This window comes from Cephaloticoccus primus (assembly GCF_001580015.1).
Classification (GTDB): domain Bacteria; phylum Verrucomicrobiota; class Verrucomicrobiia; order Opitutales; family Opitutaceae; genus Cephaloticoccus; species Cephaloticoccus primus.
Genome location: NZ_LSZQ01000059.1, coordinates 1 through 57,671, shown reverse-complemented (window position 1 = coordinate 57,671; position 57,671 = coordinate 1). Strand labels below are relative to the sequence as shown.

The window sequence follows — 57,671 nt, the reverse complement described above, 5'->3', positions numbered from 1 at the left end:
CAAGAAGCGCACCTGGTAAGCCCGGACCTCCCTCTGCGCGCGGCCAACGAGCCGCGCGCCAAAAAGAAGAGTCGAAGACTCCCCTGCGCGGGGGGCGGCAGGCAGTGCCTGCTCCCATTTACTGTGCGGCTTGCTGTCGGGCGTTCCGCCCGACGAACAAGCCGCACAGTTGAATGAAATCCCTGACCGGAGCTCAGTTGGGAGTTTTACCCGTAAACTTTTTCGCCGCGCCCCAATGGGTTTCCCGCTTGGCCCAATTTTTTACTTCATCGCGCTCCGACGCGGCCCAACGAGGCCGCGCAAATAAAAACAGTCGAAGACTGCCTGTTGCGAAGCAACAGGGGGAGGCTCCTTAAATTTGCGATTTTGTTCGGGCGCAAAGCGCACGGGCAAAATCGCAAATTCAATGGCACGTGGCGCCCCGCCACCGCCGCCCGCGTAGGGGGAGACTGCTTTAGCTTCGGGTGGGTGGGGTTTCGATTTTTTCGGATTTAAAGAGCAGGGCGAAGAGGATCATGACGAGCAGCGAGAAGCCTGCGGGGACGAGCCAGACGCTCTTCCAGAACTCGGCCAGGCTGCTGGCTTTTAGGGGCTCGTAGTGGTCGCTGATCCAGCCGGCGGCCCAGAATCCGATGAGCTGGCCGACCCCGTAAGTCGCAAAGGCGATCAGGCCCTGTGCGGCGCTCTTGTGGGACTCGCCTGCTTTGGCGTCGGTGTAGATCTGGCCGGAGACGAAGAAGAAATCGAAGCAGATCCCATGCAGCGCGATCCCGAGGATGAGCATAAACGTGAGCTCGCCCGCATTTCCGTAGGCGAACAATACATAGCGCAGCGCCCAGGAAAGCATCCCGATGAGGATCGTATTTTTAAACCCGAAGCGCGTGAAAAATACCGGGAGCAGCAAGAGGCAGAGTGCTTCCGACATTTGCCCGAAACTCATTTTGCCGGTCGCATTTTCGAGCCCCGTATCTGTCAAAAATGGGTTCGCGTACTGATAGTAAAAGGCGAGCGGGATGCAGATCAGGATGGAGCAGGTAAAGAACACGAGGAAGTTGCGGTCTCGCAGCAGCCTGACCGCATCGAGCCCAAGGAGTTTGGCGATGGAGACCTCGCCCTTTTCGGCGGTCTTTTGCGGAGGCGTCTTGGGCAGCGTAAAGCTGAACAGGCCGAGGAGCACCGAGCCGCCGCCCGCGAGCAAAAAGGTGTTTCGCAGCAGGCCGTCGCTGATTGCCTGATCGGAGTCCCACTTGAACAGGTAGCTGATCGAGAGCCCCGCGACGATCCACCCGATGGTCCCCCAAAGCCGGATGAGGGAAAACTCCTTTTCGGGATTATTCATTTGGCGAAAGGAGATCGAATTCGCCAAGGCGAGCGTCGGCATAAACAGGATCATGTACGCGAGGACGTAGGGGAAAAACGAGAGGATCGACTCGCTCCGGTACATCTGAAACATCAGGAAGGCGCCGACCAGATGGAGCCCGCCGAATATGCGCTCCGCATTGAAATAGCGGTCGGCGATTATCCCCACAATGAAGGGCGCGATGATGGCCCCCCACGATTGGGTGGAGAATACATTGGCGATATCGAGACCGCCCGCCTTCAGGGTGCGCCCGAGAAAGGTGCCCAGGGTGACAAACCAGCTTCCCCAAATAAAAAATTCGAGGAACATCATGAACGACAGCTTCAGCCGGATAATCAGATTCATTGTTTGAACGGGGTCGGGGTTGGGGGGGGATGGGGTAACCGCGCGCGAGCTCGCAAAAAGTGCCCGCGCGCAGCGTTTCCCGCGATAGCCGCCCGCGCCCGCGAGGCAAGCCCGCGTTGCCCCCGTCAGGCCTGCCGCCCCGCCACCGCCCTGCGCGTAGCGGAGTCTTCGACTCTTCTCTTTGGCGGCTCGTCTTTGACCGGTTTATTTTGTGCTCGGGTTAATCGAGCAGTCGTTGGAATTCGGGGGTGATGATTTCGTGCAGCCCGGTTTGGGGGCCGTTGTCGTTTGGCTGGGGGCGGTGGCAAAGCCAGCGTGCGGCGAGACGCTGGGCTTCGGCGAGTGGGGGGCCGCGCTCGGGGCCGAGTGCGTAAAGGGCGGTGGCCCATGCGTCGGCCTCCATGCAGGTGGCGGCAAAGACGGTCACGCTTTGCAGGGCGTCGTTGGCTGTGCGGCGCGGGGCGTGTGCGGCGTGCGCTGCGCCAAGCTCCCGGGCTGGGGCGGTGCGTGCTTCGGCGTCGGAAGCGGGCGGGGGTTCTCCGAAGTCTTCGGGGCGCAGGATGTGCCCGATGCTCCTGCCGCGCTCGTCGTTGAAGTGGTGGTAGGCGTTGCCCGAAGTGGCGACGGCGAGTTCGCAGAGGCCGGCGACTGTGGTGCCCGGGGGCGCTTCTGCTCCGGCTGGGGCCCGGGGGGCTGGCTGCGCTGCGGCGGCTTTCGAGCTGGGGGGCGTCTCCAGATAACACCACCACGGATGCCCGTTGGGCTTGCAGCCGCGGCCGATGGCCTCGCCGCCGATCTCGATAAAATGGTGGTGCCAGCCTGCGGCGTGGAGCCGCTCGCTGGCCAGGTCGATGGCGTAGCCTTTGGCGATTGAGCAGAGATCGAGGTGCAGGTTGCCGCAGCGGTGGCTGCTCCCGCTGCCGGTGTGCCTTTGGCGGGCGGCGGGGCGGGAGGGGCGGGCGGCATCGAGCTCGATATGGCGAAAATCGGCGCGTGCCCGGGCGGCGCGCACTTCGGGCGAATCGACCGCGCGACGCGCGGCGGGATCGCCCGGGCCGAAGCCGAGGAGCTGCGTGACCTCGCCCAGTGCGGGGCTGTAGGCGCCGCCGGTCAGCGCGGCGATTTCGAGCGCGCGCCCGAGGACGCGGGCGGTCGCGGGCGCGAGCGCGACCCACTCGCCCGCTGCGGCGCGGGCGAAGCGCGCGAGATCGGATGCCGGCTCCCAGGGGCTCATGAGCGCGACGACTTCGGCAAAGGCCGCTGCGAGGATCGCGTTGGCTTGCTCGGCGTCGTCCCCGCGCGCGTCCGGACGCTCGACGAGCCGCGCCCGCCAGTAGGTGCCCATCGTGGCACCGGCGAGCGTGTGAACCGGTCTCGCAGAAAAGCCGCCCCCGAGGTCCAGCTCGGCGGGCAGCTCGGGCGGCAAGAGCACGCGCCGCGTCTCATCGAGGGCTGCGGGGGCGCCGGAGAGGTCGAAGGTCACAGGACTTCGAGGATGGCGATGTAGCTGAAGCTCTTGGTCGAGGGGACGCCGTGGAGGCTGCCTTTCTGGCTGGCGGCGGCTTGCACGAGGTAGCGGCCCGTGCCGGGCCACTCGATCGTGACCCAGCCCTGCGCGTCGGACTGGAGCTCGATGGCGCCCTCTTCGTCGCGGTAGCGGTCGCCCTCGCGCACGACGGTGACCTTTGCCTCGGGCAAGGGCTTGCCATCGAGCAGCACGCGGAAGGTGGCGGGCTCGTCGGCGTAGAGGTCGTTGGGGTGTGTGCGCTCGAATCCGAGCTCCAGCGCGGTGCCCTCGGGCGCGAGGACGGTATCGCTGGGCTGGCCGAGCGTGACAAAGGTCACGAGGCGGCGGCGGCCAAACTCGCGCAGCGTGAGCTCGGGCTTGTCGGCGATGGCCTTGAGCTCCTCGGCGGTGCCGCGCCAGCGGGTCATCTGGCCGTTTTCGCCGCGGTAGCTGCCGAAGAAGGTGGGCTGCGCCGGAGGACGCGGAGCGGCGCTGCCGGTGCCGCCCGCCGTGGCCGCCGCAGGTGCAGGTGCTGCGGGGACTTGCTCGATGCGGTAGGTGCCGTGCTCCTTGAGCTCCAGCTCGAAGCCGCTGCGCAGCCGTCCGTTAAAGGGATTGGCGAGCTCGCGCGGCTGGCCGTCGGGGCCGGTCACGGCGATGTTTTCAACGGGGATCGAGCGGCCGTTGGGGTTGAAGAGGTTGTTCGAGGAGGCGGCCTCAAAGCTGACCCAGGGGCTGGCGGGCCCGAGGACGGTCTGGCTGGGCAAGATCCAGGGGCGGGCGGCTTGGGCGCTCTGCGCGAGCCCGAGGGGCAGGAGCAGCGCGGCGGCGAGTGCGAGGCCGAGCTGGCGGCGGCGGGAGGGGCGCGTGTGGCGGGAGGAGAGGGCGGGGCGGGAGGGGCGATTTTTGCGAAGAGTCATGGCGAGTAAGAGGAAGGAAGAGCAGGAGGGAGGCGGAGTAGTGATGTGGTGAAGTGTGAGCGTGAGTGGGGGGGATGGCGGGGGGGCGCGGGCGCCCCGCCAGTGTGTGTGTGCGTGTGGCGCACCGCGCGCGGCTGGCACTGCGGGCTGGCAGGGCGGCGGTGCAGCGCGTGGGCGCTGCGTCAGTCGGTCTTGCGCAGGGTCACGGCGCCGAGCTCGCGCTCGCCTTTGGCACTGGCGTTGAGCGCTTGCGAGCTCGACCAGGTGAAGGGCACGCGCACGACTTCGCGGCCGCCGACTTCGCGCACCGCCTCGACGACGAGCGCGTACTCCGCGCCCTCGGTCAGGCTGTTGCTGAGGGCGAGCGGTACTTTGACTTCGTGCGTGCCCACGGGGCGCGTGGGGCCGCTGAGCCCGTCAATCGGAAGCTCCAGCGTGCGGCCCGATTTGCGCCACCACTGGCGGATGTCTTTCAGCCAGGTCTCGCCGCGGCCGCGCAGCGCGTACCACACGTTGACGTCGTGGTGCGCCTTGTCGGGGCCTTCGAGCCAGACGGCCACGTAGGGGCGGTGGTATTCGGCGACGTCGAGCCGGGGCAGCTCGATCGTGGCAGTGAGCTCGCTGGCAGAGGCGGCACTGGCGACGGCGAGCCCGGGGGCGAGGCGCAGGAGGCTATGGCGGATTCGGGAGGACATGTTTTTTTAGGCGTTGTGGATTTTTATCGGGAAAGAGGGAGGCAGGAGGGGGGCTGCGGCGGTTGCAGCGGCGGCTGCGGGTGTGTGAGTGTGGCGCAGGGCCGCGCGCGGTCGCGTGGCGTGGGCGGGGCTGGCTAGGAGTGCACGAAGATCAGCAGGATCAGCACAGGCAGGACGATGCCGCCGATAACGATAGGCCAGGTGCTGGGGCGGCGCCTCGCGTGGACGAAGAGCAGCGCCAGTCCGGTCAGCGAAAAGATGACGCAGGCCACCGAGAAGACGTCCATGAACCAGGCCCACTCGGTGCCCGTGTTGCGGCCTTTGTGCAGGTCGTTGAGGTAGGAGATCCAGCCGCGCAGGGTGACTTCGTGGACGATGTCGCCGGACTCGCGGTCGATGGTCATCCAGCCGTCGCCGCCGGGCCGCGGCAGGTCGATGTAGATGTCTTCGGGCGACCACTCAAAGGAGCGCCCGCCGACGTAGACGCCGAGCTCGGTATCGAGCCAGTGGCGCAGCGCGGCGGGGAGCGGTTGCTTGACCGAGTCGGCCTCGTCGTCGCCGGGGGCGATTGTGGCGAGGAGCTCGGCGGGGAGCGTGGCCGTGCGCTCGGTGACTTGCGGCGTGGCGGGGATTTCGTCGGCGTGGTTGAGGGTTATGCCGGTGAAGGCAAACAGGATCATCGCCGCCAGGGAGATCGCCCCGCTGACCCAGTGCCAGAGGTAGAACTGCTTCGACCACCAGGCCTTGGCGGGCTGTTTGCGCGGAGGCAGCGGTTTGCGTGGCGGGGGGGGAGTGCCCGCGAGGCGGGAGGGGCGGGCTGCGGCTGTCGCCGCCACGCTGGCCGGAGCGGATCTCGCTGCCGGAGTCGGCGCTCCCGCAGCGGGTCTTGGCGCCGCGCTGGCGGCGCTCCCCGCTGGCCTTGCGGGCTGCGCAGGCGTTGCTCCTGTGGCGGCGACTCTCGTTGCGGTTGCGCGGGCGTGGCGGGGAGGCGCGGGCGTGGCGGGAGGGGCGTCGGGCTTCAGTATTTCGGAAGGGGTTTTAGCTTCGGCTTGGGGGGCCTCGTCGGGGGACAAGCTTTCAGGCCGGGCGAAGTCGGAAGTGGGCATTTAAAAAGAGTGAGTGAAGGAGGGGAAACTGGCGTAGGCTCCGTGCTCCTCGCTGTGTTGTGCTCATCCGCCGCCAGCCTGGGGCGAAACGTTGATTTTGTTTGAACGGTGGCTTTCGCGAAAGAAAGCGGGGACGCCGCCCCAGGGAACCGATGGCGACGGATGAGAAAGCGAGGAGCGTGCGCTCGATTTGCGGGGCACTGTGCGAAGTGCGCTGCGAGCGGCAGTTTGGGAAAGAGCAGGTCGGGAAAAAGGAGAGCTGCTGCGCCGCGTCAATATGATACTGAGACTTTATCTCATAAAATGGCTTCCCGCAAAAAACACGCTTCCGTCGCGAGGCGGCCCCGCGCACTGTCGCCCATATGGTCGAAACTCTGGAGCTAAGCTTTGATGATCCGTCGCGTAACTACCCGATTTTGCTGGGGGAGGACTTGAGTGCGCCGCTGCGCCAGACGCTGGCCGCGCTGCGCGCCGAGGGCCGCCGCGCCGTCCTGCTGACCGATGCCAATCTCGCCGCGGCACAGCCCGCGTTTCTCAAAAACTTCGGGACAGAAACCGAGACCCCGCGACTGGTTTTCGCCGCCGGGGAGGGCACCAAGTCGGTCGCTGAGCTCGCGCGTGTGTGGGATTTCCTGGCGGCGCAGCGAGTGGATCGCGGCGGCGTGATCTTTGCGGTGGGCGGCGGCGTGGTGGGCGACCTCGCGGGCTTTGCCGCCGCGTCCTGGCAGCGCGGGATTTCGTTTTACCAGGTGCCGACCACCCTGCTGGCGATGGTCGATAGCTCGGTCGGCGGGAAGACCGGCATCAATATCCCTGCGGGCAAAAACCTCGTAGGCGCCTTTCACCAACCGCGCGCGGTGTTCGTCTCGACCGCGCTCCTGCGCACGCTGCCCGCGCGCGAATTTGCCGCAGGCATGGCCGAGGTCATCAAGTACGGCCTCCTCGCCGATGCGCAGCTCTTCGCGCAACTGGAGGCACAGCCGCTGCGCGTGACGAGCCCCGAGCTCGCGCAAGTGATCCGGCGCTGCTGTGAAATCAAAGCGCAGATCGTGCGCGCCGACGAACGCGAGACGGCCCTGGAAGGAGGCCGCGCCCTGCTCAACCTCGGGCACACCTTTGGCCACGCGGTCGAGCAAGTCGCGGGCTACGGCGAGTACCTGCACGGCGAGGCCGTCTCGCTCGGGCTCGTGGCGGCGGCCGAGCTCTCGCGGCGGCTGGGCCACATCGATACGGCGGCCTGCGAGCGGGTCGCCCGCGTGCTGCGCGCGCACGACCTGCCCCTGCGCCTGCGTGCGCCGCTGCCGATTGAGGCGCTCATCAGCGCCATGCAGCGCGATAAAAAAGTGCGCGCCGGCCTGCCTCGCTTCGTCGTGCTGCGCGCCCTCGGCGAAGCGATCACCCAGGACGGCATCGGCGAAACCCTCGCCCGTGACTGCTTCGCCACTATCGCCGCCCCCGCCTGACCGCCGCCGCCCCGCGTTTACCCGCGATTCGCAAGCGTCCAGGCTCTCTGTGAATCTACGAAAGCGAAGAGTGCGAAGAAGCGGAGGAAAGCCCGCTGCGGAAAACGCCCTCAGGCCGCGGCGGGAAGCTCCAGTACCGCGATGGCGGGGCCTCCCCTCAAGCATCGGCCGGTGGGGAGGACCTCATGGCTCCCCATGAAAAACTCCGGCCTTTGTTTTTCGGGTGCTTTGTCCAGTCTACTTTACGCCGATAAACGGGAGTGCCGAGCCCGGTACTTGGGTGGTGGGTAATGCGCCGTTCCATTTTTCTACGGCGATCAGATCGACCAAGTTCGTGTTGGCAGCCAGTGCCTCGGCCCGGGCCTGAATCGCGGCGGCCTCCGCCTCACCACGCAGCCGGATACCATCTGCCTCGGCCTGAAACTGTTCGCGCAGGGCATCTGCCGCCGCCTTCGCTTTTACCACCTGAATCTCCGCGTTGATGCTGGCCGTTTCTTTTTGTTGCCGCGTGGTCTCGATCTGCACCTGCGCCAACATGCGCTGTTCGATCGACTGCTCGTACGCTTGGGAAAAACTGACTTCCTCAATCTGCACACCCACGATCTGAATGGGGGCATCGCGCATCACGGCGTTGACGGCGCGGGTCGTCTCGATGCCCAGATTCTCACGTTCCTGAATTGCCCTGACTGCCGTAAAGCGCCCGAACACATTTTTAACTGCGTCTGGCGTGCGCCGCTCAATCACGCGCGATTGCAGGTTATTCAGCGTGCCATATTCACTATACAGGTTGGCCACGCGATCTACCGGCACGCGGTAGGTCACAGACACAAGCATCTGGGCGGGCTGCTGGTCAAAGGAGTACGCCTCAAGCTTCATGGTTAAGGCCTGATCGCGCACAGAAATACGGCGCACAGACTCAATCGCTGGCACCTTAAAGCCAAGCCCCGGCTCAGCCACGCTGGAGAGCTTGCCATTGCGCAGCACGACACCGCGCTCTCCCTGATCGACTTGATAGAACGATCCAAAGGCGCAGATGATAATCACCAAAAAGATGACGGCGGCCACGGTGATGTAAGCAGGAGAGGGGATGGAGGGCTTCTGGCTCATAAAGGGGGCTTCTTTGGGAATGGCAGTCGGAGAAAAAAGCAGGCGTGGGAAATCGGGAGAGGGAGGCACGCTCCCTGCTGCATTATTCGTCAGTATTTTCGGGAGGCTGTTTTGAGTGGGGCCGCTCCGACATGAAAGCTCGAATCCCCAGCATCAATAACCACGCAAGAACCGCAGCTCCGATGAAAATCAAAATGTATCGCATTATTTATACTCCGTTTTGAAACGATTATTCCTGCTCACTCATGAAGGGTAAAAAAGGCGGGGGTAGGGCTCTGTACCGAGCGGCGCGCGCCAGCACCAGTCAAGCACCAACCCCACATCGCCCCAGCGTCTTGGGCCCGAGTCAGGCCTTATGGATGGCGGCTATTTTTGTTAACCTTGGCAAAATGGCCTGCACCGAGTGCAGGAGGGCACACCGCGGTATGCGCCTGCTACTGGCTTGGGCGCTTGATCAATAAAACCTGCGGCGAGCACCGCCGCACAGTAGGGCGAGTGTGCGGGGAGGGGGCGGCGAATTGCAGCGCGAAAAACTGGGGCATGCGCGGTTTTGCTGGCGGGTGCGGAGCGACGGAGAAATGGTTTTGGGGAAACGGCTTGATGCGGCGGAGTGCACGACTTACTGCTCTTGGCCTCGCGTCGTGCGAGCTACGATTGCCTCTGTAGCACAATGGATAGTGCATCGGTCTCCGAAGCCGGTGATGTGGGTTCGATTCCCGCCGGAGGCACCATTCCCAGAGGGAGGGCGGAAAATAGGCGTGGGGGGGGGCTGGGTCGCGCGTGCGGGCTTCTCGTACAATTTGATTTCGGGGCGGGCGGGTTCGCGGAGGCGGGGTGCGTTGTCCGCTCGACAATGGGTTGGGGAGTCGGAGGCTCGGCGGCCTTGTGATTTTTCGCGTGCTGCCTTGCTCCAATCGTTTCCCGCGCCCCGATCGTTGTTCGGCCCCTAGGCGGGGCCTGCCTTGCTGCCTGTTGCTCGGCCTGGTGCCGCTGCTGGCTCTTGGGCAGCAGGAGCCCGAGCCGCCGCGCACGGAGCCGGCACCTGCACCGAGCGCGGCGCGCGCCGAAGTGCCGCCTGCTGCCGGTGAGGCGAGCTTGAGCGCCGAGCGCACGACGTTTGACCAGGTGGCAGGCGAGGTCGTCTTTAGTGGCGGCGCGCGTTTTTCGGATGGGGCTGCGCTGTTGGAGGCCGACGAGATTCGCTACTCGCACAGCACGGGGCAGGCGCTGGCTTCCGGCCATGTGGCACTCACGCGCGGGAGCGAGCGGCTGCTGGCGGACTCGCTGCGCTACTGGCGTAGCGACAAGAGTTTCGCGGCAGAGAATATCCGCCTCGGGCGTGCGCCCTACTACATCGAGGGAGCGAGCGCGGAGGGCACGCTCGATGAGGTACAGGTAAATGAGGCGCGGCTCAGTGCGCGCGAGCCCGGGCCGTTTCAGCCGAAAATCGAAGCGCGCTCGCTGCACTACTCGCGCGCGAGCGAGATAGTGGCCCGGCGCGCCCGCTTCGGCGTGGGGGAGTTTACGCCGATCGTCCTGCCGAAATTTACCTACAAGCTAAGCCTGCCGCTCGCCTCCAGCCTCTCCTTCGATGCGGGCTACCGCTCCTCGCTGGGCGCGTTTACCGAGCTGGGGCTTTTCCTGCCGCTCGGGCCCGACACGCGGGTCGGCGCTGTGGTCAGCGGCTACACGAAGCGCGGGGTGATGCTCGGGCCCGGGGCGCACTACGAGTCGGAGCGCGAGGGCGGCCTCATCACGGCGGGCGATTTGCAGACGGGCTTCATCCGCGACCACGGGGCGCGACTGACGGACAGGCTTGGCCGCGCCGTGCCGGAGGATCGCGGCTACGTGCAGTGGTGGCATGCGCAGGACTTGAGCGAGCGGCTGCAACTCAGCGCCCAGCTCAACTACTGGGAGGACTCGGAGGTGCTGCGCGACTTTCGCCCGAGCTATTTTTACCGCAACCAGCAGCCCGATAATTACGTGCAACTGGTCTACGCAGCGGACCGGTTTTTCGTGAGTGGACTGGCCCGCGCCCGCCCAAACGATTTTCAGAGCGTGCAGGAGCGGCTGCCCGAGCTGCGCTTCGATTTGCCGGCAACGCCGCTCGGGCTCGGCGGGCTCTATGGGCGCTTCAATGCGAGCGCAGCGGCGCTGCGCGAGCGCCCGCCGGGCACGGGTGGCATCGCCACGCGCAGTGACCGGCTGGATACCTATGTGGCGATCTCGCGACCGTGGGCGCGCGGGGACTGGTTCAGCTTTTCGCCGATAGTGGGCGCCCGCGCGACACACTACGCCAAGGCGACCGGCGGCAAGCGCCGCTATACGCGGCTGCTCGGCGAGTTCGGCTTCGATGCCGCGCTGCGCGCGTCCAGGACCTGGGATTACAAAAACGCCGTTTGGCAGATCGACGGGATCCGCCACTTGCTCAGCCCCACGCTCGGCTACCGCTACGTGCCGCAGGCCCAGAAGGGCCGCGCATGGATCCCGCCGGTCGATACGCTGCCGTTTAGCAGCTACCTGCCCGTCCTCGGCCTCGGCGACGCGCGGAGTGTCGATGTGCTGGAGCCGCACCACCTGCTGCGCCTCGGGCTGAACAACACGTGGCAGACGCGCGCCGCCGACTACGGCTCGCGCGACCTGCTCGTGCTCAACCTCGCCCAAGACCTGCGCTTCGACCGCGCGGCGGGCCAGCGGCGCGGCTCCGACCTGCACGGGCTGCTCGTGTTTACGCCGGCGCCCTGGGTGCAGTTCGACGTGTATCAACGCACGCAGGTCGAGGACCTCTCGCTGCGCGAGCTCAACGTGGGGCTCACCCTGCGCGACGGCGAAGCCTGGGCACTGCGCCTGCAAAGCCACTTCCTGCGCGGCGAGCTCAACGAATACGTGCTCGGCTACGAGCTCGCGCTAAACGAGGCACTGACCGTGCTGACACGGCTCCACTACGACGCGCGGCGCAGCCGCTTTAACGAACAGGCCTACGGCCTGCGCCAAAACCTCGGTAACATCTGGAGCCTGCAATACACGGTCTCGATCTACGACGGCCGCCGCCGCGAAAGCGACTTCGGCTTCAACTTTTCGGTCCAGGCCCTCGGCTTCTGACACACGGCCGGCCAACGAGCCGGTTAACGCCCCCTGCCCCCACGCGCGGTGGTGAAAGGGGGCGTATGCGGGGCGTGGGCAGCGATAAGAAAACTGCTGCGCAGTATTAGCTAGAGCTAATGATTGGGGGGGATTGATATTGGTAACGGAAATTTTGTTTTACTTTGGATTTTGGGCTGGGTTGCTTCCGCAACTCGTTTTGTTTGAACCGCACGAACTGTGAGCCACGACCTATCGCGAAAACACTTTTTGGCCAAGTGCCTGGGGCTTACGGCCCTTGCTGGCCTGATCTCTGACTCACGCGATTCGGCCCCGCGGCAGGCTGCTGCGGCGGGCCGAGGATTGGCGTCGACTGCGCGTGCTGCTGGTGCTCCCCAAGCCCCGATTTCGCTGCGCCCCGAGTCGCGTGCGGTCGCCCGCACGGAGTCTCACGCATCAGCCGTAGCGCCCGCCCACGCGCCTCACGCGCCCCTCCCGCCCCACGCGCAGTCCGGCCGTCAGGCGGCTGCACGCGTTTGAGCGAGGGAAACACGAGTGCCGCGCCCACCACACCGCCATGTCCAAACTGTTTCCTGAATCGGCCAACAAGCTCCCGCTACAGATTATCGTCTATCTGTTCGTCCTCGGCGGGATCGCGACGGCTGGGGTGAGCTATTACATGACGCCGAGCTACACGCGCGTCGGCTACGCGCCCGTGCAGCCCGTGCCGTTTAGCCACGCGATCCACGCCGGCCAGCTCGGCATCGATTGCCGCTACTGCCACGTGGGCGTCGACAAGGGGCCAACCTCGACCGTTCCCACCGCGCAGACCTGCATGAACTGCCACAATCAGGTCAAAATCGACAGCCCGCTGCTCGCCGTCGTGCGCGAGAGCTACGAGACGGGCAAGCCTGTGCCTTGGGTAAAGGTGCATCAGGTGCCCGACTACGTTTACTTTAATCACTCGGCCCACATTAACCGCGGCGTCAGTTGCGTGGAGTGCCACGGCCGCGTGGACGAGATGGACACCGTCACGCATGCGAAGTCGCTGAGCATGAGTTTCTGCCTCGACTGTCACCGCAACCCCGAGGCCGCCGTGCGCCCGCTGGACAAGGTCACCGACCTCGCGTGGCAGCACCCCGAGGGGGCAGCCGGCCAACTGCGCGACGGTGCCAAGTTTGTCCACGACTGGAACATCAAGCCCCCGCAAAGCTGCTCTGGCTGCCATCGATGAAGCGCATATTTCACCATCCCGCCCCCTCCGAGCAGGAGCTCATGAATGGCCCGCGTTACTGGCGGAGCCTCGACGAGCTCACCGCCACACCTGGGTTTAAAGCGCAGCTTGAGCGCGAGTTTCCCGAGGGTGCCTCCAGCATCGAGGGCGTAGACCGGCGCCAGTTCATGAAGATCATGGCGGCCAGCTTTGCGCTCGGTGGCGTGGGGCTCGCTGCCGGTTGTCGGCGCCCCGAGGCGCACATCCTGCCTTTCGGAAAATCGGTCGAGGGCGTGATCCCCGGGCTGCCGCTGTACTTCGCTTCGGCCATGCCGGTGCGCAAGGGCGCTGTGCCGATCCTCGCGGAGACGCACCAGGGCCGCCCGACAAAGATTGAGGGCAACCCGGGCTACGCTGCTTACAAAGGGGGCAATAACGCCTTCGTCCAGGCCTCCGTCCTCGATCTCTACGATCCGGATCGCTCCACGACCTCGACGGTCGACGGGACGGCGGTTTCCCAGGCGGCGATTAACGACCTGCTGGCCGGAATCGGCGTCGATGCGGCGGCAAACGGCGGTGCGGGGCTGGCGATTCTCGCCGGACACTCCAGCTCGCCGACGCGCGCGGCGCTCGTCGAAAAACTCCGCGCGAAATTCCCGAAGGCGATTTGGGCGGAGTACGAGCCCGTGCAGGACGAGGTGCCGGTCAGCGCGGCGCGCGCCGCCTTTGGCCGCGATGTGAAGCCGATTTACCAATTTGGAAAGGCCCGCCGGATCCTCTCGATCGACGCGGATTTCTTTCACGCCGAAGCGCACTCGCTCTACTACATCCGCGAATTCACGAAAGGCCGCAAAGTCGTCAAAAAAGACGACCCGATGAACCGGCTGTACTCGGTGGAGAGCGCCTTCTCGCTCGTCGGCGCGATGGCCGACCACCGGCTGCGGCTCGCGAGCAGCCACATGCTCGCCTTTGCCGCGGCGCTGGCGGGCAAGGTCACGGGCAGGGGCGACTTTGTGCCGCTGGCCCAAGGGCTCGATTTTAAAGACCGCGAAGCGTGGCTTGATGCCTGTGCGGCAGACCTCCTCGCGCACAAGGGCGAGTGCCTCATCGTCGCGGGTGCGCACCTGCCGCCGCCCGTCCACGCAATCGCGTACGCGCTCAACGACGCGCTCGGCAACATCGGCAAGACGGTCGATTTCGTCGAAGTCCCCGAAAAGCCTGCCGCGAGCATCACCGCGCTTTCCAAGGCGATTGACGCGGGCTCGGTCGAGACGCTGCTCGTGCTCGGCGGCAACCCTGCCTACAACGCGCCCGCCGACCTGCGCTTTGCCGAAAAGCTGGGCCGCGTGCCCAATGTCATCCGCTACGGCTACTACGTGGACGAGACCTCACAGCTCGCCCGCACGCACATCCACGCCGCGCACTACCTGGAGAGCTGGGGCGACGCGCGCACGAGCGACGGTACGGTGGTGCCCGTGCAGCCGATGATCCTGCCGCTCTTTAACGGGCTGACCGAGATCGAGCTGCTGGCCCGCGTGCTCGGCGAGCCGGAGAGCGACCCTTATACGCTCGTTTACAAGACGATCACCGCGCTGGCCGGCGCCCAAAACGAGGCCGCTGCGCAGCAGGTTTTCAGGCAATTCCTGCACGACGGGCTCCTGGCGGACTCGGCTTACCGCAAGGCCAAGGTGCGCTTCAATATGGCGGGGCTGGCGCCGTTTTTCGCGCTCGTGCAGCCACCGCCGGAGCTCTCGGTGAACAACCTCGAAGTGCGCTTCACCTTCGACGCGAAAGTCGAGGACGGCCGCTACGCCAACAACGGCTGGCTACAGGAGTGCCCCGACCCGATCACCAAAATCGCCTGGGACAACGCGATCCTTGTCAGCCCGCGACTCGGCAAGCTGCTCGAAATCGATCCGCAGGGCTCGCTCCTGCAAGTCGCGCGCAAAGAGGTCGCCAACTTCAAGCAAGGCAAGGAGCAGGCCTTCATCGGCGAGGTGACGCTCAATGGCGTGACCGTGCGCGGCCCGCTGCACATCCAGCCCGGGCTTTCCAACTACACCATCGTGCTGCCGCTGGGCTATGGCCGCCGCGTTTCGGGGCGGGTGGGGCAGGGCGTCGGGCACGATTTCTACCCGCTGCGCACGACCGACGGGCTCGGCTTTGCGACTGGCGCCAAGCTGCGCCTGACGGGCGAGACCTACGCGCTGGCGAACACCCAGGAGCACTGGTCGATGGAGGGCCGCGAGATCGTCCGCGAAGAGAATTTCAAGGAAGACGGCACGACCGATCTGGGTTTTGTTAACAAGTTTGGCATTGAGTCGCACGCGCCCGCCAACCTCGGCGAGGGCAACTCGGTGGCCGACCTGGCGGCACTGCCCGCCGAGGAGCGCGCCGCCCGCCAGGCGCTTTTTGCGGCTACGACTCCGCGCGGCCAGTCGCTCTACGAGCACCCCGACTTCACCGGCACGCACCAGTGGGGCATGTCGATTGACCTGAACACCTGCATCGGCTGCAACGCCTGCATCATCGCCTGTCAGGCGGAGAACAACATCCCGATCGTCGGCAAGGACCAGGTCCTGCGCGGGCGCGAGATGCATTGGGTGCGACTCGACCGCTATTACTCCGACGGCAACATCGAGGCGGCGGCCTTTGGCGGGCCGGGGAACAAGGAGATCCCCGAAGACCCGCAGGTCTCGCTCCAGCCGATCTCCTGCATGCAGTGCGAGACGGCTCCCTGCGAAATCGTTTGTCCGGTAAACGCCACGGTGCACGACGACGAGGGCCTCAACACGATGGCCTACAACCGCTGCATCGGCACGCGCTACTGCGCGAACAACTGCCCGTACAAGGTGCGCCGCTTCAATTTCTTCGACTGGAATGACCGCGCGACTGACGAAGTCTACCTCGGGCCGCTCGGCAAAGCCGGCATGCCCGAGCTCGTCAAGATGGTGAAGAACCCGGACGTCAGCGTGCGCATGCGCGGTGTGATGGAGAAGTGCACGTACTGCGTGCAGCGCATCCAGCAGGCCAAGATCCGCCAGAAGGTGAAGGCGGGCGGCTCGGGCGCGGTCGAGATCCCCGATGGGGAAATCAAGGTCGCCTGTCAGGAGGTTTGCCCGGTCGATGGCGTCACCTTTGGCAACATCAAGGACCCGAACAGCGAGGTCTCTAAGGCCAAGGCGCGCGAGCAAGACTACGCGCTGCTGGGCTACCTCAACATCCGCCCCCGCACCACTTACCTGGGCAAACTGCGCAACCCGAATCCCGCGATGCCCGACTACGCCGCGATGCCCTTTAGCCGCACCGAATACGAAAAGAAGAACCACCCGCCGCATCCCGAGGGCGCCCACGGTCATGGGCACGGTAGTGACTCGCACGCAGCCCACGCTGCTGCGCAGCATGCCGCGCACGGCACGCACGCGACACTCGGCACGGTGATGGCGGACGCCGCACTCAAGACGGGAGGAGCCGCCTGATGAGCAGCGCCGCCTCACACGCTCACGCAGCCACTGCTGCCGCGCCGCGCGCGCCGATCCTCGACGAGGTCGCGCCCGCGCACTTGCCGCGTGCCACGCTCGTCGAGAGCGACCGCAGCATGGGCTGGGTGACCGACAAGATTTGCGGGATCATTGAGGGCAAGACGCCGCGCTGGTGGTGGCTGCTCTTCGCGATTTCCTGCTGCGTGGCCTCGTTTACGGTCGCGGGCATCACCTATCTGGTCGCGACCGGCGTCGGCGTCTGGGGCCATGCGAATCCGGTCAACTGGGCCTGGGACATCGTCAACTTCGTGTTCTGGATCGGCATCGGCCACGCGGGCACGCTGATCTCGGCGATCCTGTGCCTGCTGCGGCAGAAGTGGCGCACATCGATCAATCGCGCAGCGGAGGCCATGACGATTTTCGCGGTCGTGTGCGCGGCGATCTTTCCGGTGTTTCACATCGGCCGCGTGTGGTTCGCGTGGTTCCTGTTCCCGCTGCCCAACTACAACGACATCTGGCAAAACTACCGCTCGCCTCTGGAGTGGGACGTATTCGCCGTCTCGACCTACGGCACGGTGTCGGTGCTGTTCTGGTATGTCGGCCTGATCCCCGATCTCGCGATTTTGCGCGACCGCTTCCTCGCGGCGGGTAACAAGCTGCGCGCCTGGCTCTACGGGTTTTTCGCGATGGGCTGGCGCGGGTCGAACCGCCACTGGAGCAACTACGAGATGGCCTACCTGATCCTGGCCGGTATCTCCACGCCGCTGGTTCTCTCGGTGCACACCATCGTGTCCTTCGACTTTGCGGTGTCGCTGCTGCCGGGCTGGCACACGACGATCTTCCCGCCGTACTTCGTGGCGGGCGCGATCTTCTCGGGCTTCGGCATGGTGCTCACGCTGATGCTGCCGCTGCGCGCCATTTACGGGATGCAGGACCTGATCACGCAGTACCACATCGACTGCATGTGTAAGATCGTTTTGGCGACGGGGACGATCGTCGGCTACGCCTACGGGATGGAGTTCTTCATCGCGTGGTACGGGGCGAACCCGAACGAAGGCTTCGCCTTCATCAACCGCGCCTTCGGCCACTACGCATGGGCCTACTGGTGGATGATCGGCTGCAACGTGATCACGCCGCAGTTCTTCTGGTTCAAGGCCGTGCGCAACAACACGACGATGGTCTGGGTGCTCTCGCTGTTCGTAAACGTGGGCATGTGGTTCGAGCGTTTCGTGATCATCGTGACTTCGCTGGCGCGCGACTTCCTGCCGTCCTCGTGGGGCTACTACAGCCCGTCGATTGTCGAGATCTTCACCTTCTTCGGTACCTTCGGCGTGTTCGGCGTGCTGTTCCTGCTCTTCATCCGCTTCCTGCCGGTGATGCCGATGGCGGAGATCAAGTCCGTCATGCCGCAGTCCGACCCGCACGCGGGCCACGATGGCGACCACGGGCATGCGCTCGCCGCCCACGCCAGGCACTAACTCCTTTTCCCGACACTCCAACAACCGTCCATGTCTGAACAACCTTACGGCTTGATAGCGACCTTTGACACCGCAGCGGGGCTCTACCACGCGGCGGAGCAGGTGCGCGATGCCGGTTACAAAAACTGGGACTGCATCACCCCCTGTCCGGTGCACGGGCTAGATGGGGCGATGGGGCTGGGGCGCTCGCGCGTGCCGCGCATCTCGCTGTGCGGTGGCCTCATCGGCTTCACGACCGGCATGTCACTCATCTACTGGAGTGGCGCGGTGAACTATCCACTGATCGTCGGCGGCAAGCCACTTTTCAGCCCGATGTTCGCGTTTCCGGTCAGCTACGAGCTCACGATTCTGTTCACCGCCTTTGCGACGATCATCGGCATGTTCGTCCTCAATCGCCTGCCGCGCCACTACCACCCCGTCCTCAAGGACGACGTGATCCTGCGCGGGCTGGATGATAAATTCCTCATCGTCATCGAAACGCGCGACCCGAGTTTCGATGCGATCCACACCCGCGCGCTGCTCGAAAACATCGGCGGCACCGACATCAAGGAGCTGGAGGCCTAACCCCTATGCGCAACGTCTACCTGGTCACTGCGCTCGCCGTCGTCCTCGTCGTCTCGATCCTCGGGCTGCGCGGCACGGTCTTTACGGCTCCGCCGATGGATGTATTCCCCGAGTGGGCCTTCCCCGGGATGAAGCGCCAGTCGAAGTACAAGCCGCAGGCGCAGAGCAAGTTCTTCGCCGATGGGCGGGCCGACCGCCCGCTGCCCGCTGGTGTCGTGGCGGCCAACTACGGCCCGCTCGGCCGCCCGCTCCAGAGCGACTCGCACTTGCTGACGGGCAAGCTGGCCGACGGCTCGTTTGCGCGCGGCTTTCCTGAGTCGATCGAGGTGAACCACCAGTTCCTCGCGCACGGTCGCGAGCGTTACTCGATCTACTGCGCGCCTTGCCACGGCGCCCTCGGTGATGGCAACGGCATCACCAAATCCTACGGCATGGGCGCGACGCCGACTTATCACGACGAGCGACTGCGCGAGATCGCCGAAGGCGAGATCCTCAACACCATCCTCCACGGCAAGGGCAACATGCTCTCCTACGCCGATAAGCTCACGATTGAAGAGAGCTGGGCGGTCATCGCCTACGTGCGCGCCTTGCAGCTCGCCCACAACGGAAGTCCGGCTGACGTGCCCGCCGCCCACAAACCTGCCCTTGGTCTCAAATGAGTAGCCACACCGCCACCACTGCTTCCTCTGCGAGCTGGCCCGCGAGCGCCAGCGAGGCTGCCGCACCTGCGACTGCGGCTTCCGCTGCCGCCGTGGCGACTCCCGCGACTTCCTCGACTCAGGCGGGCGCGTCAAAAGCACTCGTAATCGGGCTCGCCGGCATCGCGGCGACGGCGCTTGGGCTCCTCATTTCGCCGCCCAAAACGGTCGCGCTCGCTTGGCTGATCGGCGTCTCGTTCTGGACGGCGATTGCCATCGGGATGCTGCTGCTCGTCCTCATCCACCACATTTTTGACGCATCGTGGTCGGTCGTGCTGCGCCGCCAGTTTGAGCACGGGCTCGCGAGCTTCAAGTGGCTGGCACTGCTCTTTGTGCCGCTGCTCGTCGTGACCTGGCTGAAGCCCGGGTTTATCTGGGACTGGACGAACCTCGCCTCACCGCTGCATGGCGGACACGGCACCGTGGGCGAGGACGTGCTCTACATCAAGAAAGCGGGCTTCCTCAACACGACGATGCTCACGGCGATGTCGGCCGGCTTTTTCCTCATCTGGATGTGGCTCTCGGCCCGCCTGCGCAAAGCGTCCTTTTCCCAGGACGGCGATGGCGATGTGGCGTGGACGACGATGAACCGCACGACCGCCGCCTTTGGCATTCCGCTGGTGGCCCTCTCGCTCACGGGCGCAGCCATCTACTGGATGAAGAGTCTGGAGTACCACTGGTTTTCGACGATGTACGGCGTGTGGTTTTTCGCCAACTGCGCGCGCGGGGCGCTCTCGATTGGCATCCTCCTCACGCTCTGGCTGTCTGCGCGCGGCGATTACCGGGGTATTTTAAACAAGAACCACCTGCACAGCATCGGGCAGCTCATGCTGGCCTTCACGGTGTTCTGGGCCTACGTGACTTTCTCGCAGTACTTCCTGATCTGGAATGCGAACGTGCCGGAGGAGACCTTCTGGTACAACTTGCGCGAGATCAACAACAGCGACGGCCAGCCCAACCAGTGGAAGTGGGTCGGCATGCTGTTGCTCTTCGGCCACTTCCTCGCGCCTTTCCTCGCGCTGCTTTCCTATCGCTTCAAGGTCACGCCGCACATCATCAAGCGGATCGCCTGCTGGATCCTCGCGATCATCCTCGTTGACCTGTGCTACAACGTCTTGCCCGCGCTCAAAGACGCGCACGGCGACCCCGAGCCCTTCCTCTCGCTCACGCTGCTGTGGGTGCTGACGGCGGTCGTCGGCGTCGGCGGCGTTTGCGCCTGGGCTTACCTCAAGAGCTTTCCCACTGCCAAACTCATCCCGATCCGCGATCCGCGCATCGGCGAGTGCCTGACACACCATGAGTAACGCTTCTTCTGCTAACGTGATTTCTAGCGCATCGGCTGCTGCCGCGAACGCAGGTTCTGCTGTGGCTACCGAGCATGCGGATGTCGCTACTGCTCGGCACGGGCCAACGAGCCCGTGCCCAATAAAAGGGTCTGCGACCCTCCTCGCGGTGGTCGGCTGCTTCGCGCTGTTCCTGCTCCTCGTCTCGCTCGCGTACTTGCCCAAGAAGCCGGGCAAAGAGCGCGGCCCTTACGATGAAGACGGCATCCGCACGCCCGCCGAGCGGCTCGAAAAACTCGCCGAGCTGCGCGCCAACGAGGCCGCCGCCGCGCATTCCTACGCCTGGCTCGACCAGTCGGCGGGCCAGGTCCAGCTCCCTATCGAGCGCGCGATGGAGCTCATCGTCCAACGCCACTCTGCCAGGCAGCAGCCGCGCGCGAGCGACGCGCAGAACTGACCGGCTGCTTCCCGCGCGTCCTTCCGCCTCTCGGTTTTCCCGCTGCCTCCCGGCTGTCCCTCTTTTTCCCCCACGCACACTTAAATGACCACCTTTTCCAGTCCGGCATCCGCTGAAGTGAGCGAGATCGATCGCTCCGCCCGCTGGCCGCTCGCCTTCCTGATTTTCGCGAGTCTCGGCTGGCTCGTGGCGAGTGGTGTCCTCGCGCTGCTCAATACCCTGCAAATCCTCAACCCCGCCTTTCTCGCCGATTGCGAGTGGCTGACCTTTGGCCGCCTGCAGGCGATTCAGGAGAGCGCCTTTCTCTACGGCTGGGCGGTTAATGCCGCGCTCGCGGTCGGGCTCTGGATTCTCGTGCGCCTGAGCGCCGCCCCTTTGCGCGGGGGGAACTTTGTGGCGGTCGGCGCGGTATTCTGGAGCCTCGGTCTCCTGCTCGGGCTGGTCGGCATTGCGACTGGCCACATGAGCTCCTTTGCGCTGTTCCAGCTGCCCGCCTACATTCAGCCGCTGATGCTCGCCGCCTTTGCCGCGATGGCTGCGCCGGGTGTGCTCGCTTGGACGGGCCGCCGCGAGCGGGCGACCTTCGCCAGCCAGTGGTACATCGTCGCCGCGCTGTTCCTGTTTCCGTGGGCCTTTTCCGTGGCGCAAGTGATGCTGCTTTTCGCTCCCGTGCGCGGCGTCCTTCAGCCGATTATCGCGACTTGGTATGGGCAGAATTTCCTCAGCCTTTTCCTCGGGCCAGTCGCGGTCGCCGCGCTCTACTACCTGTTGCCGAAAATCAAAGGCCAGGTGCTCCCCGCCTACGACTTTGCACCTTACGGATTTTGGGCGCTGCTGATCTTCTCCAGTTGGATGGGCGGGCGCCACTTGATCGGCGGGCCGGTGCCGGTGTGGCTGCCGACTGTCGCGATTGCCGCGGCTTCGATGGCGCTGATTCACCACATCGTCATCGGGCTGAATCTCCGCAGCCTCTTCGCGCCCGGGGCGAGCCTCGTACTCAAGTTTGCTGCGGCAGGCTTCGCGGCCTACCTGCTCGCCGGCCTCGTCGATGCGGTGTTCTCGATGCGCGGGGTAGCCCTCATCACGCACTTCACCTATTTCGAGCAGGCGCAGCTCCAGCTCTTCCTCGCGGCGTTTTCGCTGATCATTTTTGCGGCGATTTACTACCTCGGCCCGCGGCTTTTGGGCGTGGCCTGGCCTTCGACGACGCTGATCCGCGCGCACTTCCTCGCCTCGCTGATCGGCTTTCCCGTGCTCGTGCTCGTCCTCGCGCTGGCGGGCTGGCGGCAGGGCCTTGAGCTTCTGGATGCCGAGATCAGCCTGCGCGCGATTGCCGCGCACACGCGGCCCTGGCTGCAAGTCGCTGCTGCCGCGCAGGCCTTGCTCCTCTTTGGAAACCTCACGCTCTTCGCCCACTTCGCGCGGCTGCTCTGCGCCCAGCGCAGCGGTGAGTCGCTCGCACAATTTCGCCAGCCTCAGGCACTGGAGGCCACTGCGTCATGAAAAATAGTGCTGTATTTTTTCTGGGACTTTTTGCGGTCTTCGCCCTGTCGTGGGCGGGCGTCGTTCTCGGCACGCATGGGCAGCTCGGTGAGCTCGCTCCGCACTTCGACGAGATGGAGGAGAAGGCCTTTCCGCTGCGCCAAAGCGGCCTCGCTGCGCGCGGCCAGCAAGTCTTTCAGGACCTCGGCTGCATCGCCTGCCACACGCAACAAGTGCGCCGCCCCGACTACGGCAGCGACAAGGCGCGCGGCTGGGGCGAGCGCCAGAGCGTCGCCCGCGATTACATTTACCAGGCACGCCCGCTCCTCGGGAGCAACCGCGCCGGGCCCGACCTCGCCAACTACGGTGCGCGCGCCGCGGAGAAGGAGATGACCGAGGCCGACATGCTGGTAGAGCTCTACAACGGCGGCGACGAACGCCCGCCACACCGCTTTCTCTTTGAGTTGCGCAAGATCGTCGGCGAGCCCTCGCCCAAGGCCCTGCACGGCGTCGCGCCTGAAGGCTACGAGCTCGTCCCCACCGAGCGCGCCGAAAACTTGATCGCTTACCTCTTGAGCCTGAAGCAGACCTACCAATTTGCCGAAGCCCGCCCCTACGAAGGCGACGGCGAGACCGAGGGAGGAGCCGAGTAATGAGTGACCAGAACCCCCTCCACAACGACGACCCGCGACTGGAGCAGGCCGCCGCGACTGACGAGAGCCTGATCCGCGCGCACGACAAGGCCAGCGCGGGCGCGCCCGACCTGCACGCCGCCTACCGGCTGCTGCCGCTTGCGCTGCTCTTCATCTTTAGCGGGCTGATTTTTTATGGCGGCACTTACCTGAACCGCTATTCCGCCCATTTCAGCGGCGAAGTGTTTGACGAGCGCCAGCTCCCCGGCGGCGAAGTGCAAGTTGCGCAAGTTGACCCCATCGCCTTGGGGAAACGCCAATACACGCTCGCCTGCGTGACTTGCCACATGCCCAACGGTCAGGGGCTGCCCACGGTTTATCCCTCGCTCGTGGACTCGGAGTGGGTCAACGGCTCCGAAGAACGCCTCATCCGCATCGTCCTCCACGGCCTCAAAGGCCCGGTGACGGTGAAGGGCGAAACCTTTAACGCCGCCGCCATGCCCGCCTTTGGGCAAGTGCCGACCAGCGGCTACAACTGGAGTGATGAACGCATCGCCGCTGTCCTGACTTACATCCGCCAGGAGTGGGGCAACGAAGCCGCACCAATCGAGACGGCAACCGTCGCCGCCATCCGCTCCCAGATCCCCGCCCGCACCGAGTGGAGCGAAGCCGAACTGCTCGCAATTCCGTAAGGTTGCGGCTCCCCTGCGCGCAGCGGCCCGATAAACGGATCAAGGACGAGCCGCCAGCGAGCGGCTCGCAAGATGAGAGGGTCGAAGACCCCTGCGCGGGGGGCGGTGGCGGGGCGCCACGTGCCATTGAATTTGCGATTTTGTCTGGGCGCTTCGCGCCCAGACAAAATCGCAAATTTAACGGGCCATCTCCCTGTTGCTTCGCAACAGGTGAGGAATCCCAAAGCGCGAATGAAGCGGGAAACCCATTTGGGCGCGGCGAAACGATTTGCCGGTGAATTGTTTCACCCACAGCCCCCGGGAGCACTCATAGCTTCTTAAGTTGAAAAATACTCCGTAAAAGGGAGCATTTTTTTAGTACGAAGGTAGAAGAGTAGCTCCCTATTTCTTCTACGCAGTTTACGAAGCTTGGTTTTATTTCTGATAGAAGATAAGAGGAGGGGGCTTTGGGGGTGTATCTAGGAAAGATAAATGAGTGGAATCTTTTTTCGATAAAGTAGAAAGGAAAGATTATGGAGTTGATATGATACATTTTCGCCTTATCTTTCTTGTAGCCCTTTTATTCGGTTTTCTATTTCCTTTTGAAGGAAATAGTTCATCGGTAAGCGGTAGTGTAAGTAGCTATAATATAAATAGTTATGATGGGGTGGATGCGGATTTTTCTCATCTACAAGAACAGGGTATTATTGTTACAGGTCGGAGAGATGTCAGCGGCAGCTTTGATCAAGTAACTCTTTTACCTGGCTCTGTTGCAAATATAAAAGGCAGTCTGGTTGTTGGAAAGGGTGGGATTCACTCCCCCTCGAGTGATGGTGTGTTCATTAATGGAGGTGTGTTGACCTCTAGTGTGGGGATGATAGATATTCACTTGACGGGCTCTCACCCCAGCGCGACGACTTACGTGACTGCTGCAATTACTGACTATCAGGGGAGGAAAGTAGGATTTCGTGTAGGTGGTAAGGTGTCAGGTACTTCTCCCGTGGGGCCTTATGGCTGTGTATATATCCAGGGAGGTGGGCATTCGTTTACAGGAGATGTGATAATCAAGGGGAGGAATGAAATAGCTTTTGATGCCATTGGTGTAGTGGCTAGGGGGAATATTTATATAAATGATGGTGGGTGGCTTTATATCCGTAATAGTGGCCAGATATCAAGTAGCTCCATGGTTACATTAAATAATGGGGCCTTTGCCTTTCATCCTAATGTACGTCTGGCGCTGGTGGAGAAATTTCACCGTTTGGTTGTTAATGAACGAGGCTATATTAATTTTCATTATAAGCCGAACCTGCACAAGGGTAGAAGTCTATATCTAGACGACTTGATGATTTCTAATAGGAGTGAGCTGGTTATAGGAGATTGGGTAAGTGGAGCGACAAAGCTTCTTGTACGTAAGGATAGTGAGCACCTCGCCGATGCCTTGGGTAAGATAAAGTTTGGTCATATCAAAGGCGGTGGAGTCGCAAAAGTCAGAGAATACAATAACGAGTACTGGGAAATCTTTGCGATGGTGCCCGAGCCAGCGACTTATGGGGCGATTTTGGCGACGGTTGGGCTTGGACTCGTGTTTTGGAAAAAATGCAGGAGTGGAAAGCCGAATCCAAGGGAGGATATAAATTGATTGAGACAGAGGTGACAACAAGGAGACCACGCTTAAAAGTTACGTGCCATTCGCGTTTACTGTCTCACCTCCTGTCGCAATGCGACAGGGGGATGATCTTTTAGTTTGCGATTTTGTTTGGGCGCGAAGCGCGCGGACAAGATCGCAAATTCAATGGCACGTGGCGCCCCGCCACCGCCCCGCGCGGGGTTAAAGACCCTTTCATTTTGCGGCGCACTCGTTGGTGCGCCGTCGGCTTCGACTGCGCGGCTCGCCCTCCCGCCTAGCCGCGCGTCAGTCGTGGACGGGATAACCCTCTGGAGCGAGTGACGCGGTTGCTCGGAGGGGCACGTGGTGGTTAGCATTTCTTCTTCTTTTGGTTCTGCTTGGTGGGGGTGTTGGGGATGCCGAGGTAGGTTTTGTTGCGCATCTGGCGTTCGTAGAGTTCGAGTAGCCGGATGCCTTCGCGGGGTTTTATGAGGTCTTTGCGGGTGGCGGCGTCGATTTGCCGTTTCATCCGGCGGCACAGGTCGGCTTGCTGATACTGGACATCGTCCAGAACTTCGCCGACGGGGCTGCCGCTGATGCTGTCTTCGATGTAGAAGCCGTCTTCTTCGTCGTCTTCCAGAAAGACGTGCACCTCGTTCACACGGCCGAAGAGGTTGTGCATGTCGCCCATGATGTCCTGGTAGGCGCCGGTGAGGAAGATGCCGAGGTAGTAGGGTTTGTTGCCGAGCGGGTGCAGGGGCACGTAGTCCTGCACATCTTGCAGGTCGATGAAGCGGCTGATCTTGCCGTCGGAGTCGCAGGTGATGTCGACGAGGATGGCGTCGACGCTGGGTTTTTCGTTGAGCCGGTGTAGCGGGGCGACCGGGAAGAGCTGGCCGAGTGCCCAGTGGTCGAGCAGCGACTGGAAGACCGAGAAGTTGCACACGTACTGGTCGGCGAGGAGCTTGCTCAGCTCGTGGAGCTCCTCGGGGACGTAGCCGCTGCGCCTGGTTTCCTTGGCGATCTGTTCGCAGATTTGCCAGTAGAGCTGCTCGGCGGCGGCGCGGTTTTCGAGGTCGAGGTAGCCGAGGTTGAAGAGCGAGAAGGCTTCCTCTTTTTTCTGAACGGCGTCGTGGAAGCGCTCCAGCTTTCCGAGGCGCGAGGGGTTCTGGAGGGTGGCTTCGAGGTTGGAGACGATGGTGTGCTTGTCCTTGGGCTGGTAGTGTTTGCCGAGGGATTCGCGTTTGTTGATGCGCTCGACGACTTCGACGACGAGGAGGGCGTGCGGGGCGACGACCGCGCGGCCGGACTCGCTCACGATGTCGGGTGGGGGCACCTCGGAGCCGGTGCAGATCTCGCGGATGTTTGAGACGATGTCGCGCGCGTACTCGGCCATCGTGTAGTTCATCGAGGACTCGAAGTTGGTGCGCGAGCCGTCGTAGTCGATGCCGAGGCCGCCGCCGACGTCGAGCAGGCCCATCGGGAAGCCCATTTTGTAGAGCTGGCAGTAGAAGCGGGAGGCTTCGGTGACGGCGTTTTTGATCGTGATGATGTTGGGGACTTGCGAGCCGATGTGGAAGTGCACGAGCCGCAGGCAGTCGGGGAGGCCGGCGGCCCTGAGCCGCTCGCAGGCGGAGAGGATCTCGGCGGTGTTGAGGCCAAACTTGGCGTTGTCTCCGGTAGAGGTGGCCCATTTGCCCTCGCCGCGGGTTTGCAGTTTGGCGCGAAAGCCGATGAGGGGCTGCACGCCGGTTTCGGCAGCGAGGGTGATGATGTCATCCAGCTCGCTGAGCTGCTCGACGACGATGATGACGGGCTTGCCGAGCTTGCGGCCGAGGAGTGCGAGCCGGATGTAGTCGAGGTCTTTGTAGCCGTTGCAGATGATGAGGCGTTTGCTGCCTTCGTGCATCGCGAGGGCGATCATGAGCTCGGGCCGCGAGCCGGCCTCCAGGCCGTAGTCGTAGTCGTGCCCGGCTTCGATGATTTCTTCGACGACCTCGCGCAGTTGGTTGACCTTGATGGGGAAGACGCCGCGGTAGCGCCCGGGGTAGTCTTCCTCCTTGATGGCCTTGGCGAAGACTTCGTTTAGCTGGGTGACGCGGTCGCGCAGCAGGTCCTGGAAGCGGATGACCATCGGGGCGGAGAGCCCCATGTCGCTGGCCTCGCGCACGACGTCGAGGATGCGGATTTTACGTTCGTCGCCCAGCGGGTGGACGGTGGCAAAGCCTTCGCTATCGACGGCGAAGTGGTCCCCGCCCCAGCGTTTGAAGCCGTAGAGCTCTTCGGATTTTGCGGCAGACCAATGGGCAGCGGATTTGCGTTTCAATTTATTTGAGGGCGTAGGGGGGGCGCTTGTAAGCGCGGAGTGAAAAAAAAGCCGCCGGCAAGGGCGGGCGAGTGAGGCTTTCAATCAGGTCTTAGGGCTTGCTATCGCTGGCGGCGGCTCCCTTAGATGCGCGGTTTCTTTTTCTAAAATCCACGACACGCAATGCCGAAAATGCCCCTCCTTTTTGATGCCTTTAATTTCCTCGCTCAAGCGGCGCCAGCACCGACTGGCGGGCTCCTCGGCGGTATGCTCCCGATCGTCCTGCTCTTTGCGGCAATGTACTTTCTGATGATCGCCCCGCAGCGCAAAAAGCAGAAGGCGCACGATGCGATGCTCAAGTCGCTGGCGAGTGGGGATGAGGTGGTGACGACCGGCGGGATCTACGGGCAGATCACCAATGTGAAGGACGACCGTTTCGTGCTGCGGATCGCGGACAACGTGAAGGTTGAGGTCGGCAAGAGCTTCATCAGCGCGCTGGCCCGCAAGGCCGGGGAGTGAGTGGCGGTCGCCCGGACCGTCTGATTTTTCGCGCCTGGCTGTTCGGCAAACCCCTGAGTGCCGAGCTGGCGCGCTTCCTTTTTTAACAAACAAACATCCCATGCTTAAGCGTAACCTCTGGAAGCTGAGCCTCAGCACGTTGATCGTGCTCTGGGCAGTCGCTTCGCTTTTCCCCCTCCAGGACCAGCCGTTTCCTGATTACATCAAGTCCAAGGCCAGTGCCGATACGGCGGCGTTTGCTGCGCTCGTCGATGAGGCCGAAGCGCGCGTGACGGCGGGCGACTCGCCGAGCGTTTTCATCGCGCTCAAGCAGTTGGGCAAGGAGCGCCAGCTCGACCTCGCCAAGCACTTCCCCAAGATCCGCTTCGAGGGCTCGCTGCGCAACGTCGAGCGCAAAAACGACATCCTGCTGAACGAGATGCTGCGGCGCTCGCGCAGCCCGCTGCAACTCGGGCTCGACCTGCGTGGCGGCGTGGCCTTCACGCTCGAAGTCGACGAGGCTGCCGCGTCTCACTTTGGCGAACACGAGCGCCGCGAGAAACTATCCAAGGCAATCGAGATTCTGGAGACCCGCATCGACGGGCTGGGCGTCGCCGAGCCGATCATCCGCCCGCTGGGTGACAACCGCATCGAGGTGCAGCTCCCGGGCGTCAACACCAAGGACAACCCCGAGGTCGTCGACAGCGTGAAGAAGCCTGCGCGGCTGGACTTCCGCCTCGTGCACCCGACGATCTCGCCGCAGGTCACCGCAATCGCCCCTCCGGGCTACGAGCGGATGAGCCTGGAGCAGGAGAGCCCGCGCGGTGAGCTCCTGCACGAAGAGCTCTACGTCAAGCGCATCCCCGAGATGACTGGCTCGGCGATTGCCAATGCCTTTGCGCGGCCCGACCTCTACGGAAAGCCCGAGATCATCCTGCAATTTACCAGCGAAGGGCGCAGCCGCTTCGCCGAAGTGACGCGCGAGATCGCCAACCTCGGCCGGCAGTCGGGCGTCCCGGGCCGCCTCGCAATCGTCCTCGACGGTCGCCTCTACTCGGCCCCGAGCGTGCGCGAAGAGATCGACAGCGAGAGCGCGCAGATCACCGGCAGCTTTAGCGAGCGCGAGGCACTCAACCTGGCCAACGTGCTCAACAACCCGCTCGACCTGCCGCTCATCATCAAGGAGCAGTACGAAGTCGGCCCCTCGCTCGCCGCCGATGCGATCACGAGCGCACAAAAAGCCTTCATCATCAGCACGGCGCTGACGGCGGGCTTCATCATCGTCTTCTACACGAGCGGCGGCCTGCTCGCCGTCATCGCGATGGCGAGCAACGTCCTCGTGATCCTCGGTGTGATGGCGAGTATCGGAGCGACGCTCTCGATGCCGGGAATCGCGGGCGTGGTGCTCACGATCGGCATGTCCGTGGACTCAAACATCCTGATTTTTGAGCGCATGCGCGAAGAGTTGCGCCTGGGCAAGTCGCTGCCTGCCGCGCTCGACGCGGGCTTCGAGAAAGCCTTTTCGGCGATTCTCGACGGAAACCTGACGACGCTCATTACGGCCATGATCATGGTTGCGCTCGGCACCGGGCCGGTGAAGGGCTTCGGCGTGACGCTCGCCATCGGCATCTTCGGCACGATGTTTGCCGCGCTCGTCGTCAGCCGCTTCCTGCTCGATTGGCTGATCAATGGCGTGAAGATCAAGTCGCTGAAGATGTTCAGCATTTTGGAAAACACGCGCTTCGACTTCCTCAAGTACACGCGCCCGGCCTTCATCCTCGCGACCTCGGTAGTCGTCATCGGCGCGGTGAGCGTCGCCTACAAGGGCAAGGATGTTTACGGCATCGACTTCACGGGCGGTGACCAGGTCGTGCTCGACTTTGACAAGAAACTGGAGCTCGCCCAAGTGCGCGACGTGGCGAGCCGCCTCGGCCTCGAGGACATCAACCTGAGCTACACGCAGGCAATCGGCGGCGATAACGAAGTGCTGCGTGTGACGACGCCCTTTGACCAGACCGCACCGCTGGTCGAGGCCCTGCAAGCCGCGCATCCGGATGCGGGGATCTCCGCGATTTCGGAAACGCGGATCGGCCCGAGCGTCGGCGCGGAGATCCAGCGCAACGCGCTGTGGGCGATCTTCTGGTCGCTGCTCCTGATCCTCGCGTACATCGCCTTCCGCTTCGAGTTCGGCTACGGCATCGGAGCGGTCGTTTCCACCGTCTACGACATCGTGGTGACGGTGGGGGTATTCGTCCTCTTTGGCCGACAGTTTAACGCGGCGATGGTCGCGGCGATTCTGCTCGTAGCGGGCTACTCGATCAACGACACGATCGTGGTCTTCGACCGCATCCGCGAAGAGTTGAAGCTCAATCCGGCGAGCACGCTGCGCGACATCATCAACCGCTCGCTCAACCTCACGCTCTCGCGCACCATCATCACGGGTGGCACGACCTTGATTACGGCGATTGTCCTCTTCGTGGTGACGAGCGGCGTGGTAAACGACATCGCCTTTACGCTGCTGATCGGTGTGCTCACCGGCACCTTCTCTTCGCTCTTCATCGCCAGCCCCGTGTTCTACTGGTGGCACAAGGGCGACCGGAAGCACGTCGAGAAACACCACGACATCGCGCCGAAATACGAGTGGGCGGGGTCCAGCAAAGCATCGGAGTAAAAACGCCCTAACGGGAAAATTTCCAGATGCGCTGGACCTATACGCCGCCCTCGGCCGGCCAGGTCGAAGCGCTAAGCTCACTCGCAGGAGTCCGCCCTGTGATCGCGGAGCTGCTGCTGCGTCACAGCCTCGCTGACCGCGAGGCGGCTTCCCGATTTTTGCATCCGCGGCTCGCCGCGCTCGCCGATCCATTTGCGGTGCCCCACCTAAAGGCCGCCGCGCAGCGACTGCTCCGGGCGATTAACGGGCGCGAGCAAGTCGTCGTACTCGGTGACTACGATGTGGATGGCGTGAGCAGTACTACGCTCCTTGTCGGGTTCTTGCGCCGCTTCGGGCTTGCGCCGCGCTTCATTGTGCCGCGCCGCGCGGAGGATGGCTACGGACTTTCGATGAGTGCGATTGAGCGCGCGCTGGAGGGCGGGCTGCCTGCGCTGCTTGTGGCACTGGATTGTGGCACCAATTCTTACGACGAAATCTCCTCTCTTCTGGAGCGTGGCGTGGATGTGCTTGTGGTGGATCACCACCGCCTGCGCGAAGAGGAGGCGGCCTCGCAGGAGACTGCCCACGCCAGCGCGGCGGCAGCGGTAGTACCGGCGGCGCCAGAGTCTGGCGCCGAAGCCGAGCTATCGGGGCGCCCGCGCAGCATCCTCGTTAACCCACATATTCAGGTCGATGCGGGCCAGCTCGACGAAAGCTACCGCAACTTTTGCACCGTCGGCCTCGTGTTTAAACTCGCGCACGGCCTGCTGAAACTGCTGCGCGAGCAAGGCCATCCGCTCGCCAGTCAAGTGCGGCTGCGTGACGAACTCGACCTGGTGGCGCTGGGCACGGTGGCCGATCTCGTGCCGCTCCTCGGGGAGAACCGGATTTTTGCCAAACACGGCCTCAAAATCATCGAGGAAACCCGACGCCCGGGCCTGCGCGCCCTGATGGAGGTCGCGGGTCTTCCGCGCGGCCAACCGCTCACTCCGGTAGATATTTCGTTTCGGCTCGGCCCGAGGATCAACGCCAGCGGGCGCCTCGCCGATGCCTCGCTCTCGGTCGAGTTGCTCCTGAGCGAGGATCCGGTTTTTGCAGAGGCGACCGCGCAGCAGCTCGACCAGTTTAACCGCGAACGTCAGGAAATTGAGCGGCAGATCACCGAAGAAGCCGAGCGGATGATCGAGGCCGACTACGCGCAAGATCAGGGAATCGTGCTGTACTCCGAGAAGTGGCACCCGGGCGTGGTGGGGATCGTCGCGGGCCGCGTCACCCGCAAATACAACCGCCCTTGTGTGGTGCTCGGTAACGACGGCGAGCTCGCCAAAGGATCGGGCCGCAGCGTCACGGGGGTGAATCTGGTTGAAGTCCTGGCCGATTGCGCGGCACATCTCGAAAGCTGGGGCGGGCACCCAATGGCTGTCGGCGTGGCCCTCGACAAGCAGCGACTCACCGCCTTTCGGGAGAACTTTGCGAAAGCCGTTCGCGCCCACGCGGGTGCGGATGCCTCTGAAGCCGAGCTGGCGATCTCCGCCTGGATCGAGCCCGAGGAAATCGGCGAGGCCTTTATGGCCGAGTTCGGCGCGCTTCATCCCTTCGGCCAGGGAAACCCTGAGCCCGTTTTTGGCGTGCGTGGTGTGCGGCTCGCCCAAGCGCCAGCCGTGTTTAAAGACCTGCACTTCCGCTTCCAGTTGGCTGATCGAAATGGCCGCCGCCTTTACGGTGTGGCCTGGAAAATGGCCGACCGGCTGCCGCCGACCGGCGCGCGCCTCGACCTCGCGCTGAAGCTGAGCTGGAACTACTTTCGCGAGCGCAAGCTCCTCCAGCTCGAACTCATCGACTGGCACTTGAGCGAGGCCGCACCCGAGTGAATCGTGGACTCGCGAACGCGGGTCGCTGCGCTCGGGAGTGAGATTTCTCAAAATTCGCGCTTGCGGTCGAGCCCACTCGCTTGCTTCCTCTGCGCCTCCTTTTCACGCACCCGTAGCTCAATTGGATAGAGCGTCTGACTACGGATCAGAAGGTTTGGGGTTCGACTCCCTACGGGTGCGCCATTCTCAGAGGGAGGGGGTGGGGATCGTACAGGCAGAATGCAGACAGAGGAGGGCGGAGAATGGGCGTGGGCGCGGTAGTTTGGAGCCGGCCTTCGATCAGTGCGCCGTTTCAGCAATCCAGAAAAAAGCCCGAGAGGCTTTGTCGGGCCTTCGGGCTATCGGACTGTGGGGAGAAATCGGGGAAAAACCGGAACTGGGAGGGCTGCGCAAAACTAGAGCGAGCGCACCCGCTCGCGCAGCCACTGTGCAAATGCGTCTTCGCTCATTTCCCCCGCTGCCAGCGCGAGCATGGCGGCAATGGCTTCGGCTTCATTGAGGGAAAACTCATACCCGTTCGTTTCAAGAAACAGAATCGCGGCAAGCCAGGCTGCACGCTTGTTGCCATCCACAAAGGGGTGGTTTCGTGCAATGCCAAACGCATAGGCTGCTGCGAGTGCACAGGCATCGGGAACTTCGTAGGCCGCGAGATTTTTAGGACGGGCGATTGCACTGTCCAGTGCACTGGCGTCGCGCAGACCATCAAGCCAGCCATGCCCGTTAATCTGCTCGTCGTTGATGGCACAGACGACCTGAACCTCTAACCATATCCAGGATTGGTTTGGGGAGGTCATTTTGCGAGTGCGTCGAATACAGCGGCATGCTCGCGCAGTATTTTTTTTGCGATGGCGAGTTGGCGGCGACGTTCGGGCGTCAACAGAACACCGCGATAGTGAGTGGGCGGCTCTTGGGCGGCCTTTTCCTCAATCGCTTCGGCGAGAAATGCGGGCAGGTCGAGCGCGTGTTTTTCAGCGCCTTGCTGTGCGAGAGTAGCAATGTCCTCCGGTAGTTCGATTGTGGTGCTCATGATTGGAGAGGGCGTTTTTTGGCACTCGGGAAATCGAGTGCCACTTGGTGCAGACTGTTGCAACTTTCTGGGGCGTCAAGTGAGCCAGTCGGCGGGGGCAAATGCCGACCAGGAGGCGGGAAGACGGCACTGAGCAACGCGTTTTGGCGACTGCGGTCGCGTGTCTACAAATCCCGCAGCAGCGGGGCGACCTTGGTGCCGAGCAGCTCGATTGAGCGCATGATCTGCGCGTGGCTGAGCGCGCGGTTGTCGAGGAGCAGGTTTACGCGCGCGATGCCGCCGAGCCATTCGTGCTCCTTGGCGAGCTTCTCGGTAATGGCTTCGGCACTGCCGACTTGCAGTGCACCGAGCTCGCCGCACTGCGCGTCGAACTGCGGACGAGAAGGCGGAGCCCAGCCGCGTTCGCGCCCGATCCCGCCAAAGACTTCGCGATACGCCGGCCAAAACGTGTCGAGCGCTTCCTGAGTCGTATCGGCCAGAAAACCGAGGTTGTGAACCACAACGATGGCGTCATTTGGTGCACGCCCGACCTCGGACCAAGTCTGCCGGTAAAGGTCGGCGAGCGGGCGAAACTGTTTGGGCGAGCCGCCGATGATTGCGATTGCGAGAGGCAGCCCGAGCTTCGCGGCGCGAACGACTGAGTCGGGGCTGCCCCCTACGCCCACGAAGATGGGCAGCGGCTGCTGCAAGGGCCGCGGGTAGACACCTTGTCCGGTGAGCGGCGCGCGGTGCTGGCCGCTCCAGGTGACGTGCTCGCTCGCCCGGATTTTGAGCAGCAGCTCCAGCTTCTCGCCCGCCAGTGATTCGTAGTCGCTGAGGTCGTAACCAAACAGCGGGTACGACTCGATGAACGAGCCGCGCCCGACCATCAGTTCGGCACGTCCTTGGGAGATGAGGTCGAGCGTGGCGAATTGCTGAAACACCCGCACCGGATCGTCGGAGCTCAACACGGTGACGGCGCTGCTGAGCCGGATGTGCTTCGTGCGCGTCGCGGCTGCCGCGAGCAGGACTGCGGGCGCGCTGGAGACGTAGTCGGGCCGGTGGTGCTCGCCGATGCCGAAGCAACTGAGCCCGACTTGATCGGCCAGCTCGATCTCTTCGAGCAGCTCCTGGACGCGCCGGGCATCACCCACTGCGCCGCGTTTCCCGGTAGAGACAAAGCTATCTACGCCGATTTGCATGCGCGCTACGGGTAGTGCGCATGCCGATCTTCGCAACGCAGACCTATATCAGCCTTCGGCCTCGGCCAGCCAGCGCTCCGCGTCGATTGCAGCCTGGCAACCCATCCCTGCGGCGGTGACCGCCTGGCGGTAAATGTGGTCGGAGCAATCGCCCGCGACGTAAACTCCGGGCACCTTGGTGCGCACCTGGGAGCCGGGGAGGGTTTTGAAGTAGCCGCTCTCATCGACCTCGATTGCACCAGCGAAGGCCTGGCTGTTGGGCACGTGGCCGATGGCAACGAAAACGCCTTTGACTGGGAGTACGGAGCTTTCGCCAGTTTTGAGATTCTGGAGCTTTAGCCCGCTGACGATGCCGGATTCGTCGCCGAGCACTTCGGTCGGCACGGTGTCCCAGATCATTGTGATCTTTTCGCGGGAAGTGGCGCGGTCGGCCATGATCTTCGAGGCGCGGAGCGTGTCGCGCCGGTGGATCAAGAATACCTGGCTCGCGAAGCGCGTCAGGAAGAGCGCTTCCTCCGCTGCGCTGTCGCCGCCACCGATGACGGCGACGGGCATCCCGCGGTAGAACGCGCCGTCGCAAGTCGCGCAGGTCGTCACGCCCTTGCCGCCGTAAAATTCCTTTTCGCCCGGGATCCCCGTCATGCGCGGCGAGGCACCGGTCGCGATGATGACGCTCTTGGCGAGGATCGTACGCTCGCTCGTGCCTTCGCCGATGTAGAGTTCGCGCGGCATTTTGGAGAAATCGACGTGGCTCACCTGCGCTTGCTCAAAGCGGGTGCCAAAGCGCGCCGCCTGCTCACGCATGTTTTGGGTGAGCTGGAACCCATCGACCCCTTGAGGAAACCCGGGGTAGTTCTCGACCTCGCTCGTGGTGGTGAGCTGCCCGCCGGGCTGCATGCCTTCGAGGACGAGCGGGTTGAGGCTCGCACGAGCTGCATAAATCGCCGCGGTGAGACCCGCGCAACCCGTACCGATGATGACGACATTTTCGACGCTGGGAGACATATGCCCGCCACGCTTAACACGCGCCCTCACTTCGCAAGAGGGACTTCACCCCTTTTTTAGGGCGATTGCCGACTCTCCACCCAAGTGCCCGCCCGCTTGAGGCACCCGCCAACGCCAACAGGAAAAGGCCACGCGTGGCCCGTCGCCATCAGTAAGCTGACGAACAGGATGACCGACTTGATAGGTAGGACCTACACCGATGGTTTTGAACTGCCCAAAGTATCTGGCAGTGCGCGGCGCTTCTAGCTCAACGTCTGGAAGGGGCAGCGTGCTCATGAGTCCGAGTGGGTATGAGCTATCCTCAAAGTAGCAAGAGGGCGGGGGTCTCGAGGTGGGCTTTGACGGCGTTGAGGAATTGGGCGGCGAGGGCGCCATCCACGACGCGGTGGTCGCAGGAGAGCGTGAGTACCATCCGCTCGCCGATAGTGATCTGGTCTTTCACCACGACGGGTTTTTTGACGGTGGTGCCGACGGCGAGGATGGCGGCGTTGGGCGGGTTGATGATCGCGCTGAAGCGGGTGATGCCCATCATGCCGAGGTTGCTCACGCAGAAGGTGCCGCCGGTGAATTCCGCCGGGGCGAGTTTCTTGGACTTGGCGCGCTTGGCGAGGTCTTTGGCTTCGGCGCTGATTTCAAAGACGCTTTTGCGGTCGGTGTCTTTGATCACGGGGGTGATGAGCCCGTCGTCAATCGCCACGGCAAAGGAGACGTGAGTCGCGCCGTGCGAGACGATGCCCGCATCGCTCCAGGAGCTGTTGACCTGGGGGACGGCGCGCAGGGCCAGCGCACTGGCTTTCAGGATGAGGTCGTTTACCGAGAGGCGCACGCCGTCGTTGCCGAGGCCTGCGTTGAGCTGCTCGCGCAGGGCGCCGAGCGGTGCGGCATCGACTTCGATCTCCAGGTAAAAGTGCGGGAACTGGGTTTTCGATTCGACGAGCCGCTTGGCGATCGTGGCGCGCATGTTGGACAGGGGCGCGGTGCCGGGCGCCTGGATGGCGGACTTGTCGAGCGCGGAGCGCCAGGCCCAGGTGGGCTTCGCGGGGCGGCCCGAGCCGCCTGCGGCTTTGCCTCCCGAGGCAGCTCCCGCAGCGGGCGAGAGAAGTGCCGGATTTTCGAGGGCGGCCAAAATATCGGCACGGACGATGCGTCCGCCGGGGCCGCTGCCTTTTACACGGCTGGGATCAATGCCTTTTTCCGCAGCGAGTTTTTTGGCCAGCGGGGAGATTTTTACGCGGCCAGCAGGAGCGTTTGTTCCAGTGCCTGCCGGTGTCGGTACAGTAGCAGCGATCGCAGGTACGACGGGCGCGCTGGGTGCGGTGGGCGTGACTGGCGTCGGCGCAATGGAGGCTGCCGCAGGAGCGGGTGCCGCCGCGGCGGCCGGAGCGCCAGCAGCGGGCTTGGCGGCTTCGTTTTCGCCGGCGGCCACGGGCGATTTCTTCGCGGGGGCTTCGACCTTTTCGCCTTTCTCGCCGATGGCGCAGAGTGGGGCGCCGATTTCGACCTGTGCTCCAGCTTCGGCGAAGATCTTGAGGAGCGTGCCGTCGAAGAAGCACTCAAGCTCCATGGTGGCTTTGTCGGTTTCGACTTCGGCCAGCATGTCGCCGTTGGCGACGGTATCGCCTTCTTTTTTGAGCCATTTGACCAGCGTGCCCACGGTCATGGTGTCGCTGAGTTTGGGCATTTCGATGATGTCGGCCATTGGGAGAGTTTCTGGTTAAATGGTTGGAGCGAGAGTTCGAGGCGAACACCGCTTCAAGTGAGTGGCTGGGAAGCTGCGCCGTTGTTGTGAGGGTGGGGCGCGGAAGCGGGGTTGCGAGGCTCTACTCCATCGCATCCAGCGCGGCTGCGATGATGCGCTGTGGGTTGGGCAGTTGCTCGACTTCGAGCGGCGGGCTGTAGATGGCGGGCGCGTCGATTGTGGAAAGGCGCTTGATGGGCGCGTCGAGCTCGTCGAAAGCGTCGCGCTGGATCATGTAGGCGAGCTGGGTAGCGACGCTGCAAAAGGGCTTTTGCTCCTCGACGATAAGGACGCGGTGAGTCTTGGCGACGGAGGCGAGGACGGTGTCGATGTCGAGCGGCCGGATGGAGCGCAGGTCTACGATTTCGACGTCGATATCGTGCTCGGCGGAGAGCGTCTCGGCGGCCTTGAGCGAGTGCAGGACGCTGCGCCCATAGGTGATGATGCTCAGGTCGCTGCCGCTGCGTTTCACATCGGCTTGGCCGAGCGGGATCAGGTACTCGCCTTCGGGGACTTCGCCTTTTTCGCCGTAGAGGATCGTGCTCTCAAGGAACATGACCGGATCGTTGTCGCGGATCGCGGATTTGAGCAGGCCCTTTGCGTCGTAGGGCGTGGAGGGCACGACGACTTTTACGCCGGGGTGGTTGGCGAGGATGTTTTCGGGCGTGTGCGAGTGGGTCGCGCCGACGTTGGTGCCGCCGTTTGCCGGGCCGCGGATGACGATGGGGCAGTTAATGAGCCCGCCGGACATGTAGCGGACGTTGGCGGCGTTATTGAGGATCTGGTCAAAGGCGACCGAGTAAAAACTCCAGAACATGAGCTCCATGACGGGGCGCAGGCCGAGCATTGAGGCGCCGACGCCCATGCCGATGAAGCCCGCCTCGGAGATGGGAGTGTCGACGATGCGCCTGGGGCCGAAGCGCTCCAGCAAGCCCTCGGAGACTTTGTAGGAGCCGTTGAACTGGCCGACTTCCTCGCCGAGGAGGACGACGGCTTCGTCGCGCTCGATTTCTTCGGCCAGGGCGTGGCGGACAGCTTCGCGATAAGTGATGGTGGGCACGGGCGGAAAAAGGAGAACTGGGGGTTGGACCTGCGTGTCGTGAGCGAGTGTGTGCGTGGTGGCGGGTAGCGGGCTCGCGTTTGCTTTAATCAAAGAAGAGGCGCCCGCCGGAGGTGCGCTGCGACGGGTTGTCGGCCTCCCAATATACGTCGCGTTGGATGTCCTCAATGGTGGGCCAGGGGCTCGCCTCGGAAAACGCGACGGCGGCCTCGGCTTCGCTGCGCGCTTCGTCATTGATTTTCTTGATGAGGGCTTCGTCCAGAATCCCTGCGGTGAGGAGCTGGTTTTGGAAATTCTGGATCGGGTCCTTGGTCTGCCGGTAGGCTTCGATCTCCTCCTTGGTGCGGTAGGTGTTGTCGGGGTCGGCGACGGAGTGGCCGCGGTAGCGATAGGTGCGGATCTCGATAATCGCGGGGGCGGAGGTCTCGCGGGCGCGGCGCAGGTACTTATCCATCGTGGCGCGCACGGCGTAGAGGTCGTGCCCGTCGCAGGCGTCCCAGGCCATGTCGTAGCCCTCGGCGCGTTTGGCGAGCTGCCCGGCGGAGCTGCGTTCCTGGCTGGTGCCCATCGAGTAGCCGTTGTTTTCGATAACGAAAATGATCGGCAGCTGCCAGAGCGCGGCGAGGTTGTAGGCTTCGTGGACGGCGCCCTGATTGACCGCGCCGTCGCCCATGAAGGCCATCGCGGCGCCGTGCAGGCCTTTGTATTTGATCGCGTAGGCGAGGCCGGTGCCGAGTGGGATTTGCCCGCCGACGATGCCGTGGCCGCCCCAGTAGTTTCGATCCGGCGCGAAGTAGTGCATCGAGCCGCCCTTGCCCTTCGAGCAGCCAGTGGCCTTGCCGTAGAGCTCGGCCATCAGCTCGTTCATCCCCATGCCGACGGCGAGCGCGTGGCCGTGATCGCGGTAGGCCGTGATGACGTGGTCGTCCTTGCCCATCAGCGAACAGCAACCGACCGCGACCGCCTCCTGGCCGATGTACAGGTGCAGGAAACCGCCGATCTTCTTGGCCTGATAGGCGCGCAAGCTGCGCTCCTCAAAACGGCGGATGCGCACCATCGTGCGGAATAGCTCAACTCGCTCTTCGCTCGTGAGCGCCTGGTTTACTGCTACGGAGGCGAAGTCAGTCTCGGCAGTGGGCGTCTTGGCGTTCGTTTTTTTGCTCAAGGGGAGGAGTCGTTTCGGGTTAAAAGAGGGCGAGTTTTCGGTGGGGCTGCGGGAAATCAAGAGCGTTTATGTCAGAGGGCAGGCAGCGCGATCTCGCGTCGCCTTTGCGCGCGGCGTTTTGCGCGCGCGCTCTTACGCTGATCTGCCCGTGCCGGCTGCGGTGACCTGCTCAATTTCGATGGAAATGGGCGCACCCGGCGAGCAATCGGCGCGCAGCGCAACGAAGCCTTCGCGGTAGCGATCGTAGATCGGCCAGAGCGCCTTCCGGTCAGTTTCGGGAATGGGCAAGCCCTCAATCGCAGCGCGGCTAAAGAACCCAAACTGCCCCTCGCTGATCGCTGGCGGCAGCGCCTCGATAGGCCGCTTGCAGCGGAACAGAAACATCAGCCAGTGTGTGTCCCCCTCGTAGGCTTTTTCAGCGATCATCGCGAACAGGTGCAAGTCACCCGCGCCGATCTCGAAGCCCGTTTCCTCGCGCGTCTCGCGCACCGCACACTCGAAAGGCGATTCGCCGCTAGCCATTTCCAGCTTGCCGCCGATCGGGCTCCAGATGCCGAAGTTGGGCGGCTTGGCGCGCAAGATCAGCAGGTGCTCGCCGCGCGCATTTTCGAGAAAAACCAGGACAGAGATTTTGTAGGGCAAAGCAGGGGGCATGACAGCGTGCTGCCTCAAGCCCTCGCGAAAAGCGAGCGCGTCCCGCATGGAGCCCTCAATGCGCTTCGCCACGCGTCCGGGTGGGGAGCCGTCTTTTATGAATGACAGGTGTGTTTGTGAGGCCAAGGTGGCGGGCGCCCCGAGTGACTGACAGGTGAGTGGGGCTGCGAGAACTCCCCGCCCCATGAGAGCCCAGCAACAGGTCGTGATTGAGTGTGGCGCGGCTCATGTCTCGGTCGCCGTGTTTTCGGCCGGCAGTGGGGCGCCCGCGAGTGCGCGGCATGCGCCTTTCCCGGGGCGCGCTCCTGCGCTGCGGCGGGTGGCTTGCGCGCGCGAAAACTTTGTTACTTCACCCGCTCACAGCGCGGCTTGGCCCATGCAGGTGGCCGCCGCGCTGGAAGTCGCGCTCTCCAGCTTGCGGATAAAAAAAGGAAGCGCCTGCCGCCTGTGTCTGCCGGGGCATCTTGTCCTCACCAAGCGCGTGGCGACGCCGCTGGTCGCCGTTGAGAAGCGCACAGCGGCACTGCATTTTGAGGCAGTACAACATATTCCTTTTGCGCTCGATGAGGTGGCTTGGGGCGCGCTTGAGCTCGGCAGCGCGGGCGGCGAGCTCGATTTGCTTTTGGCGGCGGCCAGGCTCGAGGCGCTGGAGCCGCTTTGTGCAGCAGTCGAGTCGGCAGGGCTAATCCCTTGCGCTTGCGAACCGGCTGCTCTCGCATTGTGGCGGGCCATCGCGCTGACGCAGCGCACTGGCGACGCTGCTGACGCCAAGTCATCGCTGTTCGTCGACGTCGGGGCGCGCTCGACGCAGGTCGTTTTATTCAACCGGGAAACGGGGGCGCTTGGGCTGCGCACAATCGCGCTTGGGGGAAATTCGCTGACGGCTGCGATTGCCCAAAAACTCGGGATCGATTTTGCGGACGCAGAAGCACTCAAGGTGAGCGGCTCCGTTTTTGACGGTGGCTCCAGCGCGGTGAACGGCCTGCCCGGGTCAGCAGCGGTGCAAAACTGCTTCGCGGAGTTTTCGGCCAGGCTGGCGGCCGAGCTCACGCTGACGCAGCTCGCGTACTTGCGGCAGCCGCAGGCCGAGCCGCCAACGCATATCCATATGTGCGGTCGCGGCAGTCTTCTGCCCGGGCTTCGGGAGAAAGTCAGTGCTGCGCTCAAGCTTCCTGTGGCCGAGTTTCCCATCCCTGCTGCGCTCCAGATTTCCCCGGAGGCATCGATGCCCGGCGCACCCGCTGCGGGCGACTTGTTCGCGTCCTACGGCTGCGCAGTCGGAGCGTTTTTACCGGCTGCGCAACGGCTCGACCTCTTGCCGCCGCAACGGCGCGCGCAACGCGAAGCGCGGCGGCGGCGCCCGTGGGGCTTGGCCGCTGCGGCCATTCTTGCGCTTCTCCCTGCGCCGTTACTCGTCCGGCAGCGCGCTGCGATTGCGCGAGCCCACGCGCAGTCGATGGCCATCGACACGGCCACGGCCCCGCTGTTGCGCTTGAGTGCGAGTAATGCGGCTGCGGAAGCGCGCTTGGGCGAATTACAGGCCCGACTCGCCCAAGTGCGCGCGCTCGACGCGGAGCGGACGCTCTGGCTCCGCTTTTTGGCCGATCTTCAAGCGCGGTTGACCGAGGTCGGCGATGTGTGGCTGGAGCGGCTGCATTATGCGGGAACCGCGGATGCTGAGGCTGAGGCGGAGTTAGCAGCGTCCGGCAACTTGGGCGCAACCACCGCGGCTGCCCGTGTGGAAATCGGTGGTTGGCTTCTGGAGAGCCGCCCAGCGGACGAGGCGACACAACGGCTTTTCGACGCACTCCAGTCTTCCGCGTTTGTGCAACGGATCGAGCGCGAGCGCTACGACCGCAGCCGCCCGGGCGTGATCCATTTCGATGCAGAGCTCCTCATCAACCCCTAGCAGCCGCTCTAGCCCCATCCTCATTTTGAAGCTCAGCTTCCCACATCTTCGTCCGGGCGGACTTCCTGCGTTACTCGCGGCAGCCGCACTCGTTTTTGCGGGACAAGTTTTGTGGCTTGTCTGGGGCGCAACAACCTTGCGCAAAACCGGGTCACAACTCGCGGCCAAGCAACGCCAACTCGTCGCGCTTGAGCAAGCGCAGCCTGCCCCCACGCAGGCGGTCGCCGATGCACTTGAGGCCGACATTGCCGCCGCGCGCCTCGCCCTGCGCGAGGCGGAGGCCCTGTGGCGCGACAACGCGGTTACGCGTGCGCTTTCGGCCCGCCCGGGAAACGGTGAGGCAACTGCCGCCGCGCCGCCGCTCACCCGCCGTGCCGCGTATTTCGACCTCGCGCGCTATCGCCAGGATATGATCCGCCTCGCGCAAGGTCACGGGGTGGAGCTCAGCACTGAGCCGCACTTTGGTTTCAGCGACTACGCCAACGAAGGCCCCGCCGAGGCGGATATCCTCCGCGTCTACAAACAGCGACTCGTCCTTGAGCAGGTCGTGGGCGCGCTCCTGCACAGCCGTCCGCAACGATTGCTCGCAGTCAGTCGCGCAAGTGCTGATGCCGATTCACCGGCAGCGACTGTGGCAGCTTGGGGCGAGGTGAACGCGAGCAACCTTGGGCTGCGCGCTGAAGGCTCGCGCGCTGCGTTTCAAATCCGCTTTCGCGGGCGCACCGCCGCCTTGCGCGATTGGTTAAACGCGCTGGCCCGCGCCCGCCTGCCCGTCGTCGTTCGCAGCATCACAGTCGAGCCCGCCGCTGAGCGGCAGCGTGTGCCTGGCGGGGCGGGCTTGCGTTCTTCTTTGCCCGCTCAACACGAAACTGCCGAGGACGGCTTCGAGCTCCTCGCAAGGCCGACCGACAGCGACTTTCTGGTGACGCTCGACTATGTGGAGTTTTCTGCAAACGAGGCCGAGCCAGATCGTCGGGCAGCAGCTACCGGGGAAATCGCTGAGCCCGCCGCCGACACGGATAATGCGACCCCAGTCGACAACACGTTTTCCCCGCCGCAGTGGGCCGCCGCTCAACCGCAGCGGCGCGGCGCGCAGTGGCTTTTCGACCTCTTCACTCCGCCCGAGATTTTTTACCATGCCGAGTCGCGGCAGTTTCGTGTTACAGCGGCTCAAGGCTCGGCCGAGGGGCCGGTCGCCTCTGCTGCGCTCGCGCTTGCAGGGCCCGGTCGCGACCACGTGCCCCGACTCCTTGAGCTGAGATACGAAGACTACCCACTGCAAGTGAGCGGCTACCTCAGCAACGGGGCGGGGGAGGCACCCATAGGGCTTTTTGAAAACCTCCAAAATGGCGAAACCCTGCTCCTGCGCTCGGGAGATCAAGTGCCGTCGCTCGGTGTCGAAATTCTCGCCCTGCAAGTGGAGGCCGCTCCGGAACCTCCCGAGCGCATGACACTGCGCCCACCGCGAGCTACCGCCACAATCCGCGCCGCGACAGGTGAGCAACTGATCCTGCGCGAAGGCGAACGAGCGAAAGGTCATCGCTTGGTGGCTCGACTCGAAATGGACGGCCAAAATCGCGACCTGCGCGAAGGAGAGACCTGGCAGAGCCCCGACGGCCACTCACTCGAAGTCGAAAAAATCGAGCCCGTGCCCTCGCCGCGCGTTCTCCTGAAACACCACCGCCCCGATGGCTCCCCGCCCGAAACCACCTGGCTGGAACTCGACAGTCCGCAGTAAGCCATTCTGGAAAAGAAAGAAAATCGAAGGCCCTTTTAGGGGAAAAGGCCGCGGGCTTGTTTGGCGTGGGCGACGAGGCGGCGGTTGAATTGGTATTTGGCGCGTTGGGCCTCAGGGCACTGCATTAGAGCGGAGGGGATTTGGGAGTGGGGGTAGTAGCGGTTTTTCTAAGATATAAATGGGATTTATTCTCATTGATTGGGCAGGGGTTTTTACCCGCTTTGGGCGGTTACTTATTATGAGTAATCGTTATGCTCGTCCCCTTGTTCGTAGTCAAAATCGCCTCCTGCTGGTATTAATGATGCTTTTCGGCATGACGGCTGGCGGTACTACGGCGGCACTGGCGCAGCGGGTTGAGGCTCGTTTGCCGGGCTCCCCCGCAGAGGGGGGGAGCAATGCCGGAAGCGGTGACGATGTTTTGGTTTTGGCGGCGTTTGAGGTTTCGGGCGATCAGGTGGAGCGCACGGCTTACGAGGGGAATATGGATCTGATGCGCACGGAGTACGATGTGCAGCCTTACTCGATCATCGGCCGCGAGTACATCAGCCGTTCGGGCGCGACGACGGTCGAGGATTTGCTGCGCCAGCAGTTGACGATGAGCACGGCGTTTTCGTCGGGCGCGCAGAGCGCGACGGGTTATGGCGGCAGTGCGAGCAGCTTTAGCCTGCGCGGGCTGAGCTCGGCCGAGACGCTGGTGCTGATCAACGGGCGGCGGGTCGCAGGCGTAGGCCGCAGTGCGAGTACGGAGGCGAGCGATCAGCCTGACCTCAACGGCATTCCGCTGGCGGCGATTGAGCGGATCGAGGTGCTGCCTGCTTCGGCTTCGGCGATCTACGGCGCGAGTGCCTTGGGCGGCGTGATCAATGTGGTGCTGCGCCGCGGGTACAGCGGGCACGAGTTTAACACGCGCTACGAAACGACCGACGATGGGCACGCCTCGATCGAGACTTTTAACTGGACGTCGAGTTTCCAGTTTGAGGGCGGGCGCAGCGAGTTGCTGATCTCGGCGCAGTATCAGGACACGCGGGCACTGTATGTGCATCAGCGCGATTTCAGGCAGAAGGGCCGCCAGCGGATTTTGGAAAACGATCCGGCGGCATTTTACACCGACGCGGGGACGACGGGCAACCCGCCTTGGGGCGCGCTGGTAAACATCCGCAGTCGCGATGGGAGCCCGCTTTTCGGGCCGGGCTCGTCGCACTTTACACACATCCCGCTGGGCTATCGCGGTTGGCAGATCGACGGGCTCCAGCCGTTGATCGACAATCAGGGGACCTACAACCTCGACCTCGCGCGCGGCATGGCGAGCGGCTTCTCTGCCGACGAGGAGCTGATCGGTGCCTCGCGCTCAAAGTCCTTTAGCCTGAACGGGAGCCGCGAGATGACGGAGCGGCTGCGCGTGTTTCTCGACGGCGGCTACTCTCACAGTGAGCAAAATCCGTATGACACGTGGTATGGTGCGCGAGTGGTGACTCTCGCGGCGGACTCGCCGAACAATCCCTTTGGCCAAGATGTTGCCGTCGCGTATCCGGTGCGCAATGCCGACCGCCGAAACAGCTCCGAGGTGAATACCACGATCCGCGGCGAGCGCGTGGCGCTGGGCTTCGAGTACGAGCTGCCGCGCGATTGGCGCCTGGTGGGCAACTACTCGTGGAGTCACTCGGTTAACCACCACATGTACTTGACGCGGCACGGCAGCCCGACGCGTGAAGAGGCGATTCACGACGGGATCCTGGATGTGCTGCGCGATACGACTTCGTTTCCGACGCTGATCGATGATTATGCGGCGCCCCTGCACCGGCTCACCAACTCGTGGTCGGGAGATAGTACGCTGCGACTCGCGGGGACGCTGGGCGAGGGCTGGTGGTACGGAGGGGCGATCACGCTGGCGAGCGGGGTTGAGCATCGGGAGCTGCGCAGCTCCAATGTAGCGGGCAGCAGCAGCGACCTGCACCCGCCGCCGACCTATCGCCGCCAGCAAACCGACAGCTTTTACGCCGAGACGAGCGTGCCGCTCGTCCACGCGGGCCGCAGCATCCGCGCGTTGTACGCGCTGGACGCACAAGTCGCCGTGCGGCACGAGCGCTACAATGTGGAGTCGGTCGGCAGCGAGTACGACACGACGGTGCCCACTTTCGGGTTTCGCTGGCTGCCAGTGCAGGAGCTGATCCTGCGCACCTCGTACGGGCGGGGCTTTCGCGCGCCGACTTATGCGCAGCTCACCGTGCCCACTTTTTCCACGAGCCTGAGCACGGTGAACGATCCGCGCCGCGGCGGCGAGGCAGTCGAGGTCCGTCGGCTGACTGGCGGGAATCCCGACATCGTGCCGGAGACCTCGCGCAACCTGAACATCGGCCTCGTGTGGAGTCCGCGCGCGGTGCCCGGGCTGCGCCTGAGTGCCGACTGGTTTAAAATCGAGAAACGCAACAACATCACCTCGCCCGGCACGCAGACGATCCTCGACGAAGAAGCACTCTTCCCCCACCGCGTGATCCGCGCCGCTCCCGATCCGGGCGACCCCTACGGCGTGGGGCAGGTTCTCGAAGTCCACACCTACTCGATGAACATGCTGATGCTGGAAACCTCGGGGATCGACCTCGGTGCGCGCTATCGACTGCAAACCGGCTCGGCGGGCGATTTTGAGACTGCCATAAATGCGACCCTGTCGGACTACTACCGCACTCAGACCTCGGTGACCTCGGGCGTGATCAACCGCCTGGGCGTGCCCTCCTACAGCGGCCCGCTGGAGAAGCGGATCAACGGCAGCCTTAGCTGGAACCGCCGCCAGTGGAACATCGGCTGGGCCACGCAGTACTACGGCAGTTACCGGCTCAGCCCAACCGGTCGGGGCAGCACGACCTCGATTCGCAGGCAAGGCGGGCCGCGCGTCGCCAGTCAGATTTACCACGACCTCTTCGTGCGCTACCGGCTCGCCGCGCGCCGCCGCGCCCTCTCCAACGTGGAGCTGACGCTCGGAGTGAAGAACGTCTTCGACAAAGCCCCGCCCGTGGACATGTCGCGCAGCTACTACTACAGCACCTTCGGCGACCCACGCCTGCGCCGCCTCTACGCCAACGTGAAGAAAACGTTTTAGCAGGAAAAGGCGCGCCCAGCCTTGCTCGCGATATCGAGGAATGGGCCAGCCCTGCTTGGGCAAAACCGCTCGTGTCCATGACCGCAGTTTGGCTGCGGGAGGGCCACTGAGTGAGCGCTCTTGAAATAAAAGTTTGCGCTCCGAAATTTTTGTCACATCGGGTCTGCGCGGTTTCCCCAACCGTTCCCCCCTAGCACCCCAATGCCCCTTGTTTGGACAACTCTGTTGAGTCGCGCCTGCTTAGGCTCTGCACTTGCTTGCGCCGGGGGCTGGCAGCAGACACGCAGTGTCTGCTCAGAGCTTGGGCCGCTGTCGAGCTGTCGAGCTGTCGAGCTGTCGAGCTGTCGAGCTCATGTTGACGCGCTGACTCGCCCGTCAAGTAGGGATTTCGCCCTTTTTTCAGAGGGGCAAGCGGCTCTGCTTGCCGCATCTGTTTTTCATGAGTGGCCGCGTTCAGGAGGCGGCCTTTCGCATTCCCACCCGCTGCACTCGCCGGCCCCGTGCGAGCAGCGGGCTTTTTCGTGCCTTTCCCCAAGCCGCTGAGTTTTCAGAGCGGTTTCTGTAAACCATAACCCCAACCCCTAAAAAGCATATGAAACGACAAGCTTGGCTTGTGCCTGCATTACTCGCTTTGGGCCTGCCACTAGCAGGGCACGCCCAGAGCGTAAATCCCCGAGACTCACTCCTCGACCAGTCCGCCACAGAAGAGTTTGTAGAGCTTCCTGTATTCGGCGTATCCTCTGATCGGGTAGATGGCTACCGTGCGGTCGACTCTTCTACGGCACGTATACGCCGAGAGTTGATCGATACTCCGACTACCATCAATGTTATCACCAGTGAGTTCATGGATGATATCGGTGCGGCCTCCATCACCGATGCGATCATGTACGTTTCCGGTGTCGGCCCTGCTCCGATGTCTGGACTGGCTGGCCTGCGTGACGATGTGATGATTCGCGGTTTTCAAGCCCACATGCGCACCATTGATGGCTTTGTCGGGTTCGGCTCCTTTCAGGCCTCGATTGACCCCGCGGTTATCGAGCGTGCTGAAGTGCTGAAGGGCCCCAATGAGTTTCTCGTCCCTCAAGGTGAGCCCGGCGGTGGTTACAATGTTGTTACCAAGTCGCCGCTGTTTGACCCGTTTAACGAGGTTAAGGTCGAGGTTGCGGATAACTACTTTGGAAATAGAGCCGTATTCGATATGACCGACCGCGTCCCGGGAACCGAAAACTTTGCCTGGCGCATTATTGGCTCATGGCGCGATTCTCCTTCCTATGTTCCGGGCAGGCTTATCAACAAGACGCTGAACCCCATGCTTACATGGAGGCCCTCCTCCTCTACTCAGCTAAAAGTTAAAGTAAACCTCTTTAACTGGAGACAAACGGGTCGGCAGGCAGGTAACCATAATACCCTGCGGATCCGGGATGATGTCCCCCACGGTACTGTTATCTCTGTAGATGACATTGATCCTCGGACAAAGCCTGACTCTGCAAATGGCCACGCAGACTGGAAATATAAGGATGTAAAACCCCGGCGTGTGACGACTGAGTTTACCACCAAGCTTTGGGAGCAGGTCAGTCTACGTGTCGCTGGGCTCTACGAATATCGCCCGTACTACTACTTTCAGGGAGGTACCCGTTTAGATGTGGATTGGGGCGGGACCCGAATCAATCCCCTGACAGGTGAGTATAGCCCTACCGAAACCTGGACCCGCCTGGACCCGCTCCAACCTTACGATCCAGTAACCAATCCGCTTATTACTGCTCCTTACAATCCTGTTCTTAATAGTGTGGCACTGTATGAAGAAGAGAACTACAACTACGCAGAGGAGGTTCACTACCAAGCTGATCTGTACGGTGGATTTGATTTCGGAAACTTCAGGGGTGCTCCCTTGGGTACATTTAGTGCGGCAGTCGGGGCATCCTACGGGAGTGGGCATAGCGAAAACAAGTGGGTTCATCAAGTCCCCAAACAAGAAGATATTACCGGAAGTCCCTATTTCGATTTTGATAACCGGTGGAGTTTTGTCCCACCTCGCCCTCAGAAGAGCTCGGACGAGAAGAGGGTAGACGTGCACACGGCAAACCCCAAGACGAGGAGGTCACAGTTCTACATCAATACGCAAACCGACTTCTTCCAGAAGCGGTTCCAGATTAACCTGGGGCTCACCCATCGCCAGCAGCGGAGCGAAGGAGATATAAACTATACCACTGAAAACTTCACCAGGAACTATAGCACGGTAAAAAAGACAACCCCCACCGTCGCTGCGCTCTATAAAGTAACTCCACAGACTTCTGTTTATGCGGCTCACACCAAAAACTCCGATCCGGGACGTCACTGGAATGGATCTGAAGATGTCGATCACTGGAGCGATGGCCGGATGTATGAGGTTGGCGCGAAGCAGGAGTTTTTCAACAGGCGCTTGTTTGTTACGGGGTCCTACTTCGATATAGCCAAGACCAATATCGTATCGGGGCATCCTGACAACTGGCAGTTTCCTGAGGGGAGTCAGGACCGATTTGCCGATATTCTTTCGGATCGGTCTACCAAGGGATTTGAGTTCGATGTGACCGGAGCCATTACGCCTAACCTCAGTGCGGTTGCCAGTTATACCAAGATGAAGGTTCGTGATGAGCGCGGCCAGCCGATGTGGAATGCCGCAGAGGTGATGTATAACGCCATGGTCAAGTATAGCTTCAGGAATGGCCCCGCAACGGGCTTAAACCTGAACTTCGGCTTCAATCACGTAGGTAAGGTCGCCCCGGAGGGAAGTCGTATGACCGACCTGGGCGTGTTGATTACGCCCGAGTTCTATGTTCCTGCCCGGACGATATTCAATGCTGGAGCTTCGTATAAATATCGTTCTGTGAGTTTCCAGCTCAACGTGGAGAACGTGTTTGACAGGAGAATCGTTTGGGCTGCCCAAGGGCGCGAAAGTGTTGGCATTCACCCCAAGCGTAACATCCGCCTGACTACGAGTTATAGCTTTTAAGAGCGGTCGCTCTTAAAACATCATTTGAGATCAGCGGGCCACTATAGTGGCCCGCTTTTTTTGGGGGAGTTTTCTTCGTACTTCACCAGCTGCGTTTTTAGCTGTGGGTGGAGTCGATGAGTTCGCAGAAGTAGTGGATCAGGAACAAGTGGGCCTCCTGGCAGGCGGCGGCGTTTTCGCTCGGGATGGTGAGGGCGCAGCCAGCGAGTGGGGCGGCGGCTCCGCCTCCGCGGCCGAGGAGCGCGATGCTTTGCAGGCCGAGGGCCTTGGCTTCGTGCAGGGCGGCTACGATATTGGGCGAGTTGCCGCTGGAGCTGATTGCCACGACGAGGTCGCCGGGGCGGGCGAGGCCGGCGATTTGGCGCGCGAAGACTTGGTCAAAGCCGTAGTCGTTGCCGATGCAACTGAGCAGCGAGCCGTCGGAGGAGAGCGAGATGGCGGGGAGCGCGGCGCGGCTTTTCTTGTAGCGGCCGACGAGCTCGGTCGCGAAGTGGGCGGCCTCGGCCGCGCTGCCGCCATTGCCACAAATGAGGAGCTTTTTGTCGTGTCGGAGCGTTCCGAGGATGAGCTCGGCGGCGCGGTCGATTTGGGGGCGGATGCTGTGCAGGGCCCGCAGGGCGGCGACGCTGGAGTCGATGGCGGCAGCAAAGGTCATGGCTCGTGTAGCTAATGCGGAAGCCGCCAGCCGCAAAGCTAAACGCTCGGCCAGGCTGGTGCCTTGTTGCTCAGGAAAATCGGAACTCCACTGCGCGTGGGGCGGTGGCGTGGCGCCACGTGCCATTCAATTTGCGATTTTGCTGCGTGCGCTTCGCGCCCGCACAAAATCGCAAATTGAAAGAACCATCCCCCAGTCGCGTTGCGACTGGGGGGGGGCAAAAAAGCGAATGAAGCGGGGAACCCATTGGGGCGCGCCGAAAAAGTTTATGGGTTAAATTCCCACCTGACCGCCGGTCATGGATTTCATTCTACTGTGCGGCTTGCTGTCGGGCGGAACGCCCGACGGGCAAGCCGCACAGTAAATGGGTGCAGGCACCGCCTGCCGCCCCGCGCGTAGCGGAAGAGCCTGCTGTTTGGTTTGGCCCGCGTGTGCTGCAAAAGGAAGGGTAGACACGGGGGGCGGAGCTGGTTCGCTCTGCGCTTCCCCCAACCATGCGCTTGCGCCAGATCACGCTTCAGGATTTTCGGAACATCCCGCTGGCGCGTTTGGAGTTTCGCGGACGGCAGAGTTTTCTCTTGGGCCCCAATGGGCAGGGGAAAACGAATCTGCTGGAGGCGGCGGGGTTCATCACTGCGCTGCGCTCGTTTCGCACGCGCGAGCCGCGTTTGCTGGTCGGCCACGGGTCGCGGGAGGCCGCGATTCGCTGCGAGGTGGAGCACGAGGTGCACGGCGCGGTGGAGTTGTTGATCAAGCTGCGCGCGCAGGCGCGGGAGGGGCGCGAGCTGTGGCGAGATGGCGAGCGCGTGCCGCGGCTGGCGGGGCACTTGGGGGCGTTTCCGACGGTGGTGTTTTCGTCGCAGGATATGGCGCTTCTGCGCGGCGCACCGGCGCTGCGGCGGCGCTGGCTGGACTTGACGCTGTCGGCGATTGACGCGGACTACCTCGGCTTCCTGCAAAGCTATCATCGAGCCTTGGCGAATCGTAACAGCTTGCTGAAACGCGGGGCGGGAGGGGCGACGGACGGCGAGCTGGCGGCTTTTGAGCGGGCAATGGCTCCGGCGGCAGCACAGATCGTGGAGCGGCGGCGGGTGGGCTTGGCGGCCTTGGGGGAGCGTTTGCGTGTGGCGAGTGAGCGGCTCGGCGGTGCTGCCAACGAGGGGCGCGAAGCCGCGCTGCGCTACGCGCCGAACTTTGATCCGGGCGCAGGAGCGGCGCACACGGCGCCGCGCGGACAGGCGGCTGACCAAGGGGCTGTTCAGCCCGCCGCTGTTTCGGGTGAGGGGAGCACCGGGGCCGCGACAAGCGCACCTGCCCTCGCGGCGGCGTGGGTGGAGCGTTGGGCGCGTGGGCGGGAGCGCGACCGGCAGTTTCGCAGCACCTTGAGCGGGCCGCATCGCGACGATTTTGAGTTTTTGCACGGCGGCCTGGCCGCGAGCGATTACGCCTCGGAGGGGCAGCAGCGCGGGCTCGTCCTCGCGCTGCGGCTGGCGCAGGCGGCGTGGTTTCGCGAGAGGACGGGCCTGCGACCGGTGCTGCTGGCGGACGATGTGCTGGGCGAGCTCGATCCGGTGCGGCGGCAGCTTTTCTGGGAGGCGGTGGATCCCGACTCGCAGATGATCGCGACGGGCACTGCGCCGCCGGATGCCGCGCTGGGCGAGTGGCAATTGTTTCGCGTCAATCAGGGTGAATTTATGGAAGCAAGCCTCCCTCAGCCCCAGGCCCCGGTGGCGCATCTGGAGGCGCTGCGGACTCCTGTTCGCGCGACTGAGGAGAGGGCAGGTGCCCAATCTGCAGTCGGGGCTGTGGGGAATCAGGAGGTGCTGCCATGATCGCCGACTGGGGGCTGTGGGAGTGGATCCTGGCTGCGGCGTGTGCGCTGATCATCGGGATCTCGAAGACAGGGCTCGCGGGGCTGGGCATGCTGGCGATTGTGATGTTCGCCAATCTGATGCCCGCGAAACTGTCGTCGGGCTTTGTGCTGCCGATGTTGATCATGGGAGATTGCGTGGCGGTCGCGGCGTACCGGCGCGAGGCGCAGTGGGGGATGCTGCTGCGCCTGTTTCCGTGGACGGGGCTCGGCGTGCTCTGCGGCTACTTCGCGATGGGCCGGTTTAGCGACCGCGAGGCGGGTTTCTTTATCGGCGCAATCATCCTGGTGTTCATCGCGGTGCACGTGTGGCGGCAGCGGCGTGCGGCGCAGCAACGGGCGGCCCGGCCCGCGGCGGGCGAGGGGCGGGAGGGCGGCACGACCGGCGAGGCAGCCGAGCCGGAGCACGGGCTGTGGTTTGTGGCGACCTTTGGCATCATGGCGGGCTTCACGACCTTGGTGGCCAATGCGGCGGGGCCGATCATGGCGATTTACCTGTTGGCGATGCGGCTGCCGAAGATGCAGTTCATGGGCACGGCGGCTTACTTTTACCTGCTGATGAACTGCTTCAAAGTGCCCTTCATGATCGACCTGGGGCTGATCAATTGGGCGAGCGCAAAGGGGAACCTGCTCCTCGCGCCTGCGGTGCTCATCGGCACGGTGATCGGTCGCGCGATCCTGCACCGGATCAACCAGCGGCTTTTTGAGAATATCGCACTGCTGCTCTCGGTCGCGGCCGGACTGAACTTGCTGTATCGCTCGTGGAGCGGCTGAGTTTTCCCTCAATGCCGAAGCCAAGCTCCACCTGCTCCCGTCATGTCCGCCCCTGATCCTGCCTCCTTATCTCTTTCGGTTGCCGAGCTGGGCGAAAACCTGGCCGCCGTGCAGGCGCGAATCAATGCGGCCTGCGCGCGCAGCGGGCGCGATCCGGCCTCGGTGCGGCTTGTGCCCGTGAGTAAAGCGAAATCGGTCGAAATGCTGCGCGCGGCTTACGCGGCGGGTGCCCCGGCGCCCGACCCGGAACCGAATGCGGAGGCCCCGCGATGAATGTGCGCCAGATGTGGAAGGCGAAGCTTGAGGGCTTGGCCGTGCCGCGAGCGGGCGGGCGGCGCGCGAGCGCGGCTGCTGCGGCAAGCTTCGCCGGCGACTCAGGCCGCCCCTCCCCCCTCTCCCGCACGGCATTTGAAGGGCAGGTACTGGGGATCGATCCCAGCTTGCGCGGGACGGGGCTGGCAGTGATCGAGTTTAGCGCGGGCCGGCCTCCGCTCTTGTTGCATTGTCGTACGGTCGCGATTCCGCAGCGCGTCCCGATGCCCGAAGCGCTGGCGCGGATCCACCGCGCGGTGTCGGAAGCGCTCGACGGGCGCAGCGTGCAGCATGTGGCAGTCGAGCAATCGATCTATGTGCAGAATTTCCAGACCGCGCAGATTCTCGGCTCGGCGCGCGGCGCGGCGATTGCGGCTGCGGCACTGCGCGAGCTGCCGATTTTTGAGTACGGCCCGACGCGGATCAAGCGGGCCATCGTCGGCACGGGCCGCGCTAGCAAAGAGCAAATGCAGCGGATGGTGATGAGCCTCGTAGGCCACGGCCGCACGCTCGCGCCCGACGAGGCCGACGCCGCAGGCGCGGCACTCTGCCACGCGTTCACTTATCGCGGCGAGCAGTAGCCTGGCCCACTGCGCGTGGGGCGGTGGCGTGGCGCCACGTGCCATTCAATTTGCGATTTTGCCCGTGCGCTTTGCGCCCGAACAAAATCGCAAATTTAAAGGACTCCCCCCTGTCGCGTTGCGACAGGCAGTCTTCGACTGTTTTTATGCGCGCGGCCTCGTAGGGCCGCGTCAGAGTGCGATGAAGTAAAAAAAGTCGGCGAAGCGGAGTACCCATTTGGGCGCGGCGAAAAGTTTACGGGTTAAACTCCTACCTGAGCTCAAGTCTGGGAGTTCATTCAACTGTGCGGCTTGTTAGTCGGGCGGGACGCCCGACAGCAAGCCGCACAGTAAATGGGTGCAGGCACCGCCTGCCGCCGCCCGCGTAGGGCAGTGCGGTCGTTGACCGGTTTACTTGGCGGTGAGGCATTCGTTGGCGCGGGTGAGGGCGGCGTCGAAGTGCGGGCGGATGTTTTGGCGGCCGAGTTTTTCGAGAAAGCCGGCCTTGCGCATCATCTCCAGCGGCTGGCGGTGTGGGCCGCTCAAGACGACTTGGCCGCCTGTGGCCTGCATGCGCTCGACGATTGATTCGAGCGCGTTGAGCGCGGTGGCATCCATCGCGGGGACGAGCTGCATGCGCAGGATCAGGACGCGCGGCAGCGGGCTGCTGCTCAGCAGCGCGTTTTCCATTTTCTCGGCGGCGCCGAAGAAGAACGGGCCAAAGATCCGGTACGCGACGACGCCCTCGGGGATGTCCTTGCCGTGGGCGATTTGCTCGGGGGTTTCGAGCTCGTCGCGCGCGGTCACGCGGCTGATCTCGGTGGTCTCGGCCATCCGCTTGATGAAGAGCACGCCCGCGAGCAGGACGCCGACCTGGACGGCGACCACGAGGTCGAAGATCACGGTGAGCGAGCAGGTCGTCAGCAGCACCAGCGCGTCGCTGCGCGGCATCTTTCCCAGCCGCGTGAGCTCGTGCCAATTTCCCATCCGCAGTGCGACGAAGATGAGGACGGCGGCGATGGCACCGATCGGCACGTACCGGGCGAGCGGCGCGAAAAACAGTACCACGAGCAGCAGCACCAGCGCATGCACGATCCCCGCGACCGGTGTGCGCGCGCCTGCTTTTACGTTGGCCGAGGTGCGGGCAATCGCGCCCGTGACGGGGATGCCGCCGAAGAAGGGGCACACCAGATTGGCGATGCCCTGGGCGACGAGCTCGGTGTTCGAGTCGTGCCGATCGTTGGCGAGCCCGTCCGCGACGACTGCCGAGAGCAGCGACTCGATCGCGCCCAGCAGGGCGATTGTGATCGCGGGCCCCATCAGCTCGCCGATCCGCGCGAGCGAGACCTGCGGCCAGGTCAGCGCCGGCAGCTCGCGCGGCAGCGCATCGGCCCCGAAGCGCGAGCCGATGGTCGCGACGCCTGCGCTGTTTCCCCAGTCGAGCAGCGCGACCACGAGCGCGGCCACAGCGATTGCCAGAATCGCCGCAGGCAGCCACGCGGCCTTGAAGCGTGCGGCATGGCGCGGCCAAAAAAACAGGATCGCCGCAGCCCCCAGCGCGACGCCGAGCGTGCGCCAGTTGAGCGCGGGCAGCTGGGCGAAGAGCCAGGCGATTTTCTCGAAAAACTCGCGCGGCGGCACGGCCTCGGCGGGCAGCCCGATGAAGCTCGGGAGCTGCCCCACGATGATCGCGATGGCGATCCCCGTCGTGAAGCCGCTGGTGACCGGATAGGGGATGAACTTGATCAAGGTGCCCAGCCCGCTGAGCCCCATCACCACGAGAATCGCCCCCGCCATGAGCGTCGCCAGCAGCAGGCCATCGTAGCCGTGCCGGTCGATGATCAGCAGGATCACCGTAACAAAGGCGGCGGTGGGCCCCGAGATCTGCACACGGCTGCCGCCGAGCAGCGATACGAGGAAGCCACCGATGATGGCCGTGAAAATCCCGATTGCGGGGATGGGGATCGGCGTCGCGACGCCCGGCGGGATGCTCGCCACGGCCAGCGCGAGCGCGAGCGGCAGTGCGATGAGCGCGACGGTGATGCCCGCGAGCCCGTCTGTGAGGAGTTGCCCTTTGCCAAAAGCCGCGCGCGGCAACGTAAACAGCCGCGGCCTGAACCGCCGCTTCAGCGAGGAGAGGAGAGTATCATTCATGGGGCAGAGCGGCAGACTCCATAGCACACAATGGGCACTCCGGCTAGCGCACAGCTCGGGGTAGAAATCGGCCCGCTTTGCGGCCTCGCCATGCAGGCGGCGGCGGGCTTGCGTGAGCGCTGCATGACGACCAAGTGGCTTCTCATCGATGGCTTTAACCTCGCATTCCGCGCGTTCTACGGGATGCCGGAGCTCACGCGCAGTCGGGATGGTTTTCCGACCGGCGCGCTACATGGCTGGGTGAAGTCGCTCTGGCGTTTGCTCGACAGTCAGGCACCGCGTGGCGCGCTCGTTTTCTTTGACCTCGGCGGCTCGCAAGAGCGGCTCGCGCTGCACCCCGAGTACAAGGCACAGCGCCGCGAGACGCCCGAGCCCCTGCAACAGCAGATCCCCGTCATCAAGCAGCTCACGCGCGCAATGGGCCTGGGCGGGATCGAGCGCGAGGGCGTGGAGTCCGACGACCTGCTCGCCGCACAAGCCGTGGCGCTGGCGCACAGTGGCGAGGCCGTGCAGGTCGTCAGTGCGGACAAGGATTTCGCACAGATCGTCGGCGAGCGGATCGAGCTGCTGCTGCCGCCACCTACGGCGAATCCGCGGCTCGGCTGGCGCAGCCTGGACCCCGCGGGCGTGGTCGAGAAGTTCGGCGTCACGCCCGCGCAGATCGCCGACTACCTCGCACTGGTGGGCGATACGTCGGACAACATCCCGGGGCTCGCAGGCGTCGGGCCAAAGACCGCCGCCAAGTGGTTGCAGGCGCACGGCTCGCTGGAGGGCGTCCTGGCCCACGCCGCGCAAATCAAGCCCGAGCGCTTCCGCGAAACACTCGCCGCCGAGGCGGAGCGGCTGCGGCTCAACCAGCAGCTCACACGCTTCGACCTCTCGCTGCCGACGCTCAGCCGCGCCGCCCTCGCGCAAGCCCAAGCAGTAAATCTGGGCGAGCTCCTCGGCTTGTTGGGCGAACTGGAAATGAATACCGCCCGCGCCGAAGCCACCCGCCGCTACGCCCAACCCGAGCTGTTTTGAGCTCGGCGCACCCGGCGCACCCGGCGCCCCAACGCGCGCACCGCTCATGAAGCGAGTCGAGGACACGGCCCAACGAGGCCGTGCCCAAAAAAAGAGCCTGCGGCTCCCCCTGCGCGGGGGGCGATGGCGTGGCGCCACGTGCCATTGAATTTGCGATTTTGCCCGTGCGCTGCGCGCCCGCACAAAATCGCAAATTTAACGGGACCTCCCCCAGTCGCGTTGCGACTGGGAAGAAACTCAAAATGCGGATGGGGGCGTAAACCCATTGGGGCGCGGAGAAATGGTTTTC

General features: G+C 63.6%; 41 protein-coding genes, 2 tRNA genes and 1 pseudogene. 27 read left to right on the top strand and 17 right to left on the bottom strand.

Features of this window, described 5'->3' with window-relative positions; all coding sequences use genetic code 11:
- Positions 1 to 454: 454 nt before the first annotated feature.
- The 5 genes from AXK11_RS08060 to AXK11_RS08040 all read right to left on the bottom strand — a co-directional run bounded on the left by AXK11_RS08060 (position 455) and on the right by AXK11_RS08040 (position 5,597).
- The gene (locus tag AXK11_RS08060) at positions 455 to 1,705 is read right to left on the bottom strand and encodes a nucleoside permease (protein WP_068631072.1); all 1,251 of its coding nucleotides are present in this window, start codon (positions 1,703 to 1,705) and stop codon (positions 455 to 457) included.
- Positions 1,706 to 1,925: 220 nt separating this feature from the next.
- Positions 1,926 to 3,188, bottom strand: a complete 1,263-nt coding sequence (locus tag AXK11_RS08055; RefSeq protein ID WP_068631070.1) for an FAD:protein FMN transferase — start codon at positions 3,186 to 3,188, stop codon at positions 1,926 to 1,928.
- Complete coding sequence (locus AXK11_RS08050) at positions 3,185 to 4,132, bottom strand: DUF4198 domain-containing protein (protein ID WP_082781044.1); 948 nt, start codon at positions 4,130 to 4,132, stop codon at positions 3,185 to 3,187. The genes AXK11_RS08055 and AXK11_RS08050 overlap by 4 nt, the downstream gene beginning before the upstream one ends.
- A gap of 182 nt (positions 4,133 to 4,314) precedes the next feature.
- A complete protein-coding gene (locus AXK11_RS08045) occupies positions 4,315 to 4,827 on the bottom strand; it encodes a DUF2271 domain-containing protein (protein WP_068631068.1) in 513 nt (170 codons plus the stop codon).
- A 134-nt stretch (positions 4,828 to 4,961) separates the two neighbouring features.
- Positions 4,962 to 5,597 carry a PepSY-associated TM helix domain-containing protein gene (locus AXK11_RS08040; RefSeq protein WP_439328925.1) on the bottom strand — a complete coding sequence of 212 codons (636 nt, stop codon included), beginning with the start codon at positions 5,595 to 5,597 and terminating at the stop codon, positions 4,962 to 4,964.
- Positions 5,598 to 6,295: 698 nt separating this feature from the next.
- Here AXK11_RS08040 and aroB point away from each other — a divergent pair.
- Complete coding sequence (aroB, locus tag AXK11_RS08035) at positions 6,296 to 7,396, top strand: 3-dehydroquinate synthase (protein WP_068631064.1); 1,101 nt, start codon at positions 6,296 to 6,298, stop codon at positions 7,394 to 7,396.
- Positions 7,397 to 7,633: 237 nt separating this feature from the next.
- On the opposite strand, the gene AXK11_RS08030 is transcribed toward aroB, so the two are convergent.
- Positions 7,634 to 8,503, bottom strand: coding sequence for a prohibitin family protein (locus AXK11_RS08030; RefSeq protein ID WP_068631063.1), 870 nt, complete (start codon positions 8,501 to 8,503; stop codon positions 7,634 to 7,636).
- Positions 8,504 to 9,159: 656 nt separating this feature from the next.
- On the opposite strand from AXK11_RS08030, the gene AXK11_RS08025 reads away from it, so the two are divergent.
- From AXK11_RS08025 to AXK11_RS09880, 13 genes are all read left to right on the top strand, one after another.
- A tRNA-Arg gene (locus AXK11_RS08025) sits at positions 9,160 to 9,234 on the top strand.
- 241 nt (positions 9,235 to 9,475) lie between these two features.
- Positions 9,476 to 11,605: an LPS-assembly protein LptD gene (locus AXK11_RS08020; RefSeq protein ID WP_068631061.1), complete on the top strand. Its 2,130-nt coding sequence runs from the start codon at positions 9,476 to 9,478 to the stop codon at positions 11,603 to 11,605.
- 556 nt (positions 11,606 to 12,161) lie between these two features.
- Positions 12,162 to 12,818 (top strand): cytochrome c3 family protein, encoded by a 657-nt coding sequence (locus AXK11_RS08015; RefSeq protein ID WP_068631059.1) that lies wholly within the window; start codon positions 12,162 to 12,164, stop codon positions 12,816 to 12,818.
- Positions 12,815 to 16,276 carry a TAT-variant-translocated molybdopterin oxidoreductase gene (locus tag AXK11_RS08010; RefSeq protein WP_068631057.1) on the top strand — a complete coding sequence of 1,154 codons (3,462 nt, stop codon included), beginning with the start codon at positions 12,815 to 12,817 and terminating at the stop codon, positions 16,274 to 16,276. The genes AXK11_RS08015 and AXK11_RS08010 overlap by 4 nt, the downstream gene beginning before the upstream one ends.
- Positions 16,276 to 17,757 (top strand): NrfD/PsrC family molybdoenzyme membrane anchor subunit, encoded by a 1,482-nt coding sequence (gene nrfD / locus AXK11_RS08005; RefSeq protein WP_068631055.1) that lies wholly within the window; start codon positions 16,276 to 16,278, stop codon positions 17,755 to 17,757. Before AXK11_RS08010 ends, nrfD begins: the two co-directional genes overlap by 1 nt.
- 30 nt (positions 17,758 to 17,787) lie before the next feature.
- Positions 17,788 to 18,321 carry a DUF3341 domain-containing protein gene (locus tag AXK11_RS08000; protein ID WP_068631053.1) on the top strand — a complete coding sequence of 178 codons (534 nt, stop codon included), beginning with the start codon at positions 17,788 to 17,790 and terminating at the stop codon, positions 18,319 to 18,321.
- Positions 18,322 to 18,326: 5 nt separating this feature from the next.
- Positions 18,327 to 18,980, top strand: a complete 654-nt coding sequence (locus AXK11_RS07995; RefSeq protein ID WP_068631052.1) for a c-type cytochrome — start codon at positions 18,327 to 18,329, stop codon at positions 18,978 to 18,980.
- The gene (locus AXK11_RS07990) at positions 18,977 to 20,323 is read left to right on the top strand and encodes a hypothetical protein (RefSeq protein ID WP_068631050.1); all 1,347 of its coding nucleotides are present in this window, start codon (positions 18,977 to 18,979) and stop codon (positions 20,321 to 20,323) included. The genes AXK11_RS07995 and AXK11_RS07990 overlap by 4 nt, the downstream gene beginning before the upstream one ends.
- Entirely contained in the window at positions 20,316 to 20,759 is a 444-nt protein-coding gene (locus tag AXK11_RS07985) for a hypothetical protein (RefSeq protein ID WP_231865809.1), read from the top strand. Before AXK11_RS07990 ends, AXK11_RS07985 begins: the two co-directional genes overlap by 8 nt.
- A gap of 84 nt (positions 20,760 to 20,843) precedes the next feature.
- Positions 20,844 to 22,262, top strand: coding sequence for a cbb3-type cytochrome c oxidase subunit I (locus AXK11_RS07980; protein WP_068631046.1), 1,419 nt, complete (start codon positions 20,844 to 20,846; stop codon positions 22,260 to 22,262).
- Positions 22,259 to 22,894, top strand: a complete 636-nt coding sequence (locus AXK11_RS07975) for a cbb3-type cytochrome c oxidase subunit II (RefSeq protein WP_068631045.1) — start codon at positions 22,259 to 22,261, stop codon at positions 22,892 to 22,894. Before AXK11_RS07980 ends, AXK11_RS07975 begins: the two co-directional genes overlap by 4 nt.
- The gene (locus AXK11_RS07970) at positions 22,894 to 23,565 is read left to right on the top strand and encodes a c-type cytochrome (RefSeq protein WP_068631043.1); all 672 of its coding nucleotides are present in this window, start codon (positions 22,894 to 22,896) and stop codon (positions 23,563 to 23,565) included. The genes AXK11_RS07975 and AXK11_RS07970 overlap by 1 nt, the downstream gene beginning before the upstream one ends.
- A gap of 475 nt (positions 23,566 to 24,040) precedes the next feature.
- Entirely contained in the window at positions 24,041 to 25,183 is a 1,143-nt protein-coding gene (locus AXK11_RS09880; protein ID WP_156469270.1) for a hypothetical protein, read from the top strand.
- Positions 25,184 to 25,520: 337 nt separating this feature from the next.
- On the opposite strand, the gene speA is transcribed toward AXK11_RS09880, so the two are convergent.
- The gene (gene speA, locus AXK11_RS07965; RefSeq protein ID WP_068631041.1) at positions 25,521 to 27,476 is read right to left on the bottom strand and encodes a biosynthetic arginine decarboxylase; all 1,956 of its coding nucleotides are present in this window, start codon (positions 27,474 to 27,476) and stop codon (positions 25,521 to 25,523) included.
- A 171-nt stretch (positions 27,477 to 27,647) separates the two neighbouring features.
- Here speA and yajC point away from each other — a divergent pair, with 171 nt between their 5' ends.
- The 4 genes from yajC (at position 27,648) to AXK11_RS07945 (ending at position 32,657) form a co-directional block, all read left to right on the top strand.
- Positions 27,648 to 27,974, top strand: coding sequence for a preprotein translocase subunit YajC (yajC, locus tag AXK11_RS07960; RefSeq protein ID WP_197456850.1), 327 nt, complete (start codon positions 27,648 to 27,650; stop codon positions 27,972 to 27,974).
- A 100-nt stretch (positions 27,975 to 28,074) separates the two neighbouring features.
- The gene (locus AXK11_RS07955) at positions 28,075 to 30,624 is read left to right on the top strand and encodes a protein translocase subunit SecDF (RefSeq protein ID WP_068631037.1); all 2,550 of its coding nucleotides are present in this window, start codon (positions 28,075 to 28,077) and stop codon (positions 30,622 to 30,624) included.
- A gap of 26 nt (positions 30,625 to 30,650) precedes the next feature.
- Positions 30,651 to 32,474, top strand: coding sequence for a single-stranded-DNA-specific exonuclease RecJ (locus AXK11_RS07950; protein ID WP_068631034.1), 1,824 nt, complete (start codon positions 30,651 to 30,653; stop codon positions 32,472 to 32,474).
- A 106-nt stretch (positions 32,475 to 32,580) separates the two neighbouring features.
- Positions 32,581 to 32,657, top strand: a tRNA-Arg gene (locus tag AXK11_RS07945).
- Positions 32,658 to 32,869: 212 nt separating this feature from the next.
- On the opposite strand, the gene AXK11_RS07940 is transcribed toward AXK11_RS07945, so the two are convergent.
- From AXK11_RS07940 to AXK11_RS07905, 8 genes are all read right to left on the bottom strand, one after another.
- Positions 32,870 to 33,268 carry a type II toxin-antitoxin system death-on-curing family toxin gene (locus AXK11_RS07940; RefSeq protein WP_068631032.1) on the bottom strand — a complete coding sequence of 133 codons (399 nt, stop codon included), beginning with the start codon at positions 33,266 to 33,268 and terminating at the stop codon, positions 32,870 to 32,872.
- Positions 33,265 to 33,501: a hypothetical protein gene (locus AXK11_RS07935; RefSeq protein ID WP_068631030.1), complete on the bottom strand. Its 237-nt coding sequence runs from the start codon at positions 33,499 to 33,501 to the stop codon at positions 33,265 to 33,267. The genes AXK11_RS07940 and AXK11_RS07935 overlap by 4 nt, the downstream gene beginning before the upstream one ends.
- Positions 33,502 to 33,665: 164 nt before the next feature.
- Positions 33,666 to 34,682, bottom strand: a complete 1,017-nt coding sequence (locus tag AXK11_RS07930) for an Atu2307/SP_0267 family LLM class monooxygenase (RefSeq protein WP_068631028.1) — start codon at positions 34,680 to 34,682, stop codon at positions 33,666 to 33,668.
- 48 nt (positions 34,683 to 34,730) lie between these two features.
- A complete protein-coding gene (gene trxB / locus AXK11_RS07925; RefSeq protein ID WP_068631026.1) occupies positions 34,731 to 35,687 on the bottom strand; it encodes a thioredoxin-disulfide reductase in 957 nt (318 codons plus the stop codon).
- A gap of 301 nt (positions 35,688 to 35,988) precedes the next feature.
- Entirely contained in the window at positions 35,989 to 37,386 is a 1,398-nt protein-coding gene (locus tag AXK11_RS07920; RefSeq protein WP_068631024.1) for a pyruvate dehydrogenase complex dihydrolipoamide acetyltransferase, read from the bottom strand.
- 121 nt (positions 37,387 to 37,507) lie between these two features.
- Positions 37,508 to 38,485, bottom strand: coding sequence for an alpha-ketoacid dehydrogenase subunit beta (locus AXK11_RS07915; RefSeq protein ID WP_068631082.1), 978 nt, complete (start codon positions 38,483 to 38,485; stop codon positions 37,508 to 37,510).
- A gap of 85 nt (positions 38,486 to 38,570) precedes the next feature.
- Positions 38,571 to 39,650 (bottom strand): pyruvate dehydrogenase (acetyl-transferring) E1 component subunit alpha, encoded by a 1,080-nt coding sequence (pdhA, locus tag AXK11_RS07910; protein ID WP_068631079.1) that lies wholly within the window; start codon positions 39,648 to 39,650, stop codon positions 38,571 to 38,573.
- 132 nt (positions 39,651 to 39,782) lie between these two features.
- Positions 39,783 to 40,304 (bottom strand): NUDIX hydrolase, encoded by a 522-nt coding sequence (locus AXK11_RS07905; protein WP_068631077.1) that lies wholly within the window; start codon positions 40,302 to 40,304, stop codon positions 39,783 to 39,785.
- A 184-nt stretch (positions 40,305 to 40,488) separates the two neighbouring features.
- Between AXK11_RS07905 and pilM the strand changes: the two genes are divergently transcribed.
- The 4 genes from pilM (at position 40,489) to AXK11_RS07885 (ending at position 50,034) form a co-directional block, all read left to right on the top strand.
- Positions 40,489 to 42,213, top strand: a complete 1,725-nt coding sequence (pilM, locus tag AXK11_RS07900) for a pilus assembly protein PilM (RefSeq protein ID WP_068631022.1) — start codon at positions 40,489 to 40,491, stop codon at positions 42,211 to 42,213.
- Entirely contained in the window at positions 42,188 to 43,951 is a 1,764-nt protein-coding gene (locus AXK11_RS07895) for an Amuc_1100 family pilus-like protein (protein WP_231865808.1), read from the top strand. Before pilM ends, AXK11_RS07895 begins: the two co-directional genes overlap by 26 nt.
- Positions 43,952 to 44,249: 298 nt before the next feature.
- A complete protein-coding gene (locus tag AXK11_RS07890; protein ID WP_197456849.1) occupies positions 44,250 to 47,045 on the top strand; it encodes a TonB-dependent receptor domain-containing protein in 2,796 nt (931 codons plus the stop codon).
- A 592-nt stretch (positions 47,046 to 47,637) separates the two neighbouring features.
- The gene (locus AXK11_RS07885; protein WP_082781040.1) at positions 47,638 to 50,034 is read left to right on the top strand and encodes a TonB-dependent siderophore receptor; all 2,397 of its coding nucleotides are present in this window, start codon (positions 47,638 to 47,640) and stop codon (positions 50,032 to 50,034) included.
- Between the two features lie 97 nt (positions 50,035 to 50,131).
- Here AXK11_RS07885 and AXK11_RS07880 read toward each other — a convergent pair whose 3' ends face one another.
- Positions 50,132 to 50,689, bottom strand: a complete 558-nt coding sequence (locus AXK11_RS07880; protein ID WP_068631015.1) for a D-sedoheptulose-7-phosphate isomerase — start codon at positions 50,687 to 50,689, stop codon at positions 50,132 to 50,134.
- A 494-nt stretch (positions 50,690 to 51,183) separates the two neighbouring features.
- Here AXK11_RS07880 and recF point away from each other — a divergent pair, with 494 nt between their 5' ends.
- The 4 genes and pseudogenes from recF (at position 51,184) to AXK11_RS07860 (ending at position 54,226) form a co-directional block, all read left to right on the top strand.
- Entirely contained in the window at positions 51,184 to 52,521 is a 1,338-nt protein-coding gene (recF, locus tag AXK11_RS07875) for a DNA replication/repair protein RecF (protein ID WP_068631013.1), read from the top strand.
- Positions 52,518 to 53,333, top strand: coding sequence for a sulfite exporter TauE/SafE family protein (locus AXK11_RS07870; RefSeq protein ID WP_068631011.1), 816 nt, complete (start codon positions 52,518 to 52,520; stop codon positions 53,331 to 53,333). Before recF ends, AXK11_RS07870 begins: the two co-directional genes overlap by 4 nt.
- Before the next feature lie 42 nt (positions 53,334 to 53,375).
- A pseudogene (locus AXK11_RS10095) lies at positions 53,376 to 53,561 on the top strand (YggS family pyridoxal phosphate-dependent enzyme); the annotation flags it as partial.
- Between the two features lie 41 nt (positions 53,562 to 53,602).
- On the top strand, positions 53,603 to 54,226 hold the full coding sequence (locus AXK11_RS07860) for a crossover junction endodeoxyribonuclease RuvC (protein WP_068631007.1): 624 nt from the start codon (positions 53,603 to 53,605) through the stop codon (positions 54,224 to 54,226).
- Positions 54,227 to 54,616: 390 nt separating this feature from the next.
- On the opposite strand, the gene AXK11_RS07855 is transcribed toward AXK11_RS07860, so the two are convergent.
- The gene (locus AXK11_RS07855) at positions 54,617 to 56,359 is read right to left on the bottom strand and encodes a SulP family inorganic anion transporter (RefSeq protein WP_068631005.1); all 1,743 of its coding nucleotides are present in this window, start codon (positions 56,357 to 56,359) and stop codon (positions 54,617 to 54,619) included.
- A 30-nt stretch (positions 56,360 to 56,389) separates the two neighbouring features.
- Between AXK11_RS07855 and AXK11_RS07850 the strand changes: the two genes are divergently transcribed.
- Positions 56,390 to 57,382, top strand: a complete 993-nt coding sequence (locus AXK11_RS07850) for a 5'-3' exonuclease (protein WP_231865807.1) — start codon at positions 56,390 to 56,392, stop codon at positions 57,380 to 57,382.
- Positions 57,383 to 57,671 lie beyond the last annotated feature (289 nt).

Coding starts and splice junctions, on each gene's coding strand:
- AXK11_RS08060 (WP_068631072.1), bottom strand. CDS start 1,705: ATGAATCTGATTATCCGGCTGAAGCTGTCGTTCATGATGTTCCTCGAA.
- AXK11_RS08050 (WP_082781044.1), bottom strand. CDS start 4,132: ATGACTCTTCGCAAAAATCGCCCCTCCCGCCCCGCCCTCTCCTCCCGC.
- AXK11_RS08045 (WP_068631068.1), bottom strand. CDS start 4,827: ATGTCCTCCCGAATCCGCCATAGCCTCCTGCGCCTCGCCCCCGGGCTC.
- aroB (WP_068631064.1), top strand. CDS start 6,296: ATGGTCGAAACTCTGGAGCTAAGCTTTGATGATCCGTCGCGTAACTAC.
- AXK11_RS08030 (WP_068631063.1), bottom strand. CDS start 8,503: ATGAGCCAGAAGCCCTCCATCCCCTCTCCTGCTTACATCACCGTGGCC.
- AXK11_RS08015 (WP_068631059.1), top strand. CDS start 12,162: ATGTCCAAACTGTTTCCTGAATCGGCCAACAAGCTCCCGCTACAGATT.
- AXK11_RS08010 (WP_068631057.1), top strand. CDS start 12,815: ATGAAGCGCATATTTCACCATCCCGCCCCCTCCGAGCAGGAGCTCATG.
- nrfD (WP_068631055.1), top strand. CDS start 16,276: ATGAGCAGCGCCGCCTCACACGCTCACGCAGCCACTGCTGCCGCGCCG.
- AXK11_RS08000 (WP_068631053.1), top strand. CDS start 17,788: ATGTCTGAACAACCTTACGGCTTGATAGCGACCTTTGACACCGCAGCG.
- AXK11_RS07995 (WP_068631052.1), top strand. CDS start 18,327: ATGCGCAACGTCTACCTGGTCACTGCGCTCGCCGTCGTCCTCGTCGTC.
- AXK11_RS07990 (WP_068631050.1), top strand. CDS start 18,977: ATGAGTAGCCACACCGCCACCACTGCTTCCTCTGCGAGCTGGCCCGCG.
- AXK11_RS07985 (WP_231865809.1), top strand. CDS start 20,316: ATGAGTAACGCTTCTTCTGCTAACGTGATTTCTAGCGCATCGGCTGCT.
- AXK11_RS07980 (WP_068631046.1), top strand. CDS start 20,844: ATGACCACCTTTTCCAGTCCGGCATCCGCTGAAGTGAGCGAGATCGAT.
- AXK11_RS07975 (WP_068631045.1), top strand. CDS start 22,259: ATGAAAAATAGTGCTGTATTTTTTCTGGGACTTTTTGCGGTCTTCGCC.
- AXK11_RS07970 (WP_068631043.1), top strand. CDS start 22,894: ATGAGTGACCAGAACCCCCTCCACAACGACGACCCGCGACTGGAGCAG.
- yajC (WP_197456850.1), top strand. CDS start 27,648: ATGCCCCTCCTTTTTGATGCCTTTAATTTCCTCGCTCAAGCGGCGCCA.
- AXK11_RS07955 (WP_068631037.1), top strand. CDS start 28,075: ATGCTTAAGCGTAACCTCTGGAAGCTGAGCCTCAGCACGTTGATCGTG.
- AXK11_RS07950 (WP_068631034.1), top strand. CDS start 30,651: ATGCGCTGGACCTATACGCCGCCCTCGGCCGGCCAGGTCGAAGCGCTA.
- AXK11_RS07940 (WP_068631032.1), bottom strand. CDS start 33,268: ATGACCTCCCCAAACCAATCCTGGATATGGTTAGAGGTTCAGGTCGTC.
- AXK11_RS07935 (WP_068631030.1), bottom strand. CDS start 33,501: ATGAGCACCACAATCGAACTACCGGAGGACATTGCTACTCTCGCACAG.
- AXK11_RS07930 (WP_068631028.1), bottom strand. CDS start 34,682: ATGCAAATCGGCGTAGATAGCTTTGTCTCTACCGGGAAACGCGGCGCA.
- trxB (WP_068631026.1), bottom strand. CDS start 35,687: ATGTCTCCCAGCGTCGAAAATGTCGTCATCATCGGTACGGGTTGCGCG.
- AXK11_RS07920 (WP_068631024.1), bottom strand. CDS start 37,386: ATGGCCGACATCATCGAAATGCCCAAACTCAGCGACACCATGACCGTG.
- AXK11_RS07905 (WP_068631077.1), bottom strand. CDS start 40,304: ATGCCCCCTGCTTTGCCCTACAAAATCTCTGTCCTGGTTTTTCTCGAA.
- pilM (WP_068631022.1), top strand. CDS start 40,489: ATGAGAGCCCAGCAACAGGTCGTGATTGAGTGTGGCGCGGCTCATGTC.
- AXK11_RS07895 (WP_231865808.1), top strand. CDS start 42,188: ATGCAGAGCTCCTCATCAACCCCTAGCAGCCGCTCTAGCCCCATCCTC.
- AXK11_RS07890 (WP_197456849.1), top strand. CDS start 44,250: ATGATGCTTTTCGGCATGACGGCTGGCGGTACTACGGCGGCACTGGCG.
- AXK11_RS07885 (WP_082781040.1), top strand. CDS start 47,638: ATGAAACGACAAGCTTGGCTTGTGCCTGCATTACTCGCTTTGGGCCTG.
- AXK11_RS07880 (WP_068631015.1), bottom strand. CDS start 50,689: ATGACCTTTGCTGCCGCCATCGACTCCAGCGTCGCCGCCCTGCGGGCC.
- recF (WP_068631013.1), top strand. CDS start 51,184: ATGCGCTTGCGCCAGATCACGCTTCAGGATTTTCGGAACATCCCGCTG.
- AXK11_RS07870 (WP_068631011.1), top strand. CDS start 52,518: ATGATCGCCGACTGGGGGCTGTGGGAGTGGATCCTGGCTGCGGCGTGT.
- AXK11_RS07860 (WP_068631007.1), top strand. CDS start 53,603: ATGAATGTGCGCCAGATGTGGAAGGCGAAGCTTGAGGGCTTGGCCGTG.
- AXK11_RS07855 (WP_068631005.1), bottom strand. CDS start 56,359: ATGAATGATACTCTCCTCTCCTCGCTGAAGCGGCGGTTCAGGCCGCGG.
- AXK11_RS07850 (WP_231865807.1), top strand. CDS start 56,390: ATGGGCACTCCGGCTAGCGCACAGCTCGGGGTAGAAATCGGCCCGCTT.